The following is a 55,210-nucleotide window of genomic DNA, read 5'->3' on the forward strand; positions in this document are numbered from 1 at the left end:
TCCTTCGACCAGTGGGGCGTCGAACTGGGCAAGGTCCTCGCCAAGCGCATCGAACCCGCCCTGACCGAGGGCGCGGACGTGCCCGGTCTCGACCCGTCGACGCGGGCACTGGTAGCCGGGTACCGGGAGATGAGGGGCTGAGCGACCGGTGGTGGGGCGCGGCCGGTTCGGCCGTGCCCGACCCCTGGGAGATTCCGGCGCCACCGGTCAGGCGGTAACCGGGAAAGACGTCCGCGCGCTCGCCCACGCTCTGGTGCGTTCCCGGACGATCGCCTCGGAGGACGGCATCTACGTGCTCGCCGGCCCCGGCCCGCAGACACACGAAAGGGCGACGGAGGACATCCGCCGCCCTTCCGTGTGCTCAGCTCACGGTGAAGCCGGCGGATACATCGACCGGGGCAGGTCCGCCGCGGCCGCCGAGTCCAGCAGCCACAGCGTCCGCGCCCGGCCCTGGGCACCGGCCGCCGGGGCCTGCACCTCGCCCGCGCCGGACAGCGCGATCGCCACCGCCTCGGCCTTGTCCTCGCCCGCCGCCAGCAGCCACACCTCACGCGCCGCGCGGATCGCGGGCAGCGTCAGGGAGGTCCGGGTCGGCGGCGGCTTGGGAGCGCCGTGCACACCCACCACCATGCGCTCGGTCTCCCGCACCGCGGGCAGCTCCGGGAAGAGCGACGCCACATGCGTGTCCGGACCGACGCCCAGCAGCAGCACGTCGAACTCCGGCACGTCGGCGTGGTCCTCGGGGCCGGCCGCCTTGGCCAGCTCCGCCGCGTACGCACCGGCCGCCGCGTCCACGTCCGCGCCGTAGGGCCCGTCGGAGGCGGGCATCGGGTGCACTCGCGCCGGGTCCAGCGGTACGGAGTCCAGCAGGACCTCGCGGGCCTGCGTGTAGTTGCGGTCCGGGTCGCCCTCGGGGAGGTAGCGCTCGTCGCCCCACCACAGGTCGAGGCGGCCCCAGTCGATGGCGTCCCGCGCGGGCGCCTTGGCCAGCGCGGCCAGCAGGCCGTTGCCGTTGCGGCCCCCGGTGAGGACCACCGACGCGTGACCGCGCGACGCCTGCGCGTCCACGATCTTGGTGATCAGCCGCGCTGCGGCGGCCTCGGCCATCAGTTCCTTGTCGCGGTGCACGACCAGTTGCGGAGTGCTCACTTCGACGCCGCCTTCCTCGCGAGGGAGTTCGGGGTCGGCCGCTCGGCCTCGCCCTCCTCGGTACCAGCCTCGGACTCGGCCACGGCCACCTCGGTGACCACCTCGTCCTCCGCGCCCTTCCCGGCGGGCTCCGCCGGAGTGCCGCCCAGCGCCGCCAGCGCGTCCGCGCCCGTCGACAGCCGCTCCACGCCGTAGCGCAGGGCCGCCGCGTAGGTGTCGTCCGGGTCGAGCCGGCGCAGCTCCTCCGCGATCAGCTCGGTGGTGTCCCGGCGCTGGAGCGCCACCGCGCGGCCCGGCTGGCCCTGGATGGACAGGTTCGCCAGCGAGCCGTCGGCCCGGTCCAGCACGACCGGCCCGCAGGTCGTCTCCATCCGGACCGCCGTCAGACCCGGCCCCGACGACAGTGACCGCTGCACGGGGACGCCCAGCCGGTCCGCCAGCCACATGGCCAGCAGCTCGCAGCTCGGATTGAACTCCTCGCCCTCCACCTCGACGGACCGCACCTCGCAGTCCACTTGGTCCAGGGCCGCCGCCAGCATCGAACGCCACGGCGTGATCCGCGTCCACGCCAGGTCGGTGTCGCCCGGCGTGTACGTCTCGGCCCGCGCCGCCAGCTCGCGCACCGGCTGCTCGGCCGCGTAGGTGTCGGTCACCCGGCGCTGTGCGAGCGCGCCCAGCGGGTCCTCGGCCGGGGCCGCCGGGGCGTTCACCGGCCACCAGACCACCACCGGCGCGTCCGGGAGCAGCAGCGGCAGCACCACCGAGTCGGCGTGGTCGGACACCTCGCCGTACAGCCGCAGCACCACCGTCTCGCCGGTGCCGGCCTCCGCGCCCACCCGCACCTCGGCGTCGAGGCGGGAACTGGTGCGGTCGCGCGGGGTGCGCGAGACCCGGCGGATGACGACCAGCGTGCGCGAGGGGTGTTCCCGCGAGGCGTCGCTCGCCGCGCGCAGCGAGTCGTAGGCGTTCTCCTCGTCGGTGACGATGACGAGGGTCAGCACCATGCCCACGGCGGGCGTGCCGATGGCGCGGCGGCCCTCGATCAGGGCCTTGTTGATCTCACCGGCGGTGGTGTCGGTCAGGTCTATCTTCATGGCCGCCGCCAGCTCCGTCCGTCTCGTGCGAGCATCTCGTCGGCCTCGGCCGGGCCCCAGGTGCCCGACTTGTACTGCGCGGGCCGCCCGTGCTCGTCCCAGTACTCCTCGACCGGGTCGAGGATCTTCCAGGACAGCTCGACCTCCTCCGTGCGCGGGAAGAGGTTGGCGTCGCCGAGCAGCACGTCGAGGATGAGCCGCTCGTACGCCTCGGGGCTGGACTCGGTGAAGGACTCGCCGTAGGCGAAGTCCATCGACACGTCCCGGATCTCCATCGAGGTTCCCGGCACCTTGGAGCCGAAGCGGACCGTGATGCCCTCGTCGGGCTGGACCCGGATGACGATGGCGTTCTGGCCCAGTTCCTCGGTCGCCGTGTGGTCGAACGGGGAGTGCGGCGCCCGCTGGAAGACCACCGCGATCTCGGTGACCCGACGGCCCAGCCGCTTGCCGGTGCGCAGGTAGAACGGCACGCCCGCCCAGCGGCGGTTGTCGATCTCCAGCTTCAGCGCCGCGTAGGTGTCGGTCTTCGACTCGGGGTCGATGCCCTCCTCCTGGAGGTAACCGATGACCTTCTCGCCGCCCTGCCAGCCGGCCGCGTACTGGCCGCGCACGGTGTGCTCGCCCAGGTCCTTCGGCAGCCGTACGGCACCGAGCACCTTGGTCTTCTCCCTGGCCAGCGCGTCCGCGCCGAAGGAGGACGGCTCCTCCATGGCGGTCAGCGCCAGCAGCTGGAGCAGGTGGTTCTGGATCACGTCACGGGCGGCGCCGATGCCGTCGTAGTACCCGGCACGGCCGCCGATGCCGATGTCCTCGGCCATCGTGATCTGCACGTGGTCGACGTAGGACCGGTTCCAGATCGGCTCGAACATCGTGTTGGCGAAGCGCAGCGCCAGGATGTTCTGGACGGTCTCCTTGCCGAGGTAGTGGTCGATCCGGAACACCTGCTCCGGCTCGAACACCTCGTGCACGACCTTGTTCAGCTCCTCGGCCGACTTCAGGTCGTGGCCGAACGGCTTCTCGATGACCGCGCGGCGCCAGGAGCCCTTGGACTGGTCGGCCAGCCCGCTCTTCTTGAGCTGCTGGATCACGACGGGGAAGGCACTCGGGGGCACCGACAGGTAGAAGGCGAAGTTGCCCCCGGTGCCCTGCTGCTTGTCCAGCTCGTCGATGGTGGAGCGCAGCCGCTCGAACGCCTCGTCGTCGTCGAAGGTGCCCTGGACGAAGCGCATCCCCTGGATGAGCTGCTGCCAGACCTCCTCGCGGAACGGCGTACGCGCGTGCTCCTTGACCGCGTCGTGCACGACCTGCGCGAAGTCCTCGTCCTCCCAGTCGCGGCGGGCGAAGCCCACCAGGGAGAAGCCCGGCGGCAGCAGACCGCGGTTGGCCAGGTCGTAGACGGCCGGCATCAGCTTCTTGCGCGACAGGTCACCCGTGACGCCGAAGATCACCAGGCCCGACGGCCCCGCGATGCGCGGGAGCCGCCGGTCCGCGGGATCACGAAGCGGGTTCGCTCCGGAACCGTTGAGGGGTGACAAATCAGCCCTCCGAGGGGGCGAGGCGCTTCAGCTCCGCCTCGGTCGACTTGAGCAGGTCGTTCCAGGACGCCTCGAACTTGTCCACGCCCTCGTCCTCCAGCACCCGGACGACCTCGTCGTAGGAGATGCCGAGCGCCTCGATCGCGTCGAGGTCGGCACGGGCCTGACCGTAGGTACCGGACACCGTGTCGCCGGTGATCTCACCGTGGTCGTCGGTGGCCTCCAGGGTGGCCTCCGGCATGGTGTTGACGGTGTTCGGCGCGACCAGGTCGGTGACGTACATCGTGTCCGAGTACGCCGGGTCCTTCACACCGGTCGACGCCCACAGGGGACGCTGCTTGTTGGCGCCCGCCTTCTCCAGCGCCTTCCAGCGGTCGGAGGAGAAGACCTCCTCGTACGCCTGGTAGGCGAGTCGGGCGTTGGCGACGGCGGCCTTGCCGAGCAGCGCCTTGGCCTCGTCGGTGCCGACCGCCTTCAGCCGCTTGTCGATCTCGGAGTCCACCCGGGACACGAAGAAGGACGCCACGGAGTGGATCCTGGACAGGTCCAGGCCGCGCTCCTTGGCCTTCTCCAGGCCGTTCAGGTACGCGTCCATGACCTTGCGGTACCGGTCGAGCGAGAAGATCAGCGTGACGTTGACGCTGATGCCGTTGCCGATCGTGTCCGCGATGGCCGGCAGACCCGCCTCGGTGGCCGGGATCTTGATCAGCGTGTTCGGGCGGTCCACCAGCCAGGCGAGCTGGCGGGCCTCGGCCAGCGTGGCGCGCGTGTTGTGCGCCAGGCGCGGGTCGACCTCGATGGAGACCCGGCCGTCCTTGCCGTCGGTGGCGTCGAAGACCGGCCGCAGGATGTCGGCGGCGTCGCGGACGTCCGCCGTCGTGATCATGCGGATGGCCTCTTCGACCGTGACGTCGCGCGCTGCGAGGTCGGCGAGCTGCTGGTCGTAGCCGTCGCCCTGCGAGATCGCCTTCTGGAAGATCGTGGGGTTGGTGGTGACGCCCACGACGTGCTGCTGGTCGATCAGCTCGGCGAGGTTGCCGGACGTGATCCGCTTGCGCGAGAGGTCGTCCAGCCAGATCGCCACGCCCTCCTCGGAGAGGCGCTTCAGTGCGTCTGTCATGGAAATTGCATCTCCTACGTGTCGTTTACGGGCGTCAGCGCTGCGCGGCGGCGAGGGATTCCCGCGCCTTGCCGGCCACGTTCTCCGGAGTGAAGCCGTACTCGCGGAACAGGACCTTGCCGTCCGCGGACGCGCCGAAGTGCTCCAGCGAAACGATGCGGCCGGCGTCTCCCACGTACTTGTGCCAGGTCAGACCGATGCCCGCCTCGACGGCGACGCGGGCCCTGACCGACGGCGGCAGCACGGAGTCCCGGTACCCCTGGTCCTGCTCCTCGAACCACTCGACCGACGGCATCGAGACCACGCGGGTCGGCACGCCCTCGGCCTGGAGCTGCTCGCGCGCATCCACGGCGACGTGCACCTCGGAACCGGTGGCGATCAGGATCACCTGCGGCTCGCCGCCCTCGGCCTCGAACAGGACGTAGCCGCCACGCGCGGCGTCCTCGTTGGGCTCGTACGTCGGCACGCCCTGGCGGGTCAGCACCAGACCGGTCGGGGCGCCCTTGCCGAACTCCTTGGTCCAGCGCTTGAGCACCTCGCGCCAGGCGGTCGCGGTCTCGTTGGCGTCCGCCGGGCGGACCACGTTCAGACCGGGGATCGCGCGCAGCGCGGCCAGGTGCTCCACCGGCTGGTGGGTCGGGCCGTCCTCGCCGAGACCGATCGAGTCGTGCGTCCACACGTACGTCACCGGCAGGTGCATCAGCGCCGACAGCCGGACGGCGTTGCGCATGTAGTCGGAGAACACGAGGAACGTACCGCCGTAGACGCGGGTGTTCCCGGCCAGGGTGATGCCGTTCATCTCGGCGGCCATGGAGAACTCACGGATGCCGAAGTGGATCGTGCGGCCGTACGGGTCCGCCTCCGGCAGCGGGTTGCCCGCCGGGAGGAAGGAGCTGTTCTTGTCGATGGTCGTGTTGTTCGACCCGGCGAGGTCGGCGGAGCCGCCCCACAGCTCGGGGATGACCGGGCCGAGCGCCTGGAGGATCTTGCCGGAGGCGGCACGGGTGGCCACGCTCTTGCCGGTCTCGAAGACCGGGATCTTCAGCTCCCAGCCGGTCGGCAGCGCGCCCTCGCTGATGCGGTCGAACTCGGCCGCGCGGTCCGCGTTGTTCTCGCGCCAGACCTGGAAGCCCTTCTCCCACTCCGCCTTGGCCTGCCGGCCGCGCTCCAGGGCACCGCGGGTGTGGTCCAGGACCTCGTCGGCGACGGCGAAGCTCTGCGCCTCGTCGAAGCCGAGCACGCGCTTGGTGGCCGCCACCTCGTCCTCGCCGAGAGCGGAGCCGTGCGCGGCCTCGGTGTCCTGGGCGTTCGGGGCGGGCCAGGCGATGATCGAGCGCATGGCGATGAAGGACGGCCGGTCGGTGACCGCCTTGGCCTTCTCGATCGCCGCGTAGATCGCCGCCGGGTCGAGGTCGCCGTCGGCCTTGGGCTCCACGCGCTGGACGTGCCAGCCGTACGCCTCGTACCGCTTCATCGTGTCCTCGGACACGGCGGTCTCGGTGTCGCCCTCGATCGAGATGTGGTTGTCGTCCCACAGCAGCACCAGGTTGCCGAGCTTCTGGTGGCCCGCGAGGGAGGACGCCTCGGAGGAGATGCCCTCCTGGAGGCAGCCGTCACCGGCGATGCAGTAGACGTAGTGGTCGAACGGGGACGTGCCCTCGGGCGCGTCGGGGTCGAACAGGCCCCGCTCGAACCGGGACGCCATTGCCATGCCCACCGCGTTGGCCACACCCTGGCCCAGCGGACCGGTGGTGGTCTCGACGCCCTCGGTGTGCCCGTACTCCGGGTGGCCCGGAGTCTTCGAGCCCCAGGTGCGGAAGGACTTCAGGTCGTCCAGCTCCAGGCCGAAGCCGGCCAGGTAGAGCTGCGTGTAGAGGGTCAGGGACGAGTGACCGGCGGACAGCACGAAGCGGTCGCGGCCCACCCACCGCGGGTCGGCGGGGTCGTGCCGCATCACCTTCTGGAAGAGGGTGTAGGCGGCCGGGGCCAGGCTCATCGCCGTGCCGGGATGGCCGTTGCCGACCTTCTGTACGGCGTCGGCGGCCAGGACCCGGGCGGTGTCCACGGCCCGCTGGTCCAGCTCGGTCCACTCAAGGTCTGTGGTGGTCGGCTTGGTGCTCACCCTGGCTCAGGGCTCCTCTCCACATGTCGTTCGCCGGTTCGCGGCGCGTGGCGCCCGCCGGCCGCCGGTGCACTGGTGTCCACCGGCCGTTGTCGAGCCTACCCCCGAGGGGACGTGCGTTTTTTCGAGTCATTCCAGACTGCCGGGACTCGTCGCGATCCGCCTCCCGACCGGCCCACGAGCCGCTTGGCACATGAATACGGAGCCGCTCGTCCGAGTGCTCAAGCGAGCCGGGGGAGACCTCGGACGGGCGACGGGCCGCGAGGCTCGGCAACACGAGCCGACCCCCGCGAAAAACCGGATATGGGCAACGTCTAAAGTGGCGTGGTACGCGCGAGCCTTTACCCCGCTTTCACACGGGAATGCTCGCTTGATGTCTCTGTCAGGGGTGTGCGTGACGGCCGTCGAATCCCGTCCTGGCGGCACTTCCCAGGCCCTCGAGGCTCTGGGGGAGGCCGGTCCCGGTACGAGCCGGAGCCCGGTTCACCGGTCGTTCGGAGCCCGTGTCAAGGGCTTCGTGGCGCTGACCAAGCCGCGGATCATCGAGCTGCTGCTCATCACCACGGTGCCGGTGATGTTCCTGGCCCAGCAGGGGGTGCCCGACCTGGGGCTCGTCCTGCTCACCTGCGTCGGCGGCTATCTGTCCGCGGGCGGCGCCAACGCGCTCAACATGTACATCGACCGCGACATCGACGCGCTGATGGACCGCACCTCGCAGCGGCCGCTGGTGACCGGGCTGGTCAGCCCGCGCGAGTGCCTCGCCTTCGGCGTCACCCTCGCGGTCGTCTCGACGCTTCTGTTCGGGCTGACCGTCAACTGGCTGTCCGCCTGGCTGTCACTCGGTGCGCTCCTCTTCTACGTCGTCGTCTACACGATGATCCTCAAGCGGCGTACCTCGCAGAACATCGTCTGGGGCGGCATCGCGGGGTGTCTGCCGGTGCTGATCGGGTGGTCCTCGGTCACCGACTCGATGTCCTGGGCGCCGGTCATCCTCTTCCTCGTGATGTTCTTCTGGACGCCGCCGCACTACTGGCCGCTGTCCATGAAGGTCAAGGAGGACTACGCCCGCGTGGGTGTGCCGATGCTGCCCGTCATCGCCTCCAACAAGGTGGTCGCCCGGCAGATCGTGATCTACAGCTGGGTGATGGTCGCCGTCTCCCTGCTGCTGACCCCGCTCGGCTACACCGGCTGGTTCTACACCGTGGTCGCCCTCGCGGCCGGCGGCTTCTGGCTCTGGGAGGCGCACGGCCTGCAGAACCGGGCCAAGGCCGAGGTGACGGGGGGCAAGCTCAAGGAGATGCGGCTGTTCCACTGGTCCATCACCTACGTCTCCATCCTCTTCGTCGCCGTCGCGGTGGACCCCTTCCTGCGCTGACCCGGGCGCGGCCCCCGAGGCCGACCCCTCCCGTCGCCCTTCTCTCTACTCGTCGGTAGCATCCTGGTCATGGCTGACACGGAGCAGGTTGACGCGAAGAGCGAGCGCGCGGTGAAGCGGCTCGCCCACCAGATCGGTACGTTCGCCAAGGCGCACGGTGGCGCCCAGGGGAACGTCGCTCACCTCGGCGAACGCGGGGCCCGCATCGCCCTCGTGGGCGAGGACGGCGAGTGGGGCAACCTGGTCGCCCCCAGCGTGGAGATCGGACGCCGGGCGGTGGAGAAGGCCGGGGTGACGCTCCAGGACGACTTCGACGGGGAGTTCGCGGCGAAGATCCGCACCGGCGTCTACGAGTGGAAGCGGATGGCCGGAATCCAGATCTGAGGTCCCGGCCGCGGGGCGGCGGTCGCCCGCGGAGCACCGGTCCGCCGTGGCCGGTCGCGCGGTTCCCCGCGCCCCGCGGGCGGCTCGCGCCACCCCGAACCCGGTTCGTGCCGTCAGGGCGTGCGGAACAGCGTCCTCGTCGGGAACCGGAATGATCGACACGCCTTCGCCCGTGGATCAGTACTGCCGTGGGGCGCGGGCCGCTGCGCGGGTCGGGGATCACCGCCTCGCCCCGCTCCGCCCCCTCGCCGTCTGGGCCCACGGCTCACAGGGCGGCGGGGACTGTCAGGAGGGCCGCAGCGGCCTGGCCCTGGTCGCGGTACTGCCCGGCCCGCTGACCCCGCCTGCGTACGCCGCCCGGTGATGCAGTACCGGCAGCCGCCCGCCGAGCCGCTGGCGGACAGGCTCCACCGCTCCTACCTGACGCCGCCCGCGGCGGCCGATCCGGGGGACGCCGCACCTGACCTGGGCACACGGCCGCGTCCGGCGCCGCCCCGTCACCCCGGTGACCCGGAGCGAGCCGCGCGCGTTCGGCCGGGTGCTGCACGGGGCGCCGCCCGCCACGTATCTGCCGCCGGTGCCGGACCGGGAGCCGCGGGACCTCGTCGCGGCCGACCAGCGGGACCTCTGGCGTCCGGCGGTGGACAAGGAGCGGCTCTGGAAGCAGGACATCTGGGTCGACCCCGGCCCGCTGACCTTCGCCCGCGCCACCGTCACGCTGCGTGAGAGGCGGCTGATCTCCAAGCGGCCGCGTCAGGGGGGCCGGGTGAGGTCGTCGAGGACGTCACCCGGCGGCGCCGCGGGGAACACAGGGCCGGGGGCTCTCGCCGGACCGCCGGGCCAGGCCGACCCGCGCCTGCCCCGGGCCCGCCATCGACGCCCTGGTCGCCGGAAGCCGCCGACTCAGGCCGGCGTGCCCACCGAGGCCTCCGCCGCCGGTGACGGCACGGTGGCCGGGGTCCCGGGGCGCTCGCGGAGGGAGAGGAGGACGCGCAGGATGCCGATCCAGATGAGGCAGGAGCCGAGCATGTGCAGGGCCACCAGGGCCTCGGGGAGGTGGGTGAAGTACTGGACGTAGCCGATGACGCCCTGGGCCAGCAGGATCAGGAAGAGGTCCCGGGTGCGGGAGAGGGGTCCCCTGGGGGCGTCGACCGCCTTGAGGACGAACCACAGGGCGAAGGTCAGCGTCACCACGATCCAGGCCAGCACGGCGTGCAGCTTGGCGATCATCTCCCAGTCCAGCGGGATGCGCGCCACCTCGGAGGAGTCGCCCGCGTGCGGACCGGCGCCGGTCACCACCGTGCCGGCGGCGATCAGCAGCACGGCCGCCGCCACCAGGAACCACACCAGCTGCCGTACCGCCCCGCCGACCAGTGGACGCGGCTCCGCGTCACCCTCACGGGTGCGCTGCCACATGACGGTCGCCACGGTGATCAGCGCCGTGGACAGCAGGAAGTGCGCCGCGACCGTGTAGGGGTTCAGCCCGACCAGCACCACGATGCCGCCGAGCACCGCGTTGCCCATGACCACCCAGAACTGCGCCCAGCCGAGCCGGGTCAGATCGCGCCGCCACGGCTTCCGGGAGCGGGCGGCGATGATCGCCCAGCCGACGGCCGCGCAGAGCACGTACGTCAGCATGCGGTTGCCGAACTCGATGACGCCGTGCACGCCCATGGCGCGGGTGGTGGTCAGGGAGTCGTCGGTGCAGGTGGGCCAGGTGGGGCAGCCGAGGCCGGAGCCGGTCAGGCGCACCGCGCCGCCGGTGACCACGATGACCACCGACATCACGAGCGCGGCGAGCGCGGCCCGCCGGACGGTCCGGGGGTTCGGGGTCCAGCGGTCGGCGATGAGGGCGAGCGGGTTGCGGAGGGCCGCTGCGGCGTCGGCGGGGGTCAGCTTTGGCACGCGCACCATCGTAAGGCGCCCGCTTGTGCACGCTTTCACGAGGGGGCCGTCCCGAGCCGTGCGAGGCCTACTCCCAGCGGAAGAACCTGCCCGCCGCCGCGAGCCCCACGACCGCCCACGCCGCGAGGATCGCCAGATCGCCCCAGGGCATCCCGGCGCCGTGCTGGAGCACGTCCCGCAGGCCGTCGGAGAGCGCGGAGACCGGCAGCAGCCCGAGGACGTGCTGCCCGGCGGAGCCGAACTTCTCCAGCGGCACGATCACCCCGCCGCCGACCAGCAGCAGCAGGAAGACCAGGTTGGCCGCGGCCAGTGTGGCCTCCGCCTTCAGCGTGCCCGCCATCAGCAGACCGAGCCCGGAGAACGCGGCCGTGCCGAGCAGGAGCAGCAGCACGACGGCGGCCGGGTCGCCGTGCGGGGACCAGCCGAGGGCGAAGGCGATCACGGTCAGCAGGATCACCTGGAGCATCTCGGTGACCAGCACCGCGGCCGTCTTCGCGGTCATCAGGCCCCAGCGCGGCAGCGGCGAGGAGGCCAGCCGCTTCAGCACGCCGTAGCGCCGCTCGAACCCGGTGGCGATGGCCTGCCCGGTGAACGCCGTGGACATCACCGCCAGCGCCAGGATGCCGGGCGCGAGGAAGTCCACCGCCCTGCCGGACCCGGTGTCCACGACGTCCACCGAGCTGAACAGCACCAGCAGCAGGGCCGGGATCACCACGGTCAGCAGCAGCTGCTCGCCGTTGCGCAGCAGCATCCGCGTCTCCAGCGCGGCCTGCGCGCCGATCATGCGGGGGAGCGGCGCCGCTTCGGGCCTCGGGGCGTACGTGCCCGGCGCGGTGGTCATGAGCGCAGCTCCTTGCCGGTCAGTTCCAGGAAGACGTCTTCGAGGGTGTGCCGCTCCACCGAGATCCGGTCCGGCATCACCCCGTGCTGCGCGCACCAGGAGGTCACCGTGGCGAGCAGCTGCGGGTCTATCTTGCCGCTCACCCGGTAGCCGCCCGGCGTCAGCTCGTCGGCCGTGCAGTCGGCCGGGAGCGCCTTGAGCAGCGAGGCCACGTCCAGTCCGGGGCGACCGCTGAAGCGCAGGGTGTTCTCGGCGCCGTCGCGGCACAGCTCCTCCGGGGAGCCCTGGGCGACCACCCGGCCCCCGTCGATGATCGCCACGTCGTCGGCGAGCTGCTCGGCCTCGTCCATGTGGTGCGTGGTGAGGATCACCGAGACCCCGTCGGCGCGCAGGTCCCGGACGAGGTCCCAGGTGGCGCGGCGGGCCTGCGGGTCGAGGCCCGCGGTCGGCTCGTCCAGGAAGACCAGCTCGGGACGGCCCACGACGGCCATGGCGAGCGCGAGCCGCTGCTGCTGGCCGCCGGACAGCCGCCGGTAGGGGGTCCGGCCGCACGAGCCGAGTCCGAGCCGTTCGATCAGGGCGTCCACGTCGAGGGGGTGCGCGTGCAGCCTGGCGACGTGCCGCAGCATCTCGCCGGCGCGGGCGCCGGAGTAGACGCCGCCGGACTGGAGCATCACGCCGACCCGGGGGCGCAGCGCGGCCGCGTCCCGCACCGGGTCCAGACCCAGGACACGCACGGTGCCGGAGTCCGGGGTGCGGTACCCCTCGCAGGTCTCGACGGTGGTCGTCTTGCCGGCGCCGTTGGGGCCGAGTACGGCGGTCACGCCCGGCCGGGCCTCCAGGTCGAGGCCGTCCACCGCGGTCTTCTGCCCGTACCGCTTCACCAGGGCCTGGACCTGGACCACGGGGTCACTGTGCATGGGTCCAGAGTCTAGGGAGGCGCCGCGGCGCTCAGGCGCGGGGGTGCTGGAAACCGGTCTCGCGCGGGCGGTGCAGCGGGAGCCAGCGCTCGGCGTAGGCCACCGCGTCCGCCACCGGGAACAGTGGTGCGGGGGTCGTAGCGGGGCATGGTCGCCCGTACCGTCTCCCACCATTCCGGCGGCACCGGGGGCGCGTGCCACAGTGCGGGGTCGGAGAGGTCCGCGGACTGGGTGGGGACGACCAGGGTGCCGTCCGGGCCGAGCGCGTCGAGGAGGCCCTGGACGACGGCCACGGCACCGCCGTTCACCCAGCCGAGGGAACTCAGCGAGGAGTGGACCAGCAGGGTCTCGCCGGGCGTCACACCGAGGTGACCGAGCTGCTCGGCGAGGGTGGAGCGGGTGACCAGAGGGCCCTGCGGGACGGGGGTCGGCATGGCGCGGAGTCTGCCCGGCCGTGTTCCCCGGCGCCAGCGGTTTTGCCTGGTGAAGGAGGCCGGGAGAACCGTCCCGGAGATCGTTTCCGCAGGTCAGGTTAGGTGGACCTAAGTGACGCAGGGCACCGTCGATCGCTCCCGGCCTGGCTTGTCAGGCTCCGAGGAATTACGCAACAATAGCGTTGTGAAAAACGTCGGCGAGGCTCGGGAGACCCCTGCGGGACCCCAGGAAGAGCTAGCGACCGGTGAGCGTTCGACGCGCAACCGGGTCGCGCGGTCCATCCTGGACCACGGCCCGTCGACCGTCGCCGAACTGGCCGGCCGGCTGGGCCTCACCCAGGCCGCCGTGCGCCGGCATCTGGACGCGCTGGCCGCCGACGACGTCGTGCAGGCACGAGAGCAGCGGGTGTACGGAGCCCGAACCCGAGGCCGCCCCGCGAAGGTCTTCGCCCTGACCGCCTGCGGCCGGGACGCCTTCGACCAGTCCTACGACCAGCTCGCCGCCGACGCCCTGCGCTGGATCGCCGAGCGCGAGGGCGGGGGCGAGGCCGTCGCGGCCTTCGCCCGCGCCCGGATCGCCGCCCAGGCCGCCACCTACCGCAAGGCCGTCGAGGGCGTCGAGCCCGAGCGCCGCGCCGAAGCCCTGGCCAGGGCCCTGACCGCGGACGGGTACGCTGCCACGGCACGCAGTGCACCCCTCCCGCAACAAGGTGAGCAGCTCTGCCAGCACCACTGTCCGGTCGCCCACGTCGCCGAGCAGTTCCCCCAGCTCTGCGAGGCGGAGACGGAGTTCTTCGCCGAGCTGCTGGGGACCCACGTCCAGCGACTGGCGACCATCGCCCACGGCGACGGCGTCTGCACGACGTTCATCCCCAAGATTTCCAAGACCGACAAGTCCGATCAGAGCCACCACGCAAGCACGGCCGGGAGGAACCCCGCATGACGCTCCCCACGGAGACTGCCCACCCCGAACTCGAGGGTCTGGGCAAGTACGAATACGGCTGGGCCGACTCCGACGTAGCCGGTGCCTCGGCCAAGCGCGGCCTGAGCGACGCCGTCGTCCGCGACATCTCGGACAAGAAGTCCGAGCCGGAGTGGATGACCAAGCTCCGTCTCAAGGGCCTCAAGCTGTTCGAGAAGAAGCCCATGCCCAACTGGGGATCGGACCTCTCGGGCATCGACTTCGACAACATCAAGTACTTCGTGCGCTCCACGGAGAAGCAGGCGGAGTCCTGGGAGGACCTGCCCGAGGACATCAAGAACACCTACGACAAGCTGGGTATCCCGGAGGCCGAGAAGCAGCGCCTCGTCGCCGGTGTCGCCGCCCAGTACGAGTCGGAGGTCGTCTACCACCAGATCCGCGAGGACCTGGAGGAGCAGGGCGTCATCTTCCTGGACACCGACACCGCGCTCAAGGAGCACCCGGAGCTGTTCAAGGAGTACTTCGGCACCGTCATCCCGGCCGGTGACAACAAGTTCGCCGCGCTGAACACCGCCGTGTGGTCCGGCGGCTCCTTCATCTACGTGCCGAAGGGCGTGCACGTGGAGATCCCGCTCCAGGCCTACTTCCGGATCAACACCGAGAACATGGGCCAGTTCGAGCGGACGCTGATCATCGTCGACGAGGACGCCTACGTCCACTACGTCGAGGGCTGCACCGCGCCGATCTACAAGTCGGACTCGCTGCACTCCGCGGTCGTCGAGATCATCGTCAAGAAGGGCGCCCGCTGCCGTTACACGACCATCCAGAACTGGTCGAACAACGTCTACAACCTGGTCACCAAGCGCGCCGTCGCCTACGAGGGCGCCACCATGGAGTGGGTCGACGGCAACATCGGCTCCAAGGTGACCATGAAGTACCCGGCCGTCTACCTGATGGGCGAGCACGCCAAGGGCGAGACCCTCTCCATCGCCTTCGCGGGCGAGGGCCAGCACCAGGACGCCGGCGCCAAGATGGTCCACATGGCGCCCAACACGTCGTCCAACATCGTCTCCAAGTCGGTGGCGCGCGGCGGCGGCCGTACCTCCTACCGCGGTCTCATCGAGATCGGCGAGGGCGCGGCCGGATCGAAGTCCAACGTGCTGTGCGACGCGCTGCTCGTCGACACGATCTCCCGCTCGGACACCTACCCCTACGTGGACGTCCGCGAGGACGACGTGTCCATGGGCCACGAGGCGACCGTCTCCAAGGTCTCCGAGGACCAGCTCTTCTACCTGATGAGCCGCGGCCTCTCCGAGGACGAGGCGATGGCGATGATCGTGCGCGGCTTCGTCGAGCCGATCGCCAAGGAGCTGCCGATGGAGTACGCGCTGGAGCTCAACCGGCTGATCGAGCTGCAGATGGAGGGCGCGGTCGGCTGACCCGCCGCCCGTACCGTCCCACGCCACACACGCAGCCACCAACGCACCAGAAAGCGAGCACCCCGACAGCCATGGCTGAGCAGAACATCCCCGTGGGGTCCACCACCGCGGGCTCGATCGCGGTCGCCGCGGAGTCGACCGTCGCCACGCGCATGAGCGCGCCCCCCTCCTTCGACGTCGCGGACTTCCCGGTCCCGCACGGCCGGGAGGAGGAGTGGCGGTTCACTCCGCTGGAGCGGCTGCGCGGCCTGCACGACGGCACCGCCGTCGCCACCGGCGAGGGCCTGAAGGTCGTCGTCGAGGCCCCCGAGGGCGTCACCGTCGAGAACGTCGGCCGTGACGACGCCCGGCTCGGCAAGGCCGGCACCCCGGCCGACCGTGTCGCCGCCCAGGCGTACTCCGCCTTCGAGCAGGCGTCGGTCGTCACCGTGCCCAAGGAGACCGTCCTCACCGAGCCGATCCGCATCGCCGTGCACGGCGAGGGCGGCACCGCCTTCGGCCACCAGGTGATCGAGCTGGGCGCCTTCGCCGAGGCCCTCGTCGTCATCGACCACACCGGTGACGCGGTGCTCGCCGCCAACGTCGACTACGTGCTCGGCGACGGTGCCAAGCTGACCGTCGTCTCCGTCCAGGACTGGGACGACAAGGCCGTGCACGTGGCCCAGCACAACGCCCTGGTCGGCCGCGACGCCTCCTTCAAGTCCGTCGTCGTCACCTTCGGCGGCGACGTCGTGCGCCTCCACCCCCGCGTCAGCTACGCGGGCCCCGGCGGCGAGGCCGAGCTGTTCGGCCTGTACTTCACCGACGCCGGCCAGCACCAGGAGCACCGCCTCCTGGTCGACCACAACACCCCGCACTGCCGTTCCCACGTGGTCTACAAGGGCGCGCTCCAGGGCGAGGGCGCGCACGCGGTCTGGATCGGTGACGTGCTCATCGAGGCCAAGGCCGAGGGCACCGACACCTACGAGATGAACCGCAACCTGGTGCTCACCGACGGCTCCCGCGTCGACTCGGTCCCCAACCTGGAGATCGAGACCGGCGAGATCGTCGGCGCCGGCCACGCCTCCACCACCGGTCGCTTCGACGACGAGCAGCTCTTCTACCTGATGGCCCGCGGCATCCCGGAGCACGAGGCCCGCCGCCTGGTGGTCCGTGGCTTCTTCGCCGAGCTGGTCCAGCAGATCGGTGTCCCCGACATCGAGGAGCGCCTGCTCGTCAAGATCGAGGAGGAGCTGGAGGCCGCGGTCGCATGACGACGACCTTCCAGCGCGCCTGCGGACTGAGCGAGCTGTCGGAGAACACCCCGAAGCGGGTGGAACTCGACGGCACGCCGGTCTCGGTCGTGAAGACCGAGGGCGAGGTGTACGCGATCCACGACATCTGCTCGCACGCGAACGTCTCCCTCTCCGAGGGCGAGGTGGAGGACGGGCAGATCGAGTGCTGGCTGCACGGCTCCTGCTTCGACCTCCGCAGCGGCAAGCCGTCCGGTCCGCCCGCGACGCGCCCCGTCCCCGTATACCCCGTAAAGATCGAAGGGGACGACGTGCTCGTCTCCCTCACCCAGGAGTCCTGAGGCACCCATGGCAACGCTTGAAATCCGAGACCTGCACGTCACCGTCGAGGCCGACAACGCCACGAAGGAGATCCTCAAGGGCGTCGACCTCACCGTGAAGCAGGGCGAGACGCACGCCATCATGGGCCCCAACGGCTCGGGCAAGTCGACCCTCGCCTACTCGCTCGCGGGGCACCCGAAGTACACGGTCACCAGCGGCACCGTCACCCTCGACGGCGAGGACGTCCTCGCCATGTCGGTCGACGAGCGCGCCCGCGCCGGCCTGTTCCTCGCCATGCAGTACCCGGTCGAGGTCCCCGGCGTCTCCGTCTCCAACTTCCTGCGCACCTCCGCCACCGCCGTCCGCGGCGAGGCCCCCAAGCTGCGTACTTGGGTGAAGGAGGTCAAGGAGAACATGGAGCGGCTCCACATGGACCCCTCCTTCGCCGAGCGCAACGTCAACGAGGGCTTCTCCGGCGGTGAGAAGAAGCGCCACGAGATCCTCCAGCTCGAGCTGCTCAAGCCGCAGGTCGCCATCCTCGACGAGACCGACTCCGGCCTCGACGTGGACGCCCTGCGCATCGTCTCCGAGGGCGTCAACCGCGTCCGCGAGACCGGCGAGACCGGCACCCTGCTGATCACGCACTACACGCGCATCCTGCGCTACATCAAGCCGGACTTCGTCCACGTGTTCTCCGGCGGCCGCATCGTCGAGTCCGGCGGTCCCGAGCTGGCCGACAAGCTGGAGAACGAGGGCTACGAGGCATACACGAAGGGTGGCGTATCCGCGTGACAGAGCTGCCGGGCCTCCTCGACACCGAGGCGATCCGCAAGGACTTCCCCATCCTGGGCCGCGAGGTCCACGACGGGCGCAAGCTCGTGTACCTGGACAACGCGGCGACCTCGCAGAAGCCGCGCCAGGTGCTGGACGCCCTGAGCGCGTACTACGAGCGCTACAACGCCAACGTCCACCGCGGCGTGCACGTCCTCGCCGAGGAGGCCACGGCGCTGTACGAGGGCGCGCGTGACAAGGTCGCCGACTTCGTCAACGCGCCCAGCCGCGACGAGGTGATCTTCACCAAGAACGCCTCCGAGTCGCTCAACCTCGTGGCCAACATGCTGGGCTGGGCCGACGAGCCCTACCGGGTCGACCACGAGACCGAGATCGTCATCACGGAGATGGAGCACCACTCCAACATCGTGCCCTGGCAGCTGCTCGCGCAGCGCACCGGCGCGAAGCTGAAGTGGTTCGGCCTCACCGACGACGGCCGCCTCGACCTGTCCAACCTGGACGAGATCATCACCGAGAAGACGAAGATCGTCTCCTTCGTGCTGGTCTCCAACATCCTGGGCACGGTCAACCCGGTCGAGGCGATCGTGCGCCGCGCGCAGGAGGTCGGCGCGCTGGTCTGCGTCGACGCCTCGCAGGCCGCGCCGCACATGCCGCTGGACGTACAGGCGCTCGGCGCCGACTTCGTGGCCTTCACCGGCCACAAGATGTGCGGTCCGACCGGCATCGGTGTGCTCTGGGGCCGCCAGGAACTCCTGGAGGACCTGCCTCCGTTCCTCGGCGGCGGCGAGATGATCGAGACGGTGTCGATGCACTCCTCGACCTACGCGCCCGCCCCGCACAAGTTCGAGGCCGGTACTCCGCCGATCGCCCAGGCGGTCGGTCTCGGTGCCGCGATCGACTACCTCGACTCGATCGGCATGGACAAGATCCTCGCCCACGAGCACGCGCTCACCGAGTACGCGGTGAAGCGGCTCGGCGAGGTCCCCGACCTGCGCATCATCGGCCCCTCCACGGCCGAGGACCGCGGCGCGGCGATCTCCTTCACGCTCGGCGACATCCACCCGCACGACGTGGGCCAGGTCCTCGACGAGCAGGGCATCGCGGTGCGCGTCGGCCACCACTGCGCGCGACCGGTCTGCCTGCGGTACGGAATTCCGGCGACCACCCGGGCGTCGTTCTACCTGTACTCCACGCCCGGCGAGATCGACGCACTGGTCGAGGGGCTGGAGCACGTACGGAACTTCTTCGGCTGAGAGGCGTGGGCTGACACCGTGAAGCTGGACTCGATGTACCAGGAAGTCATCCTGGACCACTACAAGAACCCGCACGGGCGTGGTCTCCGGGACGGCGACGCCGAGGTGCACCACGTGAACCCGACGTGCGGCGACGAGATCACTCTCCGAGTGCGGTACGACGGTACGACGATCGCGGACGTCTCGTACGAGGGCCAGGGCTGTTCCATCAGCCAGGCCTCGGCGTCCGTGCTGAACGAACTGCTGGTGGGCAAGGACCTGCCCGAGGCGCAGAAGATCCAGGAGACCTTCCTGGAACTGATGCAGTCCAAGGGCCGGATCGAGCCCGACGACGCGATGGAGGAGGTGCTGGAGGACGCGGTCGCGTTCGCCGGTGTCTCCAAGTACCCCGCGCGGGTCAAGTGCGCCCTCCTGAGCTGGATGGCGTGGAAGGACGCGACGGCCCAGGCCCTGGGCGAGGCCGGCGCGGACGCCGAAAGGAAGACGGCATGACCGACACCGCTGAGATGAAACCGGTCTCGGAGGAGGAACTCCGCGAGGCCCTGATGGACGTCGTCGACCCCGAGCTGGGCATCGACGTCGTCAACCTCGGTCTGATCTACGGCATTCACGTCGACGACGCGAACATCGCCACGATCGACATGACCCTGACCTCCGCGGCCTGCCCGCTGACGGACGTCATCGAGGACCAGGCCAAGTCCGTCACCGACGGCCTGGTCAGCGAACTGCGCATCAACTGGGTCTGGATGCCCCCGTGGGGCCCCGACAAGATCACCGACGACGGCCGCGAGCAGCTGCGGGCGCTGGGGTTCAACGTCTGAGGCTTCCTCTCCTGGCATGAGGCGGCGGTGCCCTCCGGGTGCCGCCGCCCTCCCATGTCCGGCGCGCCGCACCGGTTAGGCCCCCACCCCGCTCCCACGTTAGGTTTTCCACATGACCGACACTGCTTCCCGTACCACCGGCGCCGTCGCCGCCGGTCTCGCCACCGTCGCCGCCGACGGCACCGTTCTCGACACCTGGTTCCCGGCGCCCGAGCTGGTCGCCGAGCCGGGGCCGTCCGGCAGCGAGCGGCTGTCCGCCGACCGGGCCGCCGAACTGCTGGGCGACAGCGCGGTATCCGCGCTCGGCCCGGACGCCCGGCGTGGCGTCGAGGTGGTCGCGGTCCGTACGGTCATCGCCTCGCTGGACGAGAAGCCGCTCGACGCCCACGACGTCTATCTGCGGCTGCACCTGCTCTCCCACCGGCTGGTCAAGCCGCACGGCCAGAGCCTGGACGGCATCTTCGGCCACCTCGCCAACGTCGCCTGGACCTCGCTGGGCCCGGTCGCGGTGGACGACATCGAGAAGGTCCGGCTGAACGCCCGCGCGGACGGCCTGCACCTCCAGGTCACCTCGATCGACAAGTTCCCCCGCATGACGGACTACGTCGCCCCCAAGGGCGTCCGCATCGCCGATGCCGACCGCGTCCGCCTCGGCGCGCACCTCGCCGAGGGCACCACGGTCATGCACGAGGGCTTCGTCAACTTCAACGCCGGCACCCTGGGCACCTCCATGGTCGAGGGCCGCATCTCCGCCGGCGTCGTCGTCGGCGACGGCTCGGACATCGGCGGCGGCGCCTCCACCATGGGCACCCTGTCCGGTGGCGGCAACGTCGTCATCGCCATCGGCGAACGCTGCCTCGTCGGCGCGGAGGCGGGCGTGGGCATCGCGCTGGGCGACGAGTGCGTGGTGGAGGCGGGTCTGTACGTCACGGCCGGCACCCGCGTCACCATGCCCGACGGCCAGATCGCCAAGGCCCGCGACCTCTCCGGCGCCTCCAACATCCTCTTCCGCCGCAACTCGGTGACGGGCGCGGTGGAGGCCCGTCCGAACAACGCGGTGTGGGGCGGGCTGAACGACATCCTGCACAGCCACAACTGACCTGATCCGGCCGTGGCTTGCGGCGGGCGCCCTGCCACGGCCCGGCAGGGCGCCCGCCGCGGCGCTCTCCCGGCTGCCGCTCGTGGGAGCGCCCCGCGGCGCGCGTGGCGGCGGGGCGCGGGGTGAGAGTCAGTCGACCATCTGCCCGGCGAACGAACCGCCCTTACAGGTGTTGGTCGCCCAGTCGACCGTCCCACCGCCCTGCAAGCACTCGCCCGGGGTGAGGCTGGCGGCGTTGGCGGTGGCGGCGGCGCTGGTGAGGCCGAGGCCGGCGAGGGCTGCCGTGGCGAAGAGGGCAGCAAGAATTCGTCGGATGCGCATTTGGTTCGCCTTTCACGGATTGCCTCGGTTGGGACAGAATCAGCTTAATGTTCCGGCGGCCGACCCGTCCTGTTGAGCCGTTCGGGTGACAGGGTGTGCGGAGGCCGCTGCCGGACACCGTCCAGCAGCCAGCCCAGATACCGTCCGATCTCCCGCGCCTCCCCGCCCCCCAGTTCCGCCGCCGACGCGATGCCGTGGGCGAGACGCAGGAGTTCGGCAGGGGTGATGCCGGGGCGGAGGGTGCCTTCCTCCTGGGCGGACCGGACCAGGCGGGTCGCCGTGCCGTTCACCACCGTGCCGCAGGCCGTCATGGGGGCGTCGGTCACCGCCGAGCTCAGGAGGGACTTCAGTCCCCGGACCTCGATCGTCGCCACGCAGACCTCGTGGAGCCATGCTGCCAGCGCCTCGCCCGGGGGCAGGACACGGGACAACTCCTCGCCGCGCGCGCCCAGGGCGTCGACGCGGGCCGAGTACGCCGCCTCCAACAGGGCCCGGCGGGTGGGGAAGTGACGGTAGAGCGTGCCGGAGCCGACGCCGGCGCTTCTGGCGATGTCGTCCAGGGAGGCGCTCTCACCGTGTTCGGCGAACGCCGACGCCGCCGCGGTCAGCAGACGTTCACGGTTGCGCCGGGCGTCCGCCCGCATGGGCCTGGGGTCGGGCATGCGGGTGCGTCCTGTCGGCGAGAGGGGCAGCTGGCCCCGGGAGTCTACGGCCTCTCGTTCGGATCATGCCGGGCTCGCAGGGGCCGGCGCCGCCCCTCGCCGCATTGGCGTCGGTTGCCATGGCTCCGCCATGACGCCCTCCTCCGCCTCGAGGCACGGCACCGGACCCCGCTCACTGACCCGGCCTGATCCGAACGAAAGACCCTAGTCCCGGCGCTGCCGCTTCCACGGGCCCGTGATCGCCAGCATGATGCCCGGGTCCTGGATGTTGGCGAACAGGGTGCGGCCGTCGGGGGAGAAGGTGACGCCGGTGAACTCGCTGTACTCGGGGGCGGCTTCGGTGCCTATGTTGAGTTCGTTGCGGGCGATCGGGTACGTGCGCCCGCCGTCGGTCGCGCCGAAGAGGTGCTGCACGCCCTCGCCGTCCTCGGCGATGACCAGGCCCCCGTAGGGAGAGACGGTGATGTTGTCGGGGCCGTCGAACGCGCCGTCGGCGGACGGGTCCGGGTTGACGCCGAGGAGCACCTTCAGGGTCAGCGTCCGGCGCCGGGGGTCGTAGAACCAGACCTGGCCGTCGTGCCGTACGGGGCTCTCCTCGCGGGCGTAGGACGAGACGACGTACACCCCGCCGTCGCCCCACCACATCCCCTCCAGCTTGCGGGCCCGCGTCACCCGGCCGTCGGTGAACTGCTTGCGGACCGGCACCGTGCGCGCGTCCCGGTCGGGGACGTCCTCCCAGTCCACGCCGTACACCGTGCCGATGCGTGTCGCGCGCGACAGGTCGTCCACGAAGCGGCCGCCGGAGTCGAAGCAGCGGAACGCCTGGAGGACGCCCGCGTCGTCGGCGAGGGTGCGCAGCCGCCCCGGGCCGTGGTGGAAGCCCTCCGGCGGGGTCCAGCGATAGAAGAGGCCGTTCGGGCCGGCGGCGTCCTCGGTGAGGAAGAGGTGTCCCCGCTTCGGGTCGACCACCACCGCCTCGTGGGCGTAACGGCCCAGGGCCTTCAGCGGCTTGGGCGCGCGGTTGGCCCGGCGGTCGGCGGGGTCGACCTCGAAGACGTAGCCGTGGTCCTTGGTCATGCCGTTCTGCCCGGCCCGGTCCTCGGTCTCCTCGCAGGTCAGCCAGGTGCCCCACGGAGTGCTGCCGCCCGCGCAGTTGGTGGAGGTGCCGGCGATGCCCACCCACTCGGCGACACGGTCGCGGCGGACCTCCACCACCGTGCAGCCCCCCGCGGCCGCCGGGTCGTACACCAGGCCCTCGGCCAGCGGCACCGGGTGCGCCCAGCCCGCACGCGGCCCCTTCAGCTCATGGTTGTTCACCAGCAGCACGGCCCCGCGGGGACCGGCGAAGGCCGCCGTGCCGTCGTGGTTCGACGGGGTCGACTCGCCCGACTCCAGCCGGGTACGGCCGCTGTACGTCACCACCCGGTACGAGAAGCCGGCGGGCAGCGCGAGGATGCCGTCGGGGTCGGGCACCAGCGGGCCGTACCCGATGCCGGGATGGCCGTGCGCGTCCTCGGCGCCGTCGAGGTCGGTGGCGGCGAGCGCCTGCGGGGCGGTGGCGAGGGCGCCGACGCTGCCGGCGAGCACGACCCCGGCACCGGTGACCGCCGTCGTCCTGGCGAAGTCCCTGCGGGTGAGTGACATGGTGTCTCCTGTGACGGTTTCGGTGCCCGTGGCGGAGGGCGAGGGTGGCGCGGCCTCGTTCGGCCGACACGCTCCCGCCCCCCGCTGAACGGCGGTTGAACACCGCGTCGCGCACAGGACACCGCTGCCGTACGGCCGGGGAACGGGTCCGTCAGTTCCCCTGCTGCGACCTCGCCTTGAACGCGGCCTTCCGCGCCTCCTTCGCCACCCGCTTGTCCGGGTGCAGCCGGCCCATCGCCTCCAGCACGTCGGCCGTCGCCGGGTGCTCCACCCGCCAGGCGGCCGAGAAGAACCCGCTGTGCTGCTCGGCCAGCCCCTCCACCAGAGCCTGCAGCTCCTCGGAGTTGCCCTCCGCCTGGAGCTGCGCGGCGATCGTGTCGACGGTCAGCCAGAACACCAGGTCCTGCGAGGGGGGCGGCACGTCCGGCGCGCCGCGCTCGCTGAGCCAGACCCGGGCGAGCCCACCCAGCTCGGGGTCGTCCAGCACCTCCCGCAGCGCGGGCTCGGCCGCCTCGCCTACCAGGGACAGCGCCTGCTGGCAGCGCAGCCGCCGCAGCGGGGCCCCGGCGTCGCCGCCGCGCGCCGCGGCGAGCAGCTCCCTGGCCGCGGACAGGGGTTCACGGCGGGCGAGCCACTGCTCGGTCTCGGTACGCGCGGCGAACTCCCCGTACCCGGCGGTGCCGTCCAGGAGCGCGTCCGCGCCCTTGTCGGCCAGCTCGCCCACGGCCGGCGCCTCGAAACCCGCCTCCAGCAGCCGGGCCCGCAGGCCGTACAGCCCGAGCGGGGTCAGCCGGACCATGCCGTAACGGGAGATGTCGTCCTCGTCGACCGGCTCGGCGGGCTCCTCCTCCGCGCCGGCCATCAGCTCCTCGTCCACCGGCTGGTACTCCACGAGGCCGATCGGCTCCAGCAGCCGGAACTGGTCGTCCAGCTTCATCATCGCGTCGGAGACCTGCTCCAGGACATCGTTGCTGGGCTCGTCCAGGTCGTCGGGGACGATGGTGGAGGCGGCCAGCGCGGGCAGCGGCACCGGGCTCTCGCCGGGGCCGTCCTCACCGACGGTGAGCAGGTAGAGGTTGCCGAGCACGCCGTCGAGCAGCTCGGCCTCGCCCTCGGGGTCCCAGTCGAACGTCGAGAAATCGATCTCGCCGTCCTCCTCCAGCGCGGCGGCCAGCCCCTCCAGGTCCGGCACCCCGGCATCCGCGACCACCGTGTCCAGCGCGGCCAGCCAGATCGTCAGCACATCGTGCGGGGCGCCGGTCAGCAGGGCGAGGTCCGCGCCGGGAGCCACGGTCCCGGCCTCCTCGTCGGTGATCTCGACCAGGCCGGTGTCCACCGCCACGCCCCACGCCTCGGCGGCGTCCGCGGCGGCTTGGTCACCGGTCAGTCCGAGCAGTTCGACGGCGGCGGGCAGCTGCTCCTCGACCAGACTCCCGCCCCCGTCGACGCGGGTCTCGGGGCCCGCCCAGCGGGCGAGCCGGGCCGCGCGGGAGAGCAGTGGGGTGGACAGCGCGGCACGCGCCAGCTCCGCTTCGGGGCGCAGCCGTACGGGCGGCAGGGGGGAGCTGTCTGACATCGGCTGGTTCTCCTCGGACCGGGAAAGCACTCAACCCCTCAGCGTAGACGCCTTCGCCGACGCACCACCCGGTTCCGGTCGCCGCCGCCCCTCGTACGTGGCCGAAACCTTGACAACTCCAGCCCTCAGGCAGGAGATTGACGCGCGTAGAGGTGGGGGAACGACTGTTCACTCGACTCTACGCGTGTCACTGAGGGCGACGAGCCCCACACACCACTGTGCGTTCCCGTCCCGGCGTTCCGTCACGTTCCCGGAGGAATCCCCTTGCCGAGCAGGACTTCCGCGCGTCTCGCCGCGCTCACCGTCGCCGCCGTGTGCGGCGCCGCGTCCGCCGTCGTCGCCACCTCGCCCGCGCACGCCGACTCGGTGCGCGTCCACGACATCCAGGGCACCACCCGCCTCTCGCCGTACGCCGGCAAGCAGGTCGCCGACGTGCCCGGCGTGGTCACCGCCGTACGCACCTACGGTTCGTCCAAGGGCTTCTGGCTCCAGGACCCGAACCCGGACGCCGATCCGGCCACCAGCGAGGGCGTCTTCGTCTTCACCGGCTCCGCGCCGAAGGCCGCCGTCGGTGACTCGGTCACCGTCACCGGCACCGTCTCGGAGTACGTCCCCGGCGGCACCGCCTCGGGCAACCAGTCGGTCACCGAGATCACCAAGCCCGTCGTCACCACCGTCTCCGCCGGCAACCCGGTCCCGGCCCCCGTGGTGATCACCAGGCGCGCGGTGCCGGAACGTTACGCCCCGGCCGGCGACCCGGCCGCGAACAACTCGATCAACGCCCTGCCGCTCGCCCCCGCGACCTACGCCCTCGACTACTACGAGTCGCTGGAGGGCATGAACGTCCAGGTGGGCGACGCGCGCGTGGTCACCGCCACCGACCCCTACAGCGAGCTGTGGGTCACCGTGAAGCCGAAGGAGCACCGCACCGAGCGGGGCGGCACCCTGTACAGCTCCTACGACGCGCAGAACACCGGCCGGCTCCAGATCCAGTCCCTCGGCGCGACCGCGGACTTCCCGCAGGCGAACGTCGGCGACACCCTCGCCGGCACCACCACCGGCCCGCTGGACTTCAACCAGTTCGGCGGCTACACCCTGGTGGCGAGCGCGCTGGGCACGCTGGAGAGCGGGGGCCTGGAGCGGGAGACGACGCGCAAGCAGGCGTCGGGCGAGCTGGCGGTGGCCACGTACAACGTCGAGAACCTCGACCCGTCCGACAAGACCTTCGACGCGCACGCGTCCGCGATCGTGAACAACCTGCGCTCGCCCGACATCGTGTCCCTGGAGGAGATCCAGGACGACAACGGTGCCACCGACGACGGCACGGTGAGCGCGGGCGCGACCGTCGGCAAGCTGATCGACGCGATCGTGGCCGCGGGCGGTCCGCGCTACGACTGGCGCTCCATCGACCCCGTCGACAAGAAGGACGGTGGCGAGCCGGGCGGCAACATCCGGCAGGTGTTCCTCTTCAACCCCGACCGGGTCTCGTTCACCGACCGTCCCGGCGGCGACTCCACCACGGCGGTCGGCGTCGTCAAGGAGAACCGCCAGGCCCGGCTGACCGTGTCGCCCGGCCGTATAGACCCGGCGAACGCCGCATGGGCCAACAGCCGCAAGCCGCTGGCCGGGGAGTTCGTGTTCCGGGGCCGCACCGTCTTCGTGATCGCCAACCACCTCAACTCCAAGGGCGGCGACCAGCCGTTGACCGCGCAGTACCAGCCGGTCGTCCGCAGCTCGGAGACGCAGCGGCACGCGCAGGCGACGGAGGTCAACACCTTCGTGAAGTCCCTGCTCAGCGCCCAGAAGGACGCGGAGGTCATCGCGCTCGGGGACATGAACGACTTCGAGTTCTCCGACACCGCGAAGATCCTGGAGGGTGACGGGCAGCTCTGGTCTGCGATCAAGTCGCTGCCGCGCGGCGAGCGTTACACCTACGACTACCAGGGCAACGCCCAGGTGCTCGACCAGATCCTGATCAGCAGGGCGATCCGGCGCGGTTCGTTCACGTACGACAGCGTGCACGTCAACTCGGAGTTCCACGACCAGATCAGCGACCACGACCCGCAGGTGCTGCGCTTCCGGCCCTGATTGTTCAGACCCGCTTGGCTGCATCTCGTAGCAGAATTAAGTGGAGCTTCACGGTCGTGGTGTCGAGACTACGACCATGAGGCAACGGAACGCACCCTTCGGCCGCACGCTCTGCGCGATGGTCACCCCGTTCACGTCGGCCGGCGCGCTCGACGTGGACGGGGCGGCCCGCCTGGCCACACGTCTGGTGGCCGGCGGCTGCGACGGGCTGGTCCTGAACGGCACCACGGGCGAGTCGCCCACCACCACCGACGCGGAGAAGCGGGAACTCGTCGCGACCGTCCGCTCCGCGGTCGGCCCCGCCGTCCCGCTGGTCGCGGGCGTCGGCACGGCGGACACCCGGCACACCGTCGAACTGACCCGCGCCGCCGAGAAGGCGGGCGCCGACGCGGCGCTGGTCGTCACCCCGTACTACAGCCGCCCCCAGCAGTCGGCGGTCGAGGCCCACTTCCGCCAGGTCGCGGACGCGAGCGGCCTCCCCCTGATGCTCTACGACATCCCCGGCCGCACGGGCACCCGCATCACCCCGGCCACGATGATCCGCCTGGCACAGCACCCTCGCGTCATCGCCGTGAAGGACTGCTCCTACGACTTCCTCGGCACCCAGCAGGTGCTGGCGGAAACGGACCTGGCGTACTACGCGGGGTGCGACGAACACATCCTCCCGCTGTACGCGGTGGGCGCGGCGGGCTGCGTGAGCACGATCGCGAACGTGGTGCCCAGGGAGGTGGCGGGCATCCTGGCCGCCTTCGACGCGGGCGACACGGCGCTCGCCGCCGAACTCCAGTCCCGCGTCACCCCGCTGACCGAGGCACTGATGGCCTCGGACCTGCCGGGCACGGTGACGGTGAAGGCCCTCCTCGACGCCCTGCGTCTCCCGGCGGGTCCGGTACGGTCACCGCTGCTCGCGGCGGACGCGGAGACGAGGGCGGAACTGCTGGCCCGCTACGAGGCAATCGCCGCGACAGGTTGCCCGGCATGACCGGACTCGGAACCGCCGCCTGGCCGCCCGCCCCCGACGATCCCGTGGGCCTCACCACCCGGAGCGGCGACGCCCGTTCGCCGCGCCCCGCGCAGAGGCTCGGGTCCACCGAGGTGCGGCGGTTCGAGGCGCACGGCGCCGAGCAGGGGTTCGGCGTGCGGCCGGGACCGGCCACCGGCCCCGGCCGCACGTCCTAAGGGCTGTCCCCGGTCACAGCGACTCGCCCCCCGGCTTCACCATGTTCCTCACCGTGCGGGCCTTCACGAAGTCGCCCAGGGCCGTCATCTCCCACTCGCCGGAGTACTGGCGGATGAGCTTTGCCATCAGGACGCCGGTCTGGGGTTCGGCCGAGGTGAGGTCGAAGCGGACCAGTTCTTCCCCGGAAGCGGGGTCGACCAGGCGGCAGTACGCCTTGGCGACCTCCGTGAACTTCTGGCCGGAGAAGGAGTTGACGGTGAAGACCAGGCCGGTGACCTCCTGAGGGATGCGGCCGAGGTCGACCGTGATGACCTCGTCGTCTCCGCCGCCCTCGCCGGTGAGGTTGTCGCCGGAGTGCTTGATGGCGCCGTTCAGGATGGACAGCTTGCCGAAGTAGCAGCTGTCGACGGCGTTGCGCTGGGGACCGTAGGCGATGACCGAGGCGTCGAGGTCGATGTCCTTGCCCCGGTAGGCGGGCTCCCAGCCGAGGCCCATCTGGACGCGGGAGAGGAGGGGGGCGCCGCCCTTGACCAGGGAGACCGTCTGGTTCTTCTGGAGGTTCACCCGGCCCTTGTCCAGGTTGATCTTGCCCGCGCCCGGCGCGGGGGCCGGGGGCGTCCGGTGGACCGGGGGTGCCTGGGCGGCCGGAGGAGCGGAGACCGCCTGGGCCGGTTCCTCCACCGTCACACCGAAGTCCGTCGCGATGCCCGCCAGCCCGTTCGCGTACCCCTGGCCGACCGCGCGGGCCTTCCACTGGCCGTTGCGGCGGTAGATCTCCACGACCACCAGGGCCGTCTCGGCGCCGAGGCCGGGCGGGGTGAAGGAGGCCACGACCGCACCGCCGTCCGCGTCCCGGATCGTGGCCGTCGGCTCGATGCCCTGGAAGGTCTGGCCCGCCGCGTCCGGGCTGGCCGTGACGACGATCTTCTCGATGTCCGGCGGCACCGCGCCGGTGTCGACCGTGATCGAGTCCGGCGCGGACCCGCCGCCCGAGCGGTAGGTCACGCCGGGGCCGGCCGGCTGGTTGTAGAAGATGAAGTCGTCGTCGGAGCGCACCTTGCCGTCGGCGGTGAGCAGCAGGCCCGACACGTCGAGCCGCACCGGTGCGGCCACGTCCACCGTCACACGGGCGGCCGGAAGCGGGACGTTCGAGCCAGGGGTCATAGCGGTCATGCCGGGTGAACGAACGAGCCCACTTTGCCGTTCCCTTACCCGGCGCCGAGACCCCCGTTCGGGTCACCGGCACCCTGGAGGGCGGACTCGCGCCGGGCACGGGCCCGGCAACCGGCCGTTCCGGACGGGCACCGGCTCCGGATGCGGCGGCCCGGCCCGGCCGGCTGGCCGCCGACCGCCTCGCGGCCGGGGCGGGCACTCCCGCGCTCGCCCCGGCCGACAGTGCCGAGGAGGCACGTATCAGGGAGTCACGACGATCTTGCGGCCGACGCCCGCCGCGAACTGCTCCAGGGCCTGCGGGTAGTTGTCCAGCGCGATCCGGTCGCTGATGAACACGTCCGGGTCCAGGACGCCGTTCGCGAACAGCTCCGCCGCCCGCTCGTAGCTGTGCAGCACCGCCATGGAGCCGGTGATGGTGATCTCCTGGTTGTAGATGCGGTACGGATCGATCGTCACCCGCGTCGCGTAGTCGGCCACGCCGAACTGGAGGTACGTACCCGCCTTCGCCACCCGGCCCAGGCCGTCCTGGATCGCCGCCGCGTTGCCGGTCGCGTCGATCACGATCTCCCAGCCCTGCGGCCGGTCCAGTTCGTCGGCGCCGGCCGCCGAGCCCGAGACGCCGAGCAGCCTGGCGGTCTCCAGCCGGGCCGGGTTGATGTCGACCATGTCCACGCTCGCCGCGCCCGTGCGCTTGGCCAGCTCCAGCATCATCAGGCCCATGGTGCCGGAGCCGTAGATGAGGACGTGGGCGCCGAGGCGGGAGTTGAGGATGTCGTAGCCGCGCACGGCGCAGGACAGCGGCTCGATCAGGGCCGCGTCCTCGGGGCGTACGTGCTCGGGCAGCTTCACGCAGTTGGCCACGGGCGCGACCGCGTACTGGGCCGCCCCGCCGGCCGTGGTCACGCCGATCGCGGCCCAGCGCTCGCACATGTTGTTGTGGCCGTCGCGGCAGAAGCGGCACTCGTAGCAGTACAGGGACGGGTCCACCGCGACCTGGTCGTCGACCGCGACCTCGGTGACCCGGCTGCCGGTCCCGACCACCCGGCCGGCGAACTCGTGCCCCGGCACGATCGGCAGGCTGGGCGCGAACTCGCCCTGCAGGATGTGCAGATCGGTACCGCAGATCCCGCACGCGGCGACCTCCACGACCACGTCGCGCGGGCCCGGAGCCGGGTCGGGGACCTCGGTGACGACGGCGCGGCCCACGGACTCGATGACGGCGGCCTTCATTTCACGGCTCCCAACGACAGGCCCTGGACCAGCTTGTCCTGGGCGGCGAACCCCGCGGCGAGCACCGGCAGGGAGACGACGAGCGACGCGGCGCACACCTTGGCCAGGAACAGGCCCTGGCTGGTGATGAAGCCGGTCAGGAAGACGGGCGCGGTCTCCGCGACCACCCCGGTCAGCACCCGGGCGAACAACAGCTCGTTCCAGCTGAAGATGAAGCAGATCAGCGAGGTGGCCGCGATGCCCGGCAGCGCGATCGGCGCGACCACGCGGGCCAGGATCACCGGCAGCGGTGCCCCGTCCACCCGCGCCGCCTCGATGACGGCGACCGGCACCTCGGCGAGGAAGGACTGCATCATCCACACCGCTATCGGCAGGTTCATCGACGTGTAGAGGACGACCAGCAGCCAGATGTTGTCCAGCAGCCCGGCGTCCTTCGCGAACAGGTACAGCGGCAGCAGGCCCGCCACGGCCGGAAGCATCTTGGTGGACAGGAAGAAGAACAGGACGTCGGTCCACTTCCTCACCGGCCGGATGGACAGCGCGTAGGCCGCCGGGAGCGCCAGCACCAGCACGAACAGGGTGGAGGCCAGCGAGGCGACCGCGGAGTTGATCAGCGCGGGCCAGGGGCTGGCGCCGCCGGCCGCGCCGAAGAACTCCCGGTAGCCGTCCAGGGTGAGCGGGGCGGCGAAGGACGGCGGGTTGGTCGCCGCGTCCGCCTCGGAGTGGAACGAGGTCAGCACCATCCAGGCGATGGGCAGGAAGAAGACGATGCCGGCCAGCCAGGCCACCAGGCCCAGACCGAGCCCACCGCGCCCGGTGCGCCGCGCGGAGGCGGCGGTGGTGGAGCTCATCGGGACACCTCCTCGCGGAACAGGGACGACACCACGCGCAGCGCGAAGGTGGCGATGACGATGGAGCCGATGACGACCAGGACACCCGCCGCCGACGCGAGGCCGTTCTCATGGGCCTGGTAGAAGCTCTGGTAGACGGTGTACGGCAGGTTCGCGGTGCCGAGACCGCCGGAGGTGAGCGTGAACACCGCGTCGAAGTTCTGCACGATGTAGATGGATCCCAGCAGCGCGCCCAGTTCCAGGTAGCGGCGCAGGTGCGGGAGGGTGAGGTGGCGGAAGATTTGCCAGTCGCTCGCCCCGTCCACCCGGGCGGCCTCGATCTGCTGCTGGTCCCGGCTCTGCAGTCCGGCCAGCAGGATCAGCATCATGAACGGCGTCCACTGCCACACCAGCGAAGCCTCCACCGCGAGCAGCGGGGTGTTGGAGACCCAGTCCGGCTGTGGGCCGCCCACATAGTGCAGCAACCCGTTGAGCAGGCCGTACTCCGGGTTGTAGAGCACGTGTTTCCAGAGCAGGGCGGCGGCCACCGGTACCACCAGGAACGGCGCGATCAGCAGGGTGCGGACCACACCCCGGCCCTTGAACCTCCGGTCCAGCAGCAGCGCGAGCACCAGACCGAGGACCAGGCTGGCGATCACCACGGAGGCGGTGAGCAGCACGGTCACCCACACCGAGTGGCGCAGGTCGGCGTCGGTGAGTACCTGCCCGTAGTTGTCGAACCACGTGAAACGGCGAGCCTTGGGGTAGAGCGCGTTCCAGTCGAAGAACGAGATCACCAGCGTCGCCACGAACGGCAGCTGGGTCACGACGATCATGAACACCAGGGCAGGCAGGAGCGGGGCGCGGGTGGCCCAGGCCCGCAGCCGGGCCGGGGGGCGCCGGATAGAGGGGGCGGAGTCGGCCGCGAGCGGGGCCGTCGTCGTCGCTGTCATCGTCCCTCGTACTCCTCGGAGATCTGCTCGGCGAGCTGCTGGGACCTGCGCAGGGCGGAGTCGACCGACTGGCGGCCGGCGATGGCCGCGCTGATCTGCTGGGACACCTTGGTACCGAGGTCGGTGAACTCGGGGATGCCGACGAACTGGATGCCGGGCGCGGGGCGCGGCTGCACGCCGGGGTCGGTGGGCCGGGCGTTCTCGATGGCCTCCTTGGTCATCTCCTGGAAGGAGGCGGCCTCCTCGCGGTACTCCGGGTTGGAGTAGGTGGAAGCACGCTTGCCGGCCGGGGCGTTGGCCCAGCCGCTGGTGTCGCCGACCAACTGCTCGTACTCCTTGCCGGAGGCCCAGGAGACGAACTTCCACGCCTTGTCGGGGTTGCGGGAGGCTTGCTGGATGCCCCAGGCCCAGGTGTAGAGCCAGCCGGATGAGCTGGTCTTCTCCACCGGGGCGGGTGCGTAGCCGAGCTTGCCCTTGACCGGTGAGCCGCTGCCCTCAAGGAGTCCGGCCGCGGAGGTGGCGTCATACCACATGGCGGTCTTGCCCTGGGTCATGTTGTTCAGGCACTCGGCGAAACCGGACTGTGCGGCACCGGACTCGCCGTGCTCGCGGACCAGGTCCACATAGAACGTGACGGCCTTCTCGAACTCGGGGGAGTCCAGACGGGCCTTCCAGTCCTTGTCGAACCAGGTGCCGCCGAAGGTGTTCACCACAGTGGTCAGCGGGGCCATGACCTCGCCCCAGCCGGGCAGTCCGCGCAGACAGATGCCCTTCATGCCGGGCCTGGCGCCGTCCGCCTTCGCGGCGAGGTCGGCCACCTGCTGCCAGGTCGGATGCGCGGGCATCTTCAGGCCCTTGGCCGCGAAGACGTCCTTCCGGTACATCAGGAAGGACGACTCGCCGTAGAAGGGCTGTCCGTAGAGCTTGTGGTCGTCGCCGGTGAGCGACTGCCGCATGGGCTTGAGCACGTCCTGCTCGTCGTACGCGTGGTCCTTCGCCACATAGCCGTCCATGTCGTGCAGCCAGCCGTTGCGGGCGTAGATCGGGATCTCGTAGTTGGACAGCGTGGCCACGTCGTACTGGCCGGCCTGGTTGGCGAAGTCCTGGCTGATCTTGTCGCGGACGTCGTTCTCGGGCAGCACGGTGAAGTTGACCCTGATGCCCGTCTCCTTGGTGAAGTGGGCGCGGGTCAGCTTCTGCAACTCGGTCATCTGCGGGTTGTTGACCATCAGTACGTTGATGGAATCGCCGCCGGAACCGGCCCCGCCCGCGCCGGCCCAGCAGCCGGAGAGAAGCGGGGCGAGCAGCGTCCCTGCGGCGGCCACGGCGAACGTGGTTCGCGGCCTCCGTCGGCTCGGGGTGCGCATGGTTCGCTCCTGGAGGTATGGGGACAAGGAGGGCATGGCCGCGCGTACGGGTGCCCTCCGGGGGAGTGGTGGTGCCAAAGGCCGTGTGGTGCGGTGCTGTGTCAGACCCGGATGACCTGTGGCCCCAGGAGGGAGTAGCGGTGGGCCTCGGCCGCCGGGAGCTGGGTGCTGGTGACGATCGCGTCCACCGCGCCCACCTCCGCGAACCGGCAGAAGCTCACGGCCCCGAACTTGGTGTGCACCCCGGCGAAGACCGTCCGCCGGGCGGCCCTGATGGCCTGCGCCTTCACCTCGCTCACGGCGGGGTCGGGCGTGGTCAGACCGTGTTCGCGGGAGATGCCGTTGGCGCCGAGGAAGGCGAGGTCCACCACGAAGCCGGCCAGCATCTTGGTCGTCCAGTGGTCGACAGTGGCGAGCGTGCCCGCCCGGACCCGGCCGCCCAGCAGCAGGACCGACACGTTCCCGGCCTCGGCCAGGGCACCCGCGACGGGCAGCGAGGCGGTCACCACGGTCAGCGCCCGGCCGGTCGGCAGGGCCTCGGCGATGAGCTGGGGGGTGAAGCCCTCGTCGACGAAGACCGTCTCCGCGTCCCCGAGCAGCTCGGCCGCGGCGGCCGCGATCCTGCGCTTCTCGGGTACGTGGCTGGTGGCGCGGAAGGCGAGCGTGGTCTCGAAGCCCGCGCTCTCCACCGGGTAGGCGCCGCCGTGGGTACGGCGGACCAGCCCGTGGTCCTCCAGCGCGCGCAGGTCCCGCCGGATGGTCTCCTTGGCCACGCCCAGCTCGTCGGCGAGCGCGGTGACGTCGACGGCACCGGTGGCCCGCGCCGCGCGCACGATCTCGCGCTGCCGTTCCTCGGCCGTCCTGGTGTTCATGTCGTCACCCGCTCTCGCCGTCGAGATGCCCGCTGGGATGCCCGTTCGGGCCCTGGGGGAAGTTCTACAGCGGACGCGCGGCGCTGACCAGGTCTGTTCCGTGCCCGATCCTGCCCGTGTGTGCCCGGCCGCCGCCCGCCGTGCCCGCCTCGGACCTGGGCGGCAGCGGGGTCCGGGGTGGGAGCGGGCGGGACACATGCCCGAACGCGACCTGGGGCGCGCCCGTTCGGTGCCCGCCCGCGATCGTTTTCGGCCTGGGGACGTCCGGTGGCGGGGTCAGTACGGCCAGATCGGCGGGTCGGTGAGGAAGTGGCCGCCGAGGCGGTCGTGGGCCGGGTCGGCGGGGTCGGGTTCGCCCTGCTCGGCGAGGAGCTTCGCGGCGTACGGCTCGGAGTCGTCCTCGGGGGCGTAGCCGAGGGCGCGGGCGGAGGTGAGGTCCCACCACAGGCGGGTGTTGGCGGAGGAGCCGTAGACCACCGTGTGGCCCACGTCCCCGGCGGTCAGGGCCGCGTGGAAGAGGCGGGCCGCGTCGGCGGGGCTCAGCCAGATCGAGAGCATGCGCACGCTGGTGGGCTCCGGGAAGCAGGAGCCGATGCGGACGGAGACGGTCTCGATGCCGTGCCGGTCCCAGTAGAGCTGGGCGAGGTCCTCGCCGAAGCACTTGGAGAGGCCGTAGAAGGTGTCCGGGCGGTGCGGGGTGTCCACCGGGACAAGGGGGTCCTCGGGCGCCGGGACGGGGGTGTCGCCGACCGCGTGGTTGGAGGAGGCGAAGACCACGCGGGGGACGCCTTCGAGCCGGGCGGCCTCGTAAAGGTGGTACGTGCCCTCGATGTTGGCCTTCAGGATCTTCTCGAACGGTGCCTCCAGGGAGATGCCGGCCAGGTGCAGCACCGCGTCCGTGCCGCGTACCGCCCGGCGCAGGGCGTCCAGGTCGGCGAGGTCCGCGGTGACGGCGTCCGGGGCGCCGGGGACGGGGCGGGCGTCGAGCAGGCGGAGGTCGTAGCCGTGGGCCGGGAGCAGGGAGCGCATCAGGGTGCCCAGGCCGCCTGCGGCGCCGGTGACGAGGAGAGTGCGGGGGGCGGGCATGGGGGGGCTCCTTGCGTGGTGCGGCCATGACGGGTGTCCACCTGCCCGGTGAGGCCGCAGAGTACGAGCCGGGTCGGCCTTCTTCCGGTGGTGAGGCCCGCGGGACCTCCCCGCGCACTTCGGGGCCGCCCGCCGCGAACGGTGTCCCGCCCGGCGGGGCACTGGCTTGATCTCGATCCTGCAACAGCCGTCGCGCGACGGCGCTTACGCGCGTAGAACACCTGTCATGCATAATTCACTGCGGATCGCGGCCGCCACGGCCGCCTGTGCGCTTGCCGGGGGTGCGCTGTACGGCGCCGGGGCGGCCACCGCCGGACAGTCGACGGCGAACTCCACGCACGAGCCGTACAACATCGGTCTCCTGGTGAAGGACATCGACACCTACTACGGCACCACCGCCGACAGCGCGGGCAAGTACCAGGCGTCGCCCACCAGCCCGTACGCCGAGGACCTGGCGCGGATCGACGCCGACGCCAAGCGGTACATCGACAAGGCGGCCCGCAAGGCCCACCACCGGGGCGAGAAGCCGGCCGTGGTGTTCGACATCGACGACACCCTGCTGCTGAGCCTCGACTACGAGAAGCGCTACAACTACACGTACGACTCCGCCACCTGGAACGAGTACGTGAACCGCGCCGACCGCCCTGAGGTGTTCGGCAGCCCGGAGCTGGTGCGGTACGCCACCGCCAAGGGCGTCACGGTGTTCTACAACTCCGGACTGAGCGAGTCCCAGCGCGCCGGTGCCGTGGAGAACCTGAAGAAGGTCGGCGCCGACGTCAACCTGGACGCCGGCCACATGTTCCTCAAGGACAAGGCCAACCCGCCGGCCTACCTGTCCGGCTGTGCCACGCCGGGCACCTGGACCTGCACCACCGTCCAGTACAAGGGCGGCACCCGCAAGCACATCGAGCAGGACCTCGGGTACGAGATCATCGCCAACTTCGGCGACCAGTACTCCGACCTGGACGGCGGCTACGCCGACCGCACGTACAAGCTGCCCAACCCGACGTACTTCGTCTCCTGACGGACGTGATCGACCCGGCGGCGCTCAGCTCTGCCTGAGCGCCGCCGCCATCATCGCCCGCGCCACCGGAGCGGCGAGCCCGTTGCCGCTGACCTCCGAGCGGGCGGCGCCGGACTGCTCCACCATCACCGCCACGGCGACCTCCTTGCCCGTGCTGTCCGACTTGCCGTACGCCGTGAACCAGGCGTACGGCGTCGCACTGTTGTTGGGGCCGTGCTGGGCGGTGCCGGTCTTGCCGCCGACCGTCACCCCGTCGATGAGCGCGTTGCGGCCGGTCCCGTCCCGGACCACCGTCTGCATCGCGGACCGGAGCTGCTCGGCGGTTCGGGTGCTGACGATCCGCTCGCGGCCGGCGTCGCCGAAGTCCTCCAGCACATCGCCGTCGCCCGTGGTGAGCCGAGACACCATATGAGGCGCCACCAGCTCGCCGCCGTTCGCTATGGCGGAGGACACCATGGCCATCTGGAGCGGAGTGGCGGTGACGTCGTACTGCCCGATGCCCGACAACGCGGTGAGCGCCTTGTCCATATGGGCCGGATATACGCTCGGGTACGCCCGCACCGGGACGTCCAGCTGGTCGTCGTCGAAGCCGAACTTCTCCGCCATGGCCCGCACCTTGTCCTGGCCCAGGTCGACGGCGAGCTTGCCGAAGACGTTGTTGCAGGAGTACTGCAGGGCCACCCGGATCGAGGCGTTCTCGCAGGGCGCGGCGGTGTTCTCGTTCGGCAGCTCGCGGGTGGTGCCCGGCGGGGTGTAGGGCACCGGGCTGTCGGTGGGCCGGTCCACGTCCGGGTACAGCCCGTTCTCCAGCGCGGCCGCGGCGACGACCAGCTTGAAGGTGGAGCCGGGCGGCAGCGGCTGCCGTATCGCCCGGTTGACCAGCGGCTTCTCCTTGTCGGTGGTGAGTTTCTGCCAGGCCGTCCCGGCCGTGTTCGCGGCGGTCAGCGCCGAGGGGTCGTAGGACGGCGTCGAGACCATGGCGAGGATCTCGCCGGTCTTCGGGTCGATCGCCACCGCCCCGCCCTTGTTGCCGCCCAGCGCCCGCGCGCCGGCCTTCTGCACGGCCGGGTCGATCGTGGTGATCACCTCGCCCGGATCGGCCCGCCGCCCGGTGACGGTGTCCATGACCGTGCGCAGCCGGGTGTCCGTGCCGTTGAGCAGATCGGCGTAGACGCCCTCGAGCTGCGTGGGGGCGTACGCCTGCGAGGCGTAACCGGTGACCGCCGCGTACAGCGGGCCGTCGGTGTACGTGCGCCGGTAGGCGAGATCGCTCCCGCCGACCCGGCCGGAACCGGTGACCGCCTTGCCGCCCACGACGATGTCGCCGAGCGGGCGTGAGTAGGTGCCGATGGCGTTCCGGCGGTTGTCGGGGGAGTCCGCGAGCGCCTTGCCGTCGTAGAACTGCACCCAGGTCGCCCGGAGCAGCAGGGCGAGTACGAGGAACAGGGTGAAGACGGCGGCGCGCCTGATCGTCTTGTTCATGGCGCAGGGGAAGACGGGCCGGACGCCCGGTTCCGTTCCCGTCCGGCCACGGTTCTCATCGCATGTTCAGATTTACCGTGCCGGTCTGGGGTGCCCTGCTCACAGCCGTCGCGTCGCCAGCGTCAGCCGGTCCCGCGCGTCCATCAGGGCGTCCTTGATCATTTGTTCGTGCGCCGGGGTCGGCCGGCCACCGGCACCGAGCAGCTCACGGCGTCCCGGGCCGGGGTCCGGTACGGCACGGCGACGCCGAAGCAGCGCAGGCCGAGGGTGTTCTCCTCGCGGTCCACGGCGTACCCCTGCGCACGGACGCGGTGCAGCTCGGCGATCAGTTCCTCCCGGTCGGTCACCGTGTGTTCGCTGAGCGCGGGGAGCTTCTCCGGCAGCAGCGCCCGGACCTGGTCGTCGGTGTGCGTGGCGAGCAGTGCCTTGCCCAGCGAGGTCGCGTGCGCGGGGAACCGGCGGCCGACGCGGGTGAAGGGGCGCAGAGGGCATCATCAATGGCACCGCGCTTACCAGCAGTGATACACGTACGGTCTGGGACAATCTGCAGGAGCCGGAGTACAACATCCCCTCCGTCGCCTACCTGACCCTCTACAACGCCCACCAGCTTGGCATTGCGCGCCCTGACCTGAGCACGGGATCGGCTGATACGCAGGCGCTGCTGGCTCGCTACAACCGCACCGGCGACAAGGCCGAACAATACGGTCGTGAGCTGATCGGTCTGTACAACGTCCTCGAAAACTACAACATGCTCAGCCGTGCCAGCTGAGAAGCGGAGACGCATGAAGAACACGCAGCCGTGGAAATCCTTCGTCCCTGCGGCGGTTAACTTCCTGCTCGGCATCCCGGCGATCGTGCCGATCTTCCTGGTCTGGTACGTCCTGTCCAATGGCCCCCTAGCCGATCTCGGCTGGACCAGCCGGAATCCGAACGAGGACGATGGGATGTTGCTCTGGTTGGTAATTGTCATCCCCGTCGTGGCCTGTTTCGGCGGGCTCTGGGCGCTGGTCAACTTCTGGCTGCGACGCAAGGTGCTTGATACCCCGGCCCCGTACCCGTACTGGTTGGTGTGTGTGACGGCGACTCTTGCCCCGTTCTTTGTGGGAATCGGAATCGGCTGAACACGCATCCAGGGAGGATTACATGAACAGCATCAGCCGACAGGGAACCAGCGTGGAGAACGGAATAACACGGCGATCAGTCGTGAGAGCCGCGCCCGTACGGGGAGGTGCTGTGCGGGGCGGGGAGATCGTCGCGATCGCCTCGTTCCGGACTCCGGAGGGCGAGCCGGTGGACACGGTGAAGCTGTACCAGTTCCACGTCTCGCCGGACCACTGGCGCGCGGGCCTCGGCAGCGCCCTGCACGCCGCCTGCGCCGAGCGGTGGGTCGCCGCCGGCAGGCGGACCGCCGTGCTCGACGTGCACGCGGACAACCGGCGCGCCCAGGCGTTCTACGCCTGCCGGGGCTGGGTGCCCGACCCGGAGAGGCCGCCCGCCGAGGACGACCACCACCTGTTCCTGCGCTGGACACCGCCGGGGAATGAACGAACCTGCTTGAACGTTCATGTACTGGACGGAGAGAGCCCCCGTCCGGTACGCACGAGCGGAAGAGAGCCCTGAAGATGCGCGTCGAGATCTGGTCCGACATCGCCTGTCCCTGGTGCTACGTCGGCAAGGCACGCTTCGAGAAGGCGCTCGCCGCGTTCCCGCACCGCGACGAGGTCGAGGTCGTGCACCGCTCCTTCGAGCTGGACCCCGGCCGCGCCAAGGGCGACGTCCAGCCGGTGCTCGACATGCTCACCCGCAAGTACGGAATGAGCGCGGCCCAGGCCGAGGCCGGCGAGGACAACCTCGGCGCCCAGGCCGCCGCCGAGGGGCTCGACTACCGCACCCGCGGCCGCGACCACGGCAGCACCTTCGACCTGCACCGCCTGCTGCACTTCGCCAAGGAGCAGGGCAGGCAGGAAGCGCTGCTGGACCGCCTCTACCGGGCCAACTTCGCCGACGAGCAGTCGGTGTTCACCGGTGGCGACGACCACCTGGTGGAGCTGGCCACCGAGGCCGGCCTGGACGCCGACGCCACCCGCGCGGTCCTCGCCGACCCCACCGTCTACGCCGACGAGGTCCGCGCCGACGAGCGCGAGGCCGCACAGCTCGGTGCGAACGGCGTCCCCTTCTTCGTCCTCGACCGAACCTACGGCGTCTCCGGCGCCCAGCCCGCCGAGGTCTTCACCCAGGCCCTCACTCAGGCGTGGGGCGACCGCTCCCCGTTGAAGGCGGTCGTCCAGGACGACGCCGGCACCTGTGGCCCCGACGGCTGCGCGGTGCCCCAGCAGGGCTGACGCATAAGGGTTGCTTGGGCACACCCTGTAGAGATGCGCGATGGACGACGGCCTCCGGGCGCCGCACAGTGGACCCATGGAGACCACGGAGACCACGGAGACGTTCGAGAGCCTCGTCCGCGCCGAGTTCGCCCCGGTCGGAGCCTTCCTCAACACCGCCAGCAACGGCCTGCTGCCCGCCCGCGCCGTCGCCGCCCTGCACGAGGCGGCCCTGCTGCGGGCGCAGGGGCAGCCGCTGACCGCGCTCTGGGAGGCGGTGGAGGCGTGCCGGGCCGCCTACGCCCGGCTCGCCGAGGTGCCCGTCGAACGGGTGGCGCTCGGCGCCTCGGTCGCCGCGCACGGCGGGGTGCTCGCCGCCTCGCTCCCGCCCGGCTCCGAAGTCCTGACCGCCGAGGACGACTTCGCCTCCGTGCCCAACCCCTTCCACGTCCGGGGCGATCTCAAGGTCCGCGCGGTGCCCGTGGAGCGGATCGCCGAGTCCGTCCGGCCCGGCACCGCGCTCGTCGCCGTCAGCGCCGCCCAGTCCGCCGACGGCAGGGTGGCCGACCTGCCCGCGCTGCGCGAGGCCGCCGCCATCCACGGTGCGCGTACCTACGTGGACTTCTCCCAGGCGGCCGGGTGGCTGCCGATGGAGGCGGGGGAGTGGGACTTCACGGCGTCGGTGTCCTACAAGTGGCTGCTCGGCCCGCACGGCGTCGCCTTCTTCGTCGTGCCCGAGGACTTCGGCGGGCTCACCCCGCTGCTCGCGAGCTGGGTCGCGGGCGAGCGGCCGTGGGACAGCTGCTACGGCCCCGTCACCGAACTCGCCCACACCGCCAGGCGGTTCGACCTCAGTCCCGCCCTCTTCTGCTATCCCGCGCTGCGCCGCTCCCTGGAGCTCATCGAGGAACTGGGCGTGCCGGCCATCCAGGCCCACGACACCGCCCTGGCCGACCGCTACCGGGCCGGGCTCGCCGCGCTGGGCCACGAGGCGCTGCCCGCGCCGGGCTCCGCGATCGTCTCGGTGCCGGGTCTCGGCTCCCGCCGGCCGGAGCTGAGCCGCGCCGGCATCGAGGTGTCCGCCCGGGCGGGCAACCTGCGGGCGTCCTTCCACCTCTACAACACGGAGGCGGACGTCGACCGTCTGCTGGACGCGCTCTCGGGCTGAGCTCTCCCCGCCCGCGGACATGACCGGGCCGGTGCCTCCCGTCCCACACGAAGAGGCACCGGCCCGGTGACAAGGGTCGGGCGAGGGCTACCGCACCGGAGTGAAGTCCCGCGCGCCGATGAACTCCGGCCTGCGCACCGGCGCCGCGAACGGCTCCACCGCCGTGTTCTCCACGCTGTTGAACACGATGAAGACGTTGCTGCGCGGGAACGGCGTGATGTTGTCGCCGGAGCCGTGCATGCAGTTGCAGTCGAACCACGTGGCGGAGCCCCCGGCGCCGGTGAACAGGCGGATGCCGTGCTCACCGGCCATCTCGGTCAGCGCCTCGTCGGACGGGGTGCCCGCGTCCTGCATCTGGAGCGACTTCTTGTAGTTGTCCTTCGGGGTGGCGCCGGCGCAGCCCAGGTACGTCTTGTGCGACCCCGGCATGATCATGAGGCCGCCGTTGGTGTCGTAGTTCTCGGTCAGCGCGATCGAGACGGACACCGTACGCATGTTGGGCAGCCCGTCCTCGGCGTGCCAGGTCTCGAAGTCCGAGTGCCAGTAGAACCCGCTGGCCCCGAAACCGGGCTTGACGTTGATCCGCGACTGGTGGACGTAGACGTCCGAGCCGAGGATCTGCCGGGCACGGCCGACCACCCGCTCGTCGTGCACCAGGTTGGCGAACAGCTCGCTGAGGCGGTGCACCTCGAAGACGGAGCGGATCTCCCCGGACTTCGGCTCGACGATCGAGCGCTCGTCGGCGCGGATCGCCGGGTCGCCGACCAGCCGTTCCAGCTCCCGCCGGTAGACCTGCACCTCGGCGGGGGTGATGATCTGGTCGACGGTGAGGAAGCCGTCGCGCTCGAACCCCTCCAGCTCGGCCGCCTGGATCGGGCCCGGCGTGTCGGGGGAACCCCAGACGACCGGGTCCTTGCGCGGGATGCGGACCTCGGTCGCGCCCCGGCTCGGGTACAGGTCGGTGGGGGCGGTGGTGAGCGTGGTCATGGTCCTCACGCCTCCTCGGGCTCGGTGAGCAACGGGTAGACGCCGTTCTCGTCGTGGTCCTCCCGGCCCGTCACGGGCGGGTTGAACACGCAGATGCAGCGGAAGTCCTCCTTCACCCGCAGCGTGTGGCGCTCGTGCCCGTTCAGCAGGTACATGGTGCCGGGCGTGATGGTGTACACCTGCCCGTCCTCGTGGTCGGTCAGCTCGGCCTCGCCCTCCGTGCAGACGACGGCCTCGATGTGGTTGGCGTACCACATCGACGTCTCGGTCCCGGCGTACAGGACCGTCTCGTGCAGGGAGAAGCCGACCCGCTCCTTGGCGAGCACGATGCGCTTGCTCTCCCAGGTACCCGATTTGGCCTTCACATGCCGGTCGGTGCCCTCGATGTCCTTGAACGAACGGACGATCACGGTGTCTCCTCCTCTTTACTGGCCGGTAGGACGGTCTAGCCGGTCAGGCGGTCTGGCTCATCAGGCGGTCTGGCTGGTCGGGCCGGTCAGGCGGTCTCGCGGACGGCGCGGGCGAGGATGCTCAGGCCCTCGTCCAGCTCCTGTGGGGTGATGGTCAGCGCGGGCAGCAGCTTGACGACCTCGCCCTGCGGGCCCGACGTCTCGATCAGCAGCCCCAGCTCGAAGGCGCGCCTGGCCACACGCGAGGCACGGTCGCTGCGGTGGAACTCCAGGCCCCACACCAGCCCGCGCCCGCGGTACTCCTTCACGTCGGCGAGGTTCTCCTCGGCGATGGAGATCAGCTCCCGCTCGACCTGCTCACCGCGCGTACGGGTCTGCTTCTCCATCGCGGCGCCGTCGGCCCAGTACGTCTCCAGCGCGGCCGTGGCGGTGACGAACGCCGGGTTGTTGCCGCGGAAGGTGCCGTTGTGCTCGCCCGGCTCCCAGATGTCCAGCTCCGGCTTGAACAGGCACAGCGACATCGGCAGGCCGTAGCCGGAGATCGACTTGGAGACCGTGACGATGTCCGGGGTGATCCCCGCCTCCTCGAAGGAGAAGAACGCGCCGGTGCGGCCGCAGCCCATCTGGATGTCGTCGACGATCAGCAGCATGTCCTGCCGCTCGCACAGCTCCTTCAGCGCGCGCAGCCACTCGGGCCGTGCCACGTTGATGCCGCCCTCGCCCTGCACGGTCTCGACGATCACCGCGGCCGGCTTGTTCAGGCCGGAGCCCTGGTCCTCCAGCAGCCGTTCGAACCACAGGAAGTCCGGCACGGTGCCGTCGAAGTAGTTGTCGAACGGCATCGGGGTGCCGTGCACCAGCGGGACGCCGGCGCCGGCCCGCTTGAAGGCGTTGCCGGTGACCGCGAGCGAGCCCAGGGACATGCCGTGGAAGGCGTTGGTGAACGACACGATCGCCTCGCGGCCCTTCACCTTCCGGGCCAGCTTCAGCGCGGACTCCACCGCGTTGGTGCCCGTCGGGCCCGGGAACATGACCTTGTAGGGCAGGTCGCGCGGCCGCAGGACCAGGTCCTGGAAGGTCTGGAGGAAGGTCCGCTTGGCCGTGGTCGACATGTCCAGGCCGTGGGTCACCCCGTCGCGGTCCAGGTAGTCGATCAGCGCCCTTTTGAGCACCGGGTTGTTGTGGCCGTAGTTGAGCGAGCCGGCCCCGGCGAAGAAGTCGAGGTAGGCGTGGCCGTCCTCGTCGTACATCCTGCTGCCCCGCGCCTGGTCGAACACGACGGGCCAGCCGCGGCAGTAGCTGCGGACCTCGGACTCAACCGTCTCGAAGACGCTCAGGTCGGGCTGGGTGATGGTCACGGTGATTCGCTCCTCGGGGGACGTCAGTGCGCCGGGACGTGGGTCAGCGGGCCTATGCGGTACAGCACTTCGGGGTCGTGCGGGCCGTCCGGGAACAGCTCCTCACCGAACAGGACCTCGCGGGTCAGCCCGGCGCCGTGGCGCTCGGCGAACGAGGTGAACAGCCGCTCGGACGCGGTGTTGCCGGGGGTGATGGTCGTCTCCACATCCGTCACGCCCCGCTCGGCGGCGAGCCGCGCGGTCAGCCCGTCCAGCAGCGCGGCGGCGACGCCCTTGCCGCGCTGGGAACCGTCCACGGCCACCTGCCAGACGAGCAGCGTGTGCGGACGGTCCGGGCGGACGTAGCCCGTGACGAACCCGACCGGCTCGCCGTCCGCGCCGCGGGCCACCGCAGAGGTGTCGGCGAAGTCACGGCACCACAGCAGATAGCTGTACGAGGAGTTCAGGTCGAGCTTTTTCGAGTCCTTGGCGAGATGCCACAGTGCGGCGCCGTCGGTGACCGCGGGTTTGTCGATGAGCAGGTCGGCGGATGCGGAAGTCATACGGCCTGAATTTAGCGAGGCGAATTGCGAAATGCACGGAGGCAATCTGGTCGGGGTCTGGACCTGTCGGCGGTATGCCTGGTTTGACCTGTGTCAAAGCGGGACGAAAAGCCCTCCGTGTGGAGTGCGTCACAGAACGGAAAACTGCTGGAAACCGGAGTTGTTTAGCTCTGCAAAAACCGGGCAGGAGAAAAGGGCTGAGCGTCATCGGGTTAATTCACGGGGAATTCACGTCATATGGATGAGTGGCTGAAGTGGTGGCCGGAAATGAAAGCGGCCCGCGCGGGAACACGCGGGCCGCTCGTCGGTGCCGTGGGTCAGAGCACGAACTCGTCCACCGCCGCCGCTGCCGCCGCGGTGTCCACCGTCAGCCCCTGTGCGGCGAGCGCCGTGCCCAGCGCCGTCAGCGCGCGGCGCACCACCTGCGGCGTGGCGTCGGGTCCGTAGTGGTTCACCCGGATCATCTCCCTGGCCAGCGCCCCGCCGCCGGCGGCCAGCGGCAGCCCCGGGTCGCTCTCCAGCGCCCGTGCCACCAGCTCCGAGGCCACCGTTCCCTCCGGCGCCCGAAGCGTGGTCGCCACCGGCGCCGCGTCCCGCTCCTCGCGCACGTACGGCCCGAGCCCGCCGCCCAGGGCGAGCGCACCGGCCCGCGTAGCCCGCGCGAGGTCACGGTGCCGGGCCGTCACGGCGTCCAGGCCGTCCGCCTCGATCCGCTCCACACAGGCCTCCAGCGCCAGCATCTCCAGCTGCGCCGGGGCGTGCGGGAGCGCCTTGCGGCCGGCGTCGATCCAGCGCTCCTTCCAGTCCAGCAGGGAGAGGTAGGAGCGGCGCGGGGCGGCGGGGTTGGCGGCCATCCGCTCCCAGGCCCGCTCGCTCACCGAGATCGCGGAGACGCCGGCGGGCCCGCCCATCGCCTTCTGCGCGCCGATCACACACAGGTCCACGCCCCACGCGTCCGGCAGCACCGGCTCGGCGCCGACCGAGGCGACCGCGTCCAGGTAGAAGAGGGCCCCCTGCTCCCGTACCGCCTCGCCGATCTCCGCGACCGGGTTGGTGTTGCCGGTGGCCGCCTCCGCGTGCACCAGGGAGACGAAGTCGATCTCCGGGTGCGCGGCGAAGGCCGCCCGGACCTGGTCCGCGGTGACCGCCGAGTCGAACGGCACCGCGAGGTCGTGCACGGTGGCGCCGGAGTCGCGCAGCCAGTCCCCGAAGGTCTGGCCGTACGGGCCGGTGATCACGTTCAGTGCCACGGTGCCCGGACCGGCGGCCGCGCGGATCGCGCCTTCCAGCGGCAGCAGCGCCTCGCCCTGGGTGATCAGTACGTCCTGCCGGGTGTCCAGCAGCCGGGCCACCCGGTCCTCGATGGCGGCGAACCGCGCGGCGGTCAGCGGGGGCAGGTCGAGGAGGGGATGGGTCACGGCGGGTGCCTTCTTCGCTCACGAGGTCCACGGGGCCGGCCCCGGCGGGCCGACGGTGACGAGGGTAACGGGCGGCCTCCACGCCGTTCTGACCGGCGACATCTTAGGCTGGACGGCCGCGAAACCATCAGATTGATTTGAGAGGCCCAAACCTCTCCTTATAATCGGAACCCACAGTTCCCCGGATCGGGAGATTCCCCCCATGAAGACCCTCCTTCGGCGCCGGCCCCGAGTGCTGGCGGCCATCACCGCGACGGCCGCGATCGCGCTCGTCGCCGGCTGCTCCTCCTCGGGCGACGGGGGCGGGAAGACCACCGTCAAGGGGGTCCACCTCGCCAACGGCGGAGCGCTGACCGTCTGCACCCACCTGCCCTACCCGCCGTTCCAGTCGGTGGTCGACGGCAAGGTGCAGGGTTTCGACGTCTCCCTGATCGACCTGGTCGCGGGGGACCTGGGCGTCAAGCAGAAGATCGTGGACACGCCGTTCGAGAACTTCAAGACCGGCGCCTTCCTCAACTCCGGCCAGTGCGACCTGGCCGCGGCGGGCATGACGATCACCGACGAGCGCAAGAAGAACGTCGACTTCTCCGACCCGTACTTCGAGGCCACGCAGGCCGTACTGGTCGACAGGAAGAGCGGTGTCAAGTCGCTGGCGGACCTCAAGGGCAAGAAGCTCGGGGCGCAGGCGCAGACCACCGGTGAGGACCTCGCCAAGAGCAAGGGCCTCGACCCGGTCTCCTTCCACTCCTCGGACGCTGTCCTCAACGGCCTGCGCACCGGGCAGGTCCAGGCCGTGGTCATCGACTACCCGGTGGTCCAGGGCTGGCTGAAGGACAAGGCCAACGCCTCCGCCTTCCAGGTGGTGGACAACATCAACACCGGTGAGCAGTACGGCTTCACGGTGAAGAAGGGCAACACCGCCCTGCGCGACGCGATCAACAAGGCGCTCGCCCGCGCCAAGTCCGACGGCGAGTACAAGAAGATCTACGAGAAGTGGATCGGCCCGTACGACCCGTCCGCCGCCTCCCCCTCCGCGGGCTCCTGAGCCGATGGCCGACACGGACACCCGCATCCAGCCCCGCAGGAAGGGCCTGACCCGCAGGCAGCGGCGCAGGCTCTCGCGCGGCGCGCAGTACGTCGTCTTCGTCGCCGCGGTCCTCGCCTTCGCGTTCTCCGCCGACTGGGGACGGCTGAAGAACCAGTTCGCGCAGCTGCCCATCGCCGAGCAGATGTTCCCGGACATCATCACGCTGGCGCTGAAGAACACCGTGCTCTACACGCTGTCCGGCTTCGTCGTCGGGCTCGTGCTGGGCATCGTCGTCGCCCTGATGCGGCTGTCCTCCGTGGGGCCGTACCGCTGGCTCGCCGGCATCTACATCGAGATCTTCCGCGGCCTGCCCGCCCTGCTGATCTTCATCTTCGTCGGCGTCGGCGTGCCGCTGGCCTTCCCGGACGTGCAGTATCCGGGCGGCACCTACGGCAAGGTCGCGGTCGCCCTCGGCCTGGTCTCGGCCGCCTACATGGCCGAGACGATCCGGGCGGGCATCCAGGCGGTGCCCAAGGGGCAGATGGAGGCGGCGCGCTCGCTGGGCTTCTCGCCCGCGCGGGCCATGATCTCCATCGTCATCCCGCAGTCGTTCCGCATCATCCTGCCCCCGCTCACCAACGAACTCGTCCTGCTCTTCAAGGACTCCTCGCTGGTGCTGTTCCTCGGTGTCACGCTGGAGGAGCGCGAGCTGTCCAAGTTCGGCAACGACCTGGCCAGCACCACTGCCAACTCCACCCCCATCCTGGTGGCCGGCCTGTGCTATCTGCTGGTCACCATCCCGCTCGGCTTCGTCGTACGGCGGATGGAGTCCAGGTCCCAGGAGGCGATCCGGTGAGCAGTCCCGAGATCCGCGTCGAGGGGCTGCACAAGTCCTTCGGCGACAACCACGTCCTGCGCGGCGTCGACCTGGAGATCGGCCAGGGCGAGGTGGTCTGCGTCATCGGACCGTCCGGCTCCGGCAAGTCCACCCTGCTGCGCTGCGTCAACCTGCTGGAAGAACCCCAGCAGGGCACCATCGTCGTCGGCGGCACCGAGCTGACGGACCCGGACGTGGACATCGACGCCGTACGGCGGCGCATCGGCATGGTGTTCCAGCAGTTCAACCTGTTCCCGCACCTCGACGTCACCGAGAACCTCACGCTGCCCCAGCGCCGGGTGCTCGGGCGGGACACGGCGGCGGCGGAGAAGGTCGCGGCGGAGAACCTGGCGCGCGTCGGTCTCTCCGACAAGGCGCACGCCTACCCGTCCTCGCTCTCCGGCGGCCAGCAGCAGCGGGTGGCCATCGCCCGCTCGCTCGCCATGGGCCCCGAGGTGATGCTCTTCGACGAGCCGACCTCCGCGCTCGACCCCGAGCTGGTCGGCGACGTGCTCGCGGTGATGCGGGGGCTCGCCGAGGAGGGCATGACCATGATGGTCGTCACCCACGAGATGACCTTCGCCCGCGAGGTCGCGGACCGGGTCGTCTTCATGGACGGCGGTGTCATCGTCGAGCAGGGCACGCCGGAGGAGGTCATCGGGAACCCGAAGAACGAGCGGACCCGGCACTTCCTCTCCCGCGTCCTGGACCCGGCGAAGGCCGATGTCGAGGACGCGGCGGGCAGGGCCGGGGAGTAGCCGGGGCTTCAACGGGCCGGGCCCGCTCACTAAGGTGCGGTGCATGAGCGATCACGCGGTGCTGCACGTGAAGGGGCGGGTCCTGGCCGGGCCCGACGACGTCCGCGACGAGCTGTGGGTGGTCGGCGGCCGTGTCACCTACGACCGCCCCGCCGGCGCCGGCGACATCGGAGCCGTCCAGGGCTGGGTGCTGCCCGGCCTGGTCGACGCCCACTGCCATGTCGGCCTCGGCGCGCAGGGCCCGGTCGACGCGGGCACCGCCGAGAAGCAGGCCCTCACCGACCGTGAGGTTGGAGCCCTGCTGCTCCGGGACGCCGGTTCTCCCTCCGACACCCGCTGGGTGGACGACCGCGACGACCTCCCGAAGATCATCCGTGCCGGCCGGCACATCGCCCGCACCCGGCGCTACATCCGGGGGTACGCCCACGAGATCGAGCCCGCCGACCTCGTCGCCCACGTCGCGCGGGAGGCGCGGCGCGGGGACGGCTGGGTCAAGCTGGTCGGCGACTGGATCGACCGGGGCGCCGGCGACCTCGCGCCCTGCTGGCCGCGCGAGGCGATCGAGGCGGGCATCGCGGAGGCGCACCGGCTGGGCGCGCGGGTCACCGCGCACTGCTTCGCGGAGAGCTCGCTCCGGGATCTGGTGGAGTCCGGCATCGACTGTGTCGAGCACGCCACCGGCCTCACCCCCGAGCTGATCCCCCTCTTCGCCGAGCGCGGGGTCGCCATCGTGCCGACCCTGGTCAACATCGCCACCTTCCCCGGCCTGGCGGCGGGCGGCGAGGAGAAGTACCCTCGCTGGTCGGCCCACATGCGGCGCCTGCACGAGCGGCGCTACGACACGGTGCGCGACGCCTACGACGCGGGCATCCCGGTGTACGTCGGTACCGACGCGGGCGGCTCGCTGCCGCACGGGCTGGTCGCCGCCGAGGTCGCGGAACTGGTCACCGCCGGCATCCCGCCCGTCGAGGCGCTGGCCGCCACCACCTGGGCCGCCCGCGCCTGGCTGGGCCGCCCCTGCCTGGAGGAGGGCGCCCCGGCCGACCTGGTGGTCTACGAGTGCGACCCGCGCGCCGACGTGCGGGTGCTCGCGGCGCCGCGCCGGGTGGTGCTGAACGGGCGGGTCGTGCAGTAGGCGATGCGAACAGCCGTTCCCGCTCAATCGAAGACAAGGGCGGGAACCCCGCGACGGAGTGAAGCGACCCGAGACCGCAGACCGTTCACCCGGAGTGCGGAAGGGCTGCCGTGTCCCGAGCACGTTCCTCGGGGTCCCACCGCCTTGAACACATCGCGGGCGGCGCCCTGGCCTGCTCCTGCTGGGCGGCGGCGCGGCGGCCATGGCCCGCAGACGCCGGTCCTGAGGGGCGTCACCCCAGCGCCGTGCCGAGCGCCTCCACGAACCCCGCCGTCGTCGTCCGGTCCCGGACCGCCACCCGGAGCCAGCCGGGGCCCAGGCCCGGGAAGGTGTCGCCGCGGCGGACCGCGTAACCCAGCCCGCGCAGACGGTGCCGGACACGCCGCGCGTCCGGCAGCTCCAGCAGGACGAACGGGGCCTCGGCCGGGCCGGTGACCTTCACACCGTACGGAGCCAACTCCGCCAGGCCGGTGAGGAGCTCGGCGCGGTCGGCGGCCGTGCGGTGGGCCGCGTGGGCCGCCTCGGCGAGGGCGCGGGGGGCCATGCAGGCCCGGGTCGCGGCCAGGGCCGGGGTGGACACCGGCCACAGGGGCTGGGCCCGTTCCAGGGCGGTGACCGTCTCCGGGGGCGCGAGGACGTAGCCGACCCGGAGCCCGGCCAGGCCCCAGGTCTTGGTGAGGCTGCGCAGCACCACCAGGCCGGGCACGTCCGTCCGCCCCGCCAGCGCCTCCCGCTCACCCGGCACCGCGTCCATGAACGCCTCGTCCACGACCAACGTCCGTCCAGGACGGGCCAGTCGCGTGAGCACCCGGGCCGGATGGAGCACCGAGGTCGGATTCGTCGGGTTGCCGACGATCACCAGGTCGGCGTCCTCGGGCACCAGGGACGGGTCCAGCCGGAACCCGTCCCGCGCCCTCAGCAGCACCCGCTCCACCGGGTGCCCCGCGTCCCGCAACGCCGCTTCCGGCTCGGTGAACTGGGGGTGCACCACCACCGGCCGGCGCACCTCCAGCGCCCGGGCGAGCAGCACGAACGCCTCCGCCGCGCCCGCCGTCAGCAGCACCCGCCGCACCGGCAGCCCGTGCCGTTCCGCCACCGCCGCCCGCGCGGCCCGCCCGTCCGGGTAGGCCGCGAGGCCGGCCAGCGAGGCGGCGATCTCCTCGCGCAGCCAGCGCGGAGGTGTGTCCGCGCGGACGTTGACGGCGAGGTCCACCAGGTCCGCCCCCGCGTCACGGACCTCGGCGTCCCCGTGGTGGCGCAGATCTGGCCCGGCGTCAGTGCTCATGGCTGTGGGAGTGGCCGTGGTGGTGCCCGTGCCCGTGGCCGTCGTCGTCCGGGTGGAAGTGCGGCTGCTGGGGCCGGCCCACCTTGTCCTCGAACCCCGGCAGCGCGATCCGGTACACACAGGAGTCGCAGTTCATGCGCAGATCACCGGCGACGGCCTCCGCGTACCGTTCCATCACCAGGTCCAGCAGCTCCGGCTCGGGTCCGATCACGTCCGCCGAGCGCACCTCCACCTCCGGGTGCGCGGCCGCCCACTCCTCGGTCTGCCGCCGCACCCGGTCCGGCAGGACACCGGTGAACAGGAAGTACGGCAGCACGACGACCCGCCGCGCCCCCAGCCGGGCGACCCGGTCCAGGCCGCTGCGCACGTCCGGTGCCGCCAGCGACACGAACGCCGTCTCCACGCCCGCGTATCCGCGGCCCTCCCAGAGAAGCCGGGCCGCCTTGCACACCTCGGCGTTGGCGTCCGGGTCGGTGGAGCCGCGTCCGACCAGCAGCACGGTCGCGTCCTCGCGGGGGGTGCCGGCCAGGGTCTCGTCCAGCCGGCGTTCGAGCACCCGCAGCAGGGCGGGGTGCGGGCCGAGGGGGCGGCCGTAGGTGTAGGTGAGGCCCGGACGGCGCTCCTTCTCGCGGGCCAGCGCCGCCGGAATGTCGCCCTTGGCGTGCCCGGCGGACACCAGCATCAGCGGCACGGCGGCGAAGCGGCGTACGCCCCGCTCGACCAGCTCGGTGACGGCCTCGCCCAGCGGGGGCGGGGACAGCTCGATGAACCCGCCCGCGACGGGCAGTTCGGGGTGGCGGCGGCCCAGCTCCCGCACGAAGTTGCGGAAGGCCTCGGCCCCGGCCTCGTCACGGGTGCCGTGTCCGGCGATCAGCAGGGCGGGCGGCTGGGTGGTCACAGGTGCTCCTCGGGGTGGGTCGGGTGGTACAGCAGGGCGTTGAGTGCGGCCGCGGCGACCGCCGAGCCGCCCTTCTCGGACACGTTGCTCACGGCGGGCAGCCCGCTCGCGCGCAGCGCCTCCTTGGACTCGGCGGCGCCCACGAAGCCGACCGGCAGCCCGATGACGAGCGCCGGGTCGGCGTCCAGGGTGAGCAGTTCCTCCAGCGCGGTCGGCGCGCAGCCGATCACCCACAGCGCGCCGGGACCGACCTGCTCGTGGGCGAGCCGCACCGCTTGGGCCGAACGGGTCAGGCCGTCGGAGGACCTGGCCTCCCGCAGCCGGCAGACGGTGTCGCGGCGGGTGATCCCGGCCGCCACCATCTCCACGTCCACGACGACCGGCGCCCCGGCGTGCAGCGCGGCGTGCCCGCGCCGGAGGTCGGCCTCGGCGGTGACGAGGTCGGTGGCGTAGTCGAGGTCGGCGGCGGAGTGGACGACCCGCTCCACCACCGCGCGGGTCAGCGGCGGGAAGCCGGAGGTGTCCAGGCGGGCGCGCAGCCGCCGGAACGACTCCTGCTCGATGGGGTGGACGACGCGGTTCACCGGGCCTCCTCCCGGGCGTGCTGCCAGCGGTAGCCGCGCGGGGTCACCATGCGCCCGGCGATGTTCCGGGTGGCGGTGTTGCCGACGGTGACCACGGTCATCATGTCGATTGTCGCCGGGTCGAGTCCGGCGAGCGTGGTCAGCCGCGCGGACTCGTCCGGCCGGGAGGCGTTGCGCACCACACCGACCGGCGTCCCCGGTTCCCGGTGGCCCGCAAGCACGGCGAGCGCCTTGGGGAGCTGCCAGTCCCGGCCGCGCGAGCGGGGGTTGTAGAAGGTCACCACGATGTCCGCCTCGGCGGCCGCGCGCACCCGGCGCTCGATGACCTCCCACGGGGTGTGCAGGTCCGAGAGGCTGATCGACACATGGTCGTGGCCCAGCGGCGCGCCCAGCACCGCCCCGGCCGCGAGAGCCGCCGTCACACCGGGCACGCCGACCACGTCGATGTCGTCGGACGCCTCGGCGAGCGCGGGGGAGGCCATGGCGTACACGCCCGCGTCCCCGCTGCCGATCAGCGCCACCGCGTGGCCCTTGCGGGCCTCCGCGACCGCGGTACGTGCCCGCTCCTCCTCCGCGCCGAGCCCCGACTCCAGCACCCGGGTGCCGGGCCGGACCAGGTCGCGGATCTGGTCGACGTACTGGTCCAGGCCCACCAGCACCGAGGCGCGTCGCAGTTCGGCGGCCGCGCGAGGGGTCAGCAGGTCGCGGGCCCCCGGCCCGATCCCGACCACCGCGAGCCGTCCCCGGCCCGGACGCCGTACGACTGCGCAGGTCGCCATGGCGGGTCTGGCCGCCGACTTCCGCTTGGGTACGAGGAGTTCACCGCCGTTCCGCAGCGCGGCCGCCTCCGCCACGGACGGGGTGCCGACCGCCGCGAGAGGCGCGTCGGAGGGGTTCGGCACGGACACGGCGGCCAGTTCTGCCGCCGGGTACGTCACCAGGGGCACGCCCAGCCGCCCGGCGGCGGCCACGATGCCGGGCTCCTGCGACTTCGCGTCCACGGTGGCGAGTTCGGCCACCGACCGCACCGACAGACCCGCCCCGCGCAGGGTCTCCTCGATCAGTGCGAGCACCTCCTCCACGGGCGCGCCCCTGGACGCGCCGACCCCGACGACCAGGGACGGCGGGCGCAACAGCACCTCGCACGGGCCCGGCCGCACGGCACGGTCGGTCAGTCGCACGGTGTACGCGCCCTGTCCGGCGAAGGGCACCGGAGGCAGCGGCCAGGACGTCTCGGCCTCCAGCGCCACCGGTTCCCCGTCCAGCAGCGCTCGCGACACCGCCGCGACCGCGCCCTCCACCGGCAGCCCGAGGCTGTCCAGACCGGCCAGACCCACCGCGTCCGTCGCCGTCGTCACCACGGGCTCCGCACCCAGCAACCCGGCCACCTCGTGGGCCAGTTCATTGGCGCCCCCGCCGTGCCCGCCGACCAGGGACACCGCGAACCGGCCGCCCTCGTCCACGCACACCACACCCGGATCGGCCGCCTTGTCCCCGAGCAGCGGGGCCAGCAGCCGGACCGTGGCGCCGGTGGCCAGGAAGCACACCAGCCGGTCGCACTCCGCGAACGCCGCCCGTACGGCCTCCCCGGCCGGGCCCTCGTACACCCGCGTACGGTCCGGCCAGGCCGCGGCCAGCCGGTCGCGGGCCACCGCCCCCGCCGCGGTGGCGGAAATCAGGCCGATCACTGGACTCCTCCTTCACTCCGCGCCGGGAGGCGGTCGCCCCACAGCAGGAAAACGGGGTTGCCGGCCGCCAGCCGGGTCACGTCACCCGGCAGCGGCGCCAGCCGCGACGACTGCAGCAGCACGCCGTCGCACGCCAGCCCGGCCCGCGTCAGCGCCGTGCGCACCGGGGCGACCCGGTCCAGCGCCGCCACGGCCACCACGACCGTGCGCCGCGCCCGCTGCGCGCAGACCCCTACCACCGCGGGCAGATCACGCCCGCCACCGCCCACGAACACCGCGTCGGGCTCGTCGAGGCCGGACAGCGCCTGCGGGGCGGTGCCGTGCACCACGCTCACGTCGACACCGTGGGCGCGGGCGTTGGCCCGTACCCGGCCGGCCCCGTCCCCGGTCCTCTCCACGGCGGTCACGGCGGCGCCGAGCCGGGCGCACTCCACGGCCACCGAGCCCGACCCCGCGCCCACGTCCCACACCAGGTCGCCCAGGCGCGGCCCGAGCCGGGCGAGCGCCA

Annotated in this window: 54 protein-coding genes and 3 pseudogenes (1 of these 57 cut by a window edge); 25 read left to right on the forward strand and 32 right to left on the reverse strand. The window is 71.5% G+C overall.

Features of this window, described 5'->3' with window-relative positions; genetic code table 11:
- The coding region (locus tag ACWCV3_RS18610; RefSeq protein WP_451225228.1) for a hypothetical protein at positions 1-141 on the forward strand (141 nt) is incomplete at its 5' end.
- Positions 142-366: 225 nt separating this feature from the next.
- On the opposite strand, the gene pgl is transcribed toward ACWCV3_RS18610, so the two are convergent.
- From pgl to tkt, 5 genes are read right to left on the reverse strand one after another with little or no spacing between them, the layout of a single operon-like run.
- On the reverse strand, positions 367-1,149 hold the full coding sequence (gene pgl, locus ACWCV3_RS18615; RefSeq protein WP_451224910.1) for a 6-phosphogluconolactonase: 783 nt from the start codon (positions 1,147-1,149) through the stop codon (positions 367-369).
- On the reverse strand, positions 1,146-2,243 hold the full coding sequence (opcA, locus tag ACWCV3_RS18620; RefSeq protein ID WP_451224913.1) for a glucose-6-phosphate dehydrogenase assembly protein OpcA: 1,098 nt from the start codon (positions 2,241-2,243) through the stop codon (positions 1,146-1,148). The genes pgl and opcA overlap by 4 nt, the downstream gene beginning before the upstream one ends.
- On the reverse strand, positions 2,240-3,778 hold the full coding sequence (gene zwf, locus ACWCV3_RS18625) for a glucose-6-phosphate dehydrogenase (RefSeq protein ID WP_451224916.1): 1,539 nt from the start codon (positions 3,776-3,778) through the stop codon (positions 2,240-2,242). The genes opcA and zwf overlap by 4 nt, the downstream gene beginning before the upstream one ends.
- 1 nt (position 3,779) lies before the next feature.
- Positions 3,780-4,898 (reverse strand): transaldolase, encoded by a 1,119-nt coding sequence (gene tal / locus ACWCV3_RS18630; protein WP_451224919.1) that lies wholly within the window; start codon positions 4,896-4,898, stop codon positions 3,780-3,782.
- Positions 4,899-4,932: 34 nt separating this feature from the next.
- On the reverse strand, positions 4,933-7,020 hold the full coding sequence (gene tkt / locus ACWCV3_RS18635) for a transketolase (protein ID WP_451224922.1): 2,088 nt from the start codon (positions 7,018-7,020) through the stop codon (positions 4,933-4,935).
- A 373-nt stretch (positions 7,021-7,393) separates the two neighbouring features.
- Between tkt and ACWCV3_RS18640 the strand changes: the two genes are divergently transcribed.
- The 3 genes from ACWCV3_RS18640 (at position 7,394) to ACWCV3_RS18650 (ending at position 9,143) form a co-directional block, all read left to right on the forward strand.
- Entirely contained in the window at positions 7,394-8,395 is a 1,002-nt protein-coding gene (locus ACWCV3_RS18640) for a heme o synthase (protein ID WP_451224925.1), read from the forward strand.
- A 69-nt stretch (positions 8,396-8,464) separates the two neighbouring features.
- Positions 8,465-8,779, forward strand: coding sequence for a hypothetical protein (locus ACWCV3_RS18645; protein ID WP_451224928.1), 315 nt, complete (start codon positions 8,465-8,467; stop codon positions 8,777-8,779).
- A 151-nt stretch (positions 8,780-8,930) separates the two neighbouring features.
- Positions 8,931-9,143, forward strand: a complete 213-nt coding sequence (locus ACWCV3_RS18650) for a hypothetical protein (protein WP_451224931.1) — start codon at positions 8,931-8,933, stop codon at positions 9,141-9,143.
- Positions 9,144-9,682: 539 nt separating this feature from the next.
- On the opposite strand, the gene ACWCV3_RS18655 is transcribed toward ACWCV3_RS18650, so the two are convergent.
- The 4 genes and pseudogenes from ACWCV3_RS18655 to ACWCV3_RS18670 all read right to left on the reverse strand — a co-directional run.
- Positions 9,683-10,693, reverse strand: coding sequence for a COX15/CtaA family protein (locus ACWCV3_RS18655; protein ID WP_451224933.1), 1,011 nt, complete (start codon positions 10,691-10,693; stop codon positions 9,683-9,685).
- A 58-nt stretch (positions 10,694-10,751) separates the two neighbouring features.
- Positions 10,752-11,525 carry an ABC transporter permease gene (locus ACWCV3_RS18660; RefSeq protein WP_451224936.1) on the reverse strand — a complete coding sequence of 258 codons (774 nt, stop codon included), beginning with the start codon at positions 11,523-11,525 and terminating at the stop codon, positions 10,752-10,754.
- The gene (locus tag ACWCV3_RS18665) at positions 11,522-12,445 is read right to left on the reverse strand and encodes an ABC transporter ATP-binding protein (RefSeq protein ID WP_451224939.1); all 924 of its coding nucleotides are present in this window, start codon (positions 12,443-12,445) and stop codon (positions 11,522-11,524) included. Before ACWCV3_RS18665 ends, ACWCV3_RS18660 begins: the two co-directional genes overlap by 4 nt.
- A 110-nt stretch (positions 12,446-12,555) precedes the next feature.
- Positions 12,556-12,879 (reverse strand): annotated as a pseudogene (locus ACWCV3_RS18670) (AAC(3) family N-acetyltransferase); the annotation flags it as partial.
- A gap of 184 nt (positions 12,880-13,063) precedes the next feature.
- Between ACWCV3_RS18670 and ACWCV3_RS18675 the strand changes: the two are divergent.
- From ACWCV3_RS18675 to dapD, 9 genes are all read left to right on the forward strand, one after another.
- Positions 13,064-13,822, forward strand: a complete 759-nt coding sequence (locus ACWCV3_RS18675; RefSeq protein WP_451224942.1) for a helix-turn-helix transcriptional regulator — start codon at positions 13,064-13,066, stop codon at positions 13,820-13,822.
- On the forward strand, positions 13,819-15,240 hold the full coding sequence (sufB, locus tag ACWCV3_RS18680) for a Fe-S cluster assembly protein SufB (protein WP_451224944.1): 1,422 nt from the start codon (positions 13,819-13,821) through the stop codon (positions 15,238-15,240). Before ACWCV3_RS18675 ends, sufB begins: the two co-directional genes overlap by 4 nt.
- A 71-nt stretch (positions 15,241-15,311) precedes the next feature.
- Positions 15,312-16,493, forward strand: coding sequence for a Fe-S cluster assembly protein SufD (sufD, locus tag ACWCV3_RS18685; protein ID WP_451224947.1), 1,182 nt, complete (start codon positions 15,312-15,314; stop codon positions 16,491-16,493).
- Positions 16,490-16,813: a non-heme iron oxygenase ferredoxin subunit gene (locus ACWCV3_RS18690; protein WP_451224950.1), complete on the forward strand. Its 324-nt coding sequence runs from the start codon at positions 16,490-16,492 to the stop codon at positions 16,811-16,813. The genes sufD and ACWCV3_RS18690 overlap by 4 nt, the downstream gene beginning before the upstream one ends.
- A 7-nt stretch (positions 16,814-16,820) precedes the next feature.
- Complete coding sequence (sufC, locus tag ACWCV3_RS18695; protein WP_359704535.1) at positions 16,821-17,585, forward strand: Fe-S cluster assembly ATPase SufC; 765 nt, start codon at positions 16,821-16,823, stop codon at positions 17,583-17,585.
- Positions 17,582-18,838 carry a cysteine desulfurase gene (locus ACWCV3_RS18700; RefSeq protein WP_451224954.1) on the forward strand — a complete coding sequence of 419 codons (1,257 nt, stop codon included), beginning with the start codon at positions 17,582-17,584 and terminating at the stop codon, positions 18,836-18,838. The genes sufC and ACWCV3_RS18700 overlap by 4 nt, the downstream gene beginning before the upstream one ends.
- An 18-nt stretch (positions 18,839-18,856) precedes the next feature.
- On the forward strand, positions 18,857-19,330 hold the full coding sequence (gene sufU / locus ACWCV3_RS18705; protein WP_086692707.1) for a Fe-S cluster assembly sulfur transfer protein SufU: 474 nt from the start codon (positions 18,857-18,859) through the stop codon (positions 19,328-19,330).
- Positions 19,327-19,659, forward strand: coding sequence for a metal-sulfur cluster assembly factor (locus ACWCV3_RS18710; RefSeq protein WP_031182020.1), 333 nt, complete (start codon positions 19,327-19,329; stop codon positions 19,657-19,659). The genes sufU and ACWCV3_RS18710 overlap by 4 nt, the downstream gene beginning before the upstream one ends.
- Before the next feature lie 112 nt (positions 19,660-19,771).
- Entirely contained in the window at positions 19,772-20,758 is a 987-nt protein-coding gene (dapD, locus tag ACWCV3_RS18715; protein WP_451224959.1) for a 2,3,4,5-tetrahydropyridine-2,6-dicarboxylate N-succinyltransferase, read from the forward strand.
- Between the two features lie 129 nt (positions 20,759-20,887).
- Here the strand turns inward: dapD and ACWCV3_RS18720 are convergent, their stop codons facing one another.
- From ACWCV3_RS18720 to ACWCV3_RS18735, 4 genes are all read right to left on the reverse strand, one after another.
- Entirely contained in the window at positions 20,888-21,079 is a 192-nt protein-coding gene (locus tag ACWCV3_RS18720) for a hypothetical protein (protein ID WP_451224961.1), read from the reverse strand.
- A 44-nt stretch (positions 21,080-21,123) separates the two neighbouring features.
- A complete protein-coding gene (locus ACWCV3_RS18725) occupies positions 21,124-21,741 on the reverse strand; it encodes a TetR/AcrR family transcriptional regulator (protein WP_451224963.1) in 618 nt (205 codons plus the stop codon).
- 204 nt (positions 21,742-21,945) lie between these two features.
- Positions 21,946-23,385: an alkaline phosphatase PhoX gene (locus ACWCV3_RS18730; protein ID WP_451224966.1), complete on the reverse strand. Its 1,440-nt coding sequence runs from the start codon at positions 23,383-23,385 to the stop codon at positions 21,946-21,948.
- Positions 23,386-23,536: 151 nt separating this feature from the next.
- Entirely contained in the window at positions 23,537-24,961 is a 1,425-nt protein-coding gene (locus ACWCV3_RS18735) for a hypothetical protein (protein WP_451224968.1), read from the reverse strand.
- Between the two features lie 264 nt (positions 24,962-25,225).
- Here ACWCV3_RS18735 and ACWCV3_RS18740 point away from each other — a divergent pair, with 264 nt between their 5' ends.
- The 3 genes from ACWCV3_RS18740 (at position 25,226) to ACWCV3_RS18750 (ending at position 28,228) form a co-directional block, all read left to right on the forward strand.
- Positions 25,226-27,049: an endonuclease/exonuclease/phosphatase family protein gene (locus ACWCV3_RS18740; RefSeq protein WP_451224971.1), complete on the forward strand. Its 1,824-nt coding sequence runs from the start codon at positions 25,226-25,228 to the stop codon at positions 27,047-27,049.
- A 76-nt stretch (positions 27,050-27,125) separates the two neighbouring features.
- Positions 27,126-28,031 (forward strand): 4-hydroxy-tetrahydrodipicolinate synthase, encoded by a 906-nt coding sequence (dapA, locus tag ACWCV3_RS18745; protein ID WP_451224974.1) that lies wholly within the window; start codon positions 27,126-27,128, stop codon positions 28,029-28,031.
- Positions 28,028-28,228, forward strand: a complete 201-nt coding sequence (locus ACWCV3_RS18750) for a hypothetical protein (RefSeq protein ID WP_451224977.1) — start codon at positions 28,028-28,030, stop codon at positions 28,226-28,228. Before dapA ends, ACWCV3_RS18750 begins: the two co-directional genes overlap by 4 nt.
- 13 nt (positions 28,229-28,241) lie before the next feature.
- On the opposite strand, the gene ACWCV3_RS18755 is transcribed toward ACWCV3_RS18750, so the two are convergent.
- The 7 genes from ACWCV3_RS18755 to ACWCV3_RS18785 all read right to left on the reverse strand — a co-directional run bounded on the left by ACWCV3_RS18755 (position 28,242) and on the right by ACWCV3_RS18785 (position 35,740).
- Positions 28,242-29,393, reverse strand: a complete 1,152-nt coding sequence (locus tag ACWCV3_RS18755) for a TerD family protein (RefSeq protein WP_451225231.1) — start codon at positions 29,391-29,393, stop codon at positions 28,242-28,244.
- Between the two features lie 249 nt (positions 29,394-29,642).
- On the reverse strand, positions 29,643-30,632 hold the full coding sequence (locus tag ACWCV3_RS18760) for a zinc-dependent alcohol dehydrogenase family protein (RefSeq protein WP_451224980.1): 990 nt from the start codon (positions 30,630-30,632) through the stop codon (positions 29,643-29,645).
- On the reverse strand, positions 30,629-31,483 hold the full coding sequence (locus ACWCV3_RS18765; protein ID WP_451224983.1) for a carbohydrate ABC transporter permease: 855 nt from the start codon (positions 31,481-31,483) through the stop codon (positions 30,629-30,631). The genes ACWCV3_RS18760 and ACWCV3_RS18765 overlap by 4 nt, the downstream gene beginning before the upstream one ends.
- Complete coding sequence (locus tag ACWCV3_RS18770) at positions 31,480-32,415, reverse strand: carbohydrate ABC transporter permease (protein WP_451224985.1); 936 nt, start codon at positions 32,413-32,415, stop codon at positions 31,480-31,482. The genes ACWCV3_RS18765 and ACWCV3_RS18770 overlap by 4 nt, the downstream gene beginning before the upstream one ends.
- Positions 32,412-33,782 carry an ABC transporter substrate-binding protein gene (locus tag ACWCV3_RS18775; protein WP_451224988.1) on the reverse strand — a complete coding sequence of 457 codons (1,371 nt, stop codon included), beginning with the start codon at positions 33,780-33,782 and terminating at the stop codon, positions 32,412-32,414. Before ACWCV3_RS18775 ends, ACWCV3_RS18770 begins: the two co-directional genes overlap by 4 nt.
- 101 nt (positions 33,783-33,883) lie before the next feature.
- Positions 33,884-34,654: a DeoR/GlpR family DNA-binding transcription regulator gene (locus ACWCV3_RS18780; RefSeq protein WP_451224991.1), complete on the reverse strand. Its 771-nt coding sequence runs from the start codon at positions 34,652-34,654 to the stop codon at positions 33,884-33,886.
- A gap of 276 nt (positions 34,655-34,930) precedes the next feature.
- Positions 34,931-35,740 carry an NAD-dependent epimerase/dehydratase family protein gene (locus ACWCV3_RS18785; protein WP_451224994.1) on the reverse strand — a complete coding sequence of 270 codons (810 nt, stop codon included), beginning with the start codon at positions 35,738-35,740 and terminating at the stop codon, positions 34,931-34,933.
- Between the two features lie 226 nt (positions 35,741-35,966).
- Between ACWCV3_RS18785 and ACWCV3_RS18790 the strand changes: the two genes are divergently transcribed.
- Positions 35,967-36,764 (forward strand): HAD family acid phosphatase, encoded by a 798-nt coding sequence (locus ACWCV3_RS18790; RefSeq protein ID WP_451224997.1) that lies wholly within the window; start codon positions 35,967-35,969, stop codon positions 36,762-36,764.
- A 24-nt stretch (positions 36,765-36,788) separates the two neighbouring features.
- On the opposite strand, the gene ACWCV3_RS18795 is transcribed toward ACWCV3_RS18790, so the two are convergent.
- Entirely contained in the window at positions 36,789-38,246 is a 1,458-nt protein-coding gene (locus ACWCV3_RS18795) for a penicillin-binding transpeptidase domain-containing protein (protein ID WP_451225000.1), read from the reverse strand.
- A 99-nt stretch (positions 38,247-38,345) separates the two neighbouring features.
- Positions 38,346-38,731: pseudogene (locus ACWCV3_RS18800) on the reverse strand (IclR family transcriptional regulator); the annotation flags it as partial.
- 297 nt (positions 38,732-39,028) lie between these two features.
- Between ACWCV3_RS18800 and ACWCV3_RS18805 the strand changes: the two are divergent.
- From ACWCV3_RS18805 to ACWCV3_RS18820, 4 genes and pseudogenes are all read left to right on the forward strand, one after another.
- Complete coding sequence (locus tag ACWCV3_RS18805; protein WP_451225003.1) at positions 39,029-39,367, forward strand: hypothetical protein; 339 nt, start codon at positions 39,029-39,031, stop codon at positions 39,365-39,367.
- 121 nt (positions 39,368-39,488) lie between these two features.
- Positions 39,489-39,785, forward strand: a pseudogene (locus tag ACWCV3_RS18810) (GNAT family N-acetyltransferase); the annotation flags it as partial.
- 83 nt (positions 39,786-39,868) lie between these two features.
- Entirely contained in the window at positions 39,869-40,588 is a 720-nt protein-coding gene (locus ACWCV3_RS18815; RefSeq protein ID WP_451225005.1) for a DsbA family oxidoreductase, read from the forward strand.
- A gap of 76 nt (positions 40,589-40,664) precedes the next feature.
- Entirely contained in the window at positions 40,665-41,735 is a 1,071-nt protein-coding gene (locus ACWCV3_RS18820; RefSeq protein WP_451225008.1) for an aminotransferase class V-fold PLP-dependent enzyme, read from the forward strand.
- Positions 41,736-41,822: 87 nt separating this feature from the next.
- Here ACWCV3_RS18820 and thpD read toward each other — a convergent pair whose 3' ends face one another.
- The 5 genes from thpD to ACWCV3_RS18845 all read right to left on the reverse strand — a co-directional run bounded on the left by thpD (position 41,823) and on the right by ACWCV3_RS18845 (position 46,450).
- Positions 41,823-42,722, reverse strand: coding sequence for an ectoine hydroxylase (thpD, locus tag ACWCV3_RS18825; protein WP_451225011.1), 900 nt, complete (start codon positions 42,720-42,722; stop codon positions 41,823-41,825).
- 5 nt (positions 42,723-42,727) lie between these two features.
- Positions 42,728-43,132 carry an ectoine synthase gene (locus tag ACWCV3_RS18830; protein ID WP_451225014.1) on the reverse strand — a complete coding sequence of 135 codons (405 nt, stop codon included), beginning with the start codon at positions 43,130-43,132 and terminating at the stop codon, positions 42,728-42,730.
- Positions 43,133-43,218: 86 nt separating this feature from the next.
- Positions 43,219-44,490: a diaminobutyrate--2-oxoglutarate transaminase gene (gene ectB / locus ACWCV3_RS18835; RefSeq protein WP_451225017.1), complete on the reverse strand. Its 1,272-nt coding sequence runs from the start codon at positions 44,488-44,490 to the stop codon at positions 43,219-43,221.
- Between the two features lie 23 nt (positions 44,491-44,513).
- Positions 44,514-45,032, reverse strand: a complete 519-nt coding sequence (gene ectA / locus ACWCV3_RS18840; protein ID WP_451225020.1) for a diaminobutyrate acetyltransferase — start codon at positions 45,030-45,032, stop codon at positions 44,514-44,516.
- A 317-nt stretch (positions 45,033-45,349) separates the two neighbouring features.
- Positions 45,350-46,450, reverse strand: a complete 1,101-nt coding sequence (locus ACWCV3_RS18845; protein WP_451225023.1) for a pyridoxal-phosphate-dependent aminotransferase family protein — start codon at positions 46,448-46,450, stop codon at positions 45,350-45,352.
- Positions 46,451-46,652: 202 nt separating this feature from the next.
- Here ACWCV3_RS18845 and ACWCV3_RS18850 point away from each other — a divergent pair, with 202 nt between their 5' ends.
- The 4 genes from ACWCV3_RS18850 to ACWCV3_RS18865 are packed head-to-tail and all read left to right on the forward strand — an operon-like array spanning position 46,653 to position 50,247.
- Positions 46,653-47,495 carry a basic amino acid ABC transporter substrate-binding protein gene (locus ACWCV3_RS18850; RefSeq protein WP_451225025.1) on the forward strand — a complete coding sequence of 281 codons (843 nt, stop codon included), beginning with the start codon at positions 46,653-46,655 and terminating at the stop codon, positions 47,493-47,495.
- Positions 47,496-47,499: 4 nt separating this feature from the next.
- A complete protein-coding gene (locus ACWCV3_RS18855) occupies positions 47,500-48,333 on the forward strand; it encodes an amino acid ABC transporter permease (RefSeq protein ID WP_451225028.1) in 834 nt (277 codons plus the stop codon).
- The gene (locus ACWCV3_RS18860) at positions 48,330-49,112 is read left to right on the forward strand and encodes an amino acid ABC transporter ATP-binding protein (protein ID WP_451225031.1); all 783 of its coding nucleotides are present in this window, start codon (positions 48,330-48,332) and stop codon (positions 49,110-49,112) included. The genes ACWCV3_RS18855 and ACWCV3_RS18860 overlap by 4 nt, the downstream gene beginning before the upstream one ends.
- Positions 49,113-49,155: 43 nt before the next feature.
- Complete coding sequence (locus ACWCV3_RS18865) at positions 49,156-50,247, forward strand: amidohydrolase family protein (protein WP_451225034.1); 1,092 nt, start codon at positions 49,156-49,158, stop codon at positions 50,245-50,247.
- Positions 50,248-50,479: 232 nt separating this feature from the next.
- On the opposite strand, the gene cobC is transcribed toward ACWCV3_RS18865, so the two are convergent.
- The 5 genes in view from cobC to cbiE are tightly spaced (each overlapping or abutting the next) and all read right to left on the reverse strand, a layout consistent with a single transcriptional unit that may run on beyond the window.
- A complete protein-coding gene (gene cobC / locus ACWCV3_RS18870; protein WP_451225036.1) occupies positions 50,480-51,532 on the reverse strand; it encodes an Rv2231c family pyridoxal phosphate-dependent protein CobC in 1,053 nt (350 codons plus the stop codon).
- Entirely contained in the window at positions 51,522-52,430 is a 909-nt protein-coding gene (locus tag ACWCV3_RS18875; protein WP_451225039.1) for a sirohydrochlorin chelatase, read from the reverse strand. The genes cobC and ACWCV3_RS18875 overlap by 11 nt, the downstream gene beginning before the upstream one ends.
- Positions 52,427-53,014, reverse strand: coding sequence for a precorrin-8X methylmutase (locus ACWCV3_RS18880; protein WP_451225042.1), 588 nt, complete (start codon positions 53,012-53,014; stop codon positions 52,427-52,429). The genes ACWCV3_RS18875 and ACWCV3_RS18880 overlap by 4 nt, the downstream gene beginning before the upstream one ends.
- Entirely contained in the window at positions 53,011-54,702 is a 1,692-nt protein-coding gene (gene cobJ, locus ACWCV3_RS18885) for a precorrin-3B C(17)-methyltransferase (protein WP_451225044.1), read from the reverse strand. Before cobJ ends, ACWCV3_RS18880 begins: the two co-directional genes overlap by 4 nt.
- Positions 54,699-55,210, reverse strand: partial view of a precorrin-6y C5,15-methyltransferase (decarboxylating) subunit CbiE gene (cbiE, locus tag ACWCV3_RS18890; protein WP_451225046.1) — the end only. The gene runs 724 nt beyond the window's last position; 512 of the gene's 1,236 nt are visible here — the last part of the coding sequence; its start codon lies beyond the right edge, outside the window; the stop codon is at positions 54,699-54,701. The genes cobJ and cbiE overlap by 4 nt, the downstream gene beginning before the upstream one ends.

It is taken from the genome of Streptomyces sp. NPDC001781, assembly GCF_053596035.1.

Bases quoted from the DNA above. Each gene is read 5' to 3' on its own strand.
- opcA (WP_451224913.1), bottom strand. From the start codon at position 2,243: ATGAAGATAGACCTGACCGACACCACCGCCGGTGAGATCAACAAGGCC.
- ACWCV3_RS18765 (WP_451224983.1), bottom strand. From the start codon at position 31,483: ATGAGCTCCACCACCGCCGCCTCCGCGCGGCGCACCGGGCGCGGTGGG.
- sufD (WP_451224947.1), top strand. From the start codon at position 15,312: ATGGCTGAGCAGAACATCCCCGTGGGGTCCACCACCGCGGGCTCGATC.
- ACWCV3_RS18780 (WP_451224991.1), bottom strand. From the start codon at position 34,654: ATGAACACCAGGACGGCCGAGGAACGGCAGCGCGAGATCGTGCGCGCG.
- ACWCV3_RS18645 (WP_451224928.1), top strand. From the start codon at position 8,465: ATGGCTGACACGGAGCAGGTTGACGCGAAGAGCGAGCGCGCGGTGAAG.
- ACWCV3_RS18790 (WP_451224997.1), top strand. From the start codon at position 35,967: ATGCATAATTCACTGCGGATCGCGGCCGCCACGGCCGCCTGTGCGCTT.
- ACWCV3_RS18725 (WP_451224963.1), bottom strand. From the start codon at position 21,741: ATGCCCGACCCCAGGCCCATGCGGGCGGACGCCCGGCGCAACCGTGAA.
- ACWCV3_RS18820 (WP_451225008.1), top strand. From the start codon at position 40,665: ATGGAGACCACGGAGACCACGGAGACGTTCGAGAGCCTCGTCCGCGCC.
- cobC (WP_451225036.1), bottom strand. From the start codon at position 51,532: ATGAGCACTGACGCCGGGCCAGATCTGCGCCACCACGGGGACGCCGAG.
- ACWCV3_RS18775 (WP_451224988.1), bottom strand. From the start codon at position 33,782: ATGCGCACCCCGAGCCGACGGAGGCCGCGAACCACGTTCGCCGTGGCC.
- ACWCV3_RS18855 (WP_451225028.1), top strand. From the start codon at position 47,500: ATGGCCGACACGGACACCCGCATCCAGCCCCGCAGGAAGGGCCTGACC.
- ectA (WP_451225020.1), bottom strand. From the start codon at position 45,032: ATGACTTCCGCATCCGCCGACCTGCTCATCGACAAACCCGCGGTCACC.
- thpD (WP_451225011.1), bottom strand. From the start codon at position 42,722: ATGACCACGCTCACCACCGCCCCCACCGACCTGTACCCGAGCCGGGGC.
- ACWCV3_RS18755 (WP_451225231.1), bottom strand. From the start codon at position 29,393: ATGACCCCTGGCTCGAACGTCCCGCTTCCGGCCGCCCGTGTGACGGTG.
- ACWCV3_RS18805 (WP_451225003.1), top strand. From the start codon at position 39,029: ATGAAGAACACGCAGCCGTGGAAATCCTTCGTCCCTGCGGCGGTTAAC.
- ACWCV3_RS18785 (WP_451224994.1), bottom strand. From the start codon at position 35,740: ATGCCCGCCCCCCGCACTCTCCTCGTCACCGGCGCCGCAGGCGGCCTG.
- ACWCV3_RS18865 (WP_451225034.1), top strand. From the start codon at position 49,156: ATGAGCGATCACGCGGTGCTGCACGTGAAGGGGCGGGTCCTGGCCGGG.
- ACWCV3_RS18660 (WP_451224936.1), bottom strand. From the start codon at position 11,525: ATGACCACCGCGCCGGGCACGTACGCCCCGAGGCCCGAAGCGGCGCCG.
- ACWCV3_RS18815 (WP_451225005.1), top strand. From the start codon at position 39,869: ATGCGCGTCGAGATCTGGTCCGACATCGCCTGTCCCTGGTGCTACGTC.
- ACWCV3_RS18730 (WP_451224966.1), bottom strand. From the start codon at position 23,385: ATGTCACTCACCCGCAGGGACTTCGCCAGGACGACGGCGGTCACCGGT.
- ACWCV3_RS18850 (WP_451225025.1), top strand. From the start codon at position 46,653: ATGAAGACCCTCCTTCGGCGCCGGCCCCGAGTGCTGGCGGCCATCACC.
- sufB (WP_451224944.1), top strand. From the start codon at position 13,819: ATGACGCTCCCCACGGAGACTGCCCACCCCGAACTCGAGGGTCTGGGC.
- ACWCV3_RS18795 (WP_451225000.1), bottom strand. From the start codon at position 38,246: ATGAACAAGACGATCAGGCGCGCCGCCGTCTTCACCCTGTTCCTCGTA.
- ACWCV3_RS18735 (WP_451224968.1), bottom strand. From the start codon at position 24,961: ATGTCAGACAGCTCCCCCCTGCCGCCCGTACGGCTGCGCCCCGAAGCG.
- dapD (WP_451224959.1), top strand. From the start codon at position 19,772: ATGACCGACACTGCTTCCCGTACCACCGGCGCCGTCGCCGCCGGTCTC.
- ACWCV3_RS18690 (WP_451224950.1), top strand. From the start codon at position 16,490: ATGACGACGACCTTCCAGCGCGCCTGCGGACTGAGCGAGCTGTCGGAG.
- ACWCV3_RS18650 (WP_451224931.1), top strand. From the start codon at position 8,931: ATGATCGACACGCCTTCGCCCGTGGATCAGTACTGCCGTGGGGCGCGG.
- ACWCV3_RS18720 (WP_451224961.1), bottom strand. From the start codon at position 21,079: ATGCGCATCCGACGAATTCTTGCTGCCCTCTTCGCCACGGCAGCCCTC.
- ACWCV3_RS18760 (WP_451224980.1), bottom strand. From the start codon at position 30,632: ATGAAGGCCGCCGTCATCGAGTCCGTGGGCCGCGCCGTCGTCACCGAG.
- ACWCV3_RS18750 (WP_451224977.1), top strand. From the start codon at position 28,028: ATGACCGGACTCGGAACCGCCGCCTGGCCGCCCGCCCCCGACGATCCC.
- sufC (WP_359704535.1), top strand. From the start codon at position 16,821: ATGGCAACGCTTGAAATCCGAGACCTGCACGTCACCGTCGAGGCCGAC.
- ACWCV3_RS18665 (WP_451224939.1), bottom strand. From the start codon at position 12,445: ATGCACAGTGACCCCGTGGTCCAGGTCCAGGCCCTGGTGAAGCGGTAC.
- ACWCV3_RS18710 (WP_031182020.1), top strand. From the start codon at position 19,327: ATGACCGACACCGCTGAGATGAAACCGGTCTCGGAGGAGGAACTCCGC.
- ACWCV3_RS18655 (WP_451224933.1), bottom strand. From the start codon at position 10,693: ATGGTGCGCGTGCCAAAGCTGACCCCCGCCGACGCCGCAGCGGCCCTC.
- ACWCV3_RS18640 (WP_451224925.1), top strand. From the start codon at position 7,394: ATGTCTCTGTCAGGGGTGTGCGTGACGGCCGTCGAATCCCGTCCTGGC.
- tal (WP_451224919.1), bottom strand. From the start codon at position 4,898: ATGACAGACGCACTGAAGCGCCTCTCCGAGGAGGGCGTGGCGATCTGG.
- ACWCV3_RS18770 (WP_451224985.1), bottom strand. From the start codon at position 32,415: ATGACAGCGACGACGACGGCCCCGCTCGCGGCCGACTCCGCCCCCTCT.
- dapA (WP_451224974.1), top strand. From the start codon at position 27,126: ATGAGGCAACGGAACGCACCCTTCGGCCGCACGCTCTGCGCGATGGTC.